Source organism: Pseudomonas sp. AK-TSAG1-1, from assembly GCF_056821665.1.
Genome location: NZ_CM165965.1, coordinates 3,481,721 through 3,539,391 on the forward strand (window position 1 = coordinate 3,481,721; position 57,671 = coordinate 3,539,391).

The following is a 57,671-nucleotide window of genomic DNA, read 5'->3' on the forward strand; positions in this document are numbered from 1 at the left end:
CGTCGGGTTCGTCCAGTGCTGCCACCGCTTGCACGGCCGCGTCGAACAGGCGGATCAGGTTGGCAAAGGCATCGCGGAAGAACCCGGAGACCCGCAACGTCACATCGACCCGTGGCCGGTCCAGCAGACTCAGCGGCAGAATTTCAAAGTCATCAACGCGCTGACTGCCGGTAGCCCACACCGGACGCACGCCCATCAGCGCCATGGCCTGGGCGATGTCGTCGCCGCCGGTGCGCATGGTCGCGGTGCCCCACACCGACAGGCCGAGCTGGCGCAGGTGATCGCCGTGATCCTGCAGGTGCCGTTCGAGAATCAGCGTGGCGGACTGAAAACCGATGCGCCACGCGGTGGTGGTCGGCAGGTTGCGCACGTCCACCGAGTAGAAGTTGCGCCCGGTGGGCAGCACGTCGAGACGGCCACGGCTCGGCGCGCCGCTTGGGCCGGCAGGGACGAAGCGGCCGTTCAGCGCATCGAGCAAGCCACGCATTTCGGCGGGGCCGCAGGCGTCGAGACGCGGGGCGACGACTTCGCGCAGGTTCTCAATGATTACGCTGACTTCAGCCCAACGCGGATCCTGTCGGAGTGAGCCTGCTCGCGATGGCGGTGGGTCAGATAAATCAATGTCGGCTGAAACACCGCTTTCGCGAGCAGGCTCGCTCCCACAGGGGATTTGGAGTGCCTGGGCGATCAGTTGGGTGGCGAACAGTTCGAGGCGTTCGCGGGTATCGCCGGCGCTGCGCCAGATTTCATCGCTGACGTTTTGCAGCGCCTGCGGACGCGGGCCATTCCACGGCTCGGCCAACGCACAATCCAGCGGATCAAACCCCAGCTCAAAGGCTTTCGCCACAGCCCGCAGCAAACTCGACTGTGCGCCCTTGCCGTCGCCACGCGGAATGCGCAGCAGCGCCAGCAACGTGTCGATGCGCAAACGTCCGGTCGGTGACTCACCGAAAATGTGCAGGCCATCGCGAATCTGCGATTCCTTCAGGTCACACAGATAGGTGTCCAGCCGCGGTAGCCAGATCGCTGCGTCGGCGTCGCTGTCCAGGCCGGCGTCGAGTTGCAGTTCACGGTCGATCTGCGTCTCGCGCACCAGTTGCAGGATGTCGCGCTGCAGCTCGCGGGCGCGGCGCGGGTCGAGCAGTTGGGCTTCGTAATATTCGTCGGCCAACAGTTCCAGATTGCGCAGCGGGCCGTAGGTTTCGGCACGGGTCAGCGGCGGCATCAGGTGGTCGATGATCACCGCTTGCGTGCGTCGTTTGGCCTGTGCGCCCTCACCCGGGTCATTGACGATAAACGGATAGATGTTCGGCAGCGGCCCGAGCAGCGCGTCCGGCCAGCAGTTTTGCGAAAGGCCGACGCCCTTGCCCGGCAGCCATTCGAGGTTACCGTGCTTGCCGACGTGAATCACCGCGTGCGCGCCGTAGGTGTTGCGCAGCCAGAAGTAGAACGCCAGATAGCCGTGGGGCGGCACCAGATCCGGGTCGTGATACACCGCACTCGGATCGACCTGATAACCGCGCGCCGGTTGAATGCCGACAAAGGTCAGGCCAAAGCGCAGACCGGCGATCATCATCCGCCCGTCACGGCACATCGGATCGTCTTGCGGAGCGCCCCAACGTTCCAGCACTGCCGCACGATTGGCTTGCGGCAGTGCATTGAACATCGCCAGATAAGCGTCCATCGCCAGGCTTTGCTGGCACGGGCGCAAATCGATGCTGTCGAGGTCGTTGCTGACGCCACCGAGCAATTGCTGGATCAGCGCAGTGCCGCTGTCCGGCAACTGAGCCGTCAGCGGAAAGCCTTCAGCCTGCAACGCACGCAAGATATTCAAAGCCGCGGCCGGGGTGTCGAGGCCGACACCGTTGCCGATACGACCGTCGCGGGTCGGGTAGTTGGCGAGGATCAGTGCGATGCGTTTTTCCGCGTTCGGCACCCGCGCCAGATCGCTCCAGCGCCGGGCCAGTTCGGCGACGAAATCCATGCGCTCCGGTTGCGCCCGGTAGCAGACCACGTCGGACTGACTGCGCTCACTGCGCCAGGCCAGATCCTTGAAGCTGATCGGCCGGCTGATGATGCGCCCGTCGAGTTCCGGCAAGGCGATGTGCATCGCCAGATCGCGTGGTCCGAGGCCCTGCTCGCTGTCGCGCCAGCCAGGCTCGTTGTCCTGCGCGCAGATCGCCTGAATCACCGGAATATTGCGCCGGAACGGCCGCAGATGTGGGGCTTCCGGGCTGGATTGCGCGAACCCGGTGGTGTTGAGAATCACCGCCGCCTCGACCTCGTCCAGCCAATCCTCGACCACGCTCAGGCAGCCCGGCTCTTTCAGACTGGCAACTGCGATTGGCAGCGGATTGAGCCCCGCCGCCTGCAAGCGCTGGCAGAACACATCGATGAACGCAGTGTTGGCCGCCTGCAAATGCGAGCGATAAAACAACACCGCCGCGACCGGTTGACCGGGCAGCCATTCGGCTTGCCAGTCGCTCAGCGCAGCGGAGTTTTTCTGTGGCTGGTAAATCGCCGTACGCGGCAGCGCTTGCGGCTCGTCCCAGGCGTAGTCCCGCGCCAGCCAGCGGTTGGCCAGGCAATGGAAGAAGTCCAGCGCATTGCCCATGCCGCCCTGACGCAGGAACTGCCAGAGGCGGTCGCGATCCTCGGCGGGCACGGTGCTCAAGTCGCTGAGTTCAGGGTCGGGACGGTCATCGCCAGGCACCAGAATCACCTGCACACCGCGCTCAGCCAGCTCCACCAGCCGCTCGACGCCATAACGCCAATAGGCAATGCCGCCGTGCAACGAAATCAGGATCACCTTGGCGTGACGCAGCACCTCATCGACATACAGATCGACCGAAGCGTGATTCTGCACCTGCATGGGATTGGCCAGGCGCAGACTCGGGTAATCCTCGGGCAATTGCTGCGCAGCTTCGGCGAGCAGCGCCAGGCTGGAATCGCCGCTGCACAGGATCACCAGCTCGGCGGGGGTTTGTCCAAGGTCGGCAATATTGTCATCCGACACGAAACCGCCGGGCTGGGTCCTGAGCAGGTGCATGGCTTAAACGCTGAGCGCGGCGCGCAGTTGCGCTTCGAGTTGCGCGGCGTCGAGTTCCTGGCCGATCAGCACCAGGCGCGTGACGCGCGCTTCATCGGTGCCCCACTGACGGTCGAAGTGCTTGTCGAAACGCGTGCCCACGCCTTGAATCAGCAGGCGCATCGGCTTGTTCGGGATCGCCGCGAAGCCTTTGACGCGCAGAATGCCGTGCTGAACCACCAGCTGCGTCAGTGCATCGAGCAGCAAGCTTTCATCGGCTTGCGGCAGTTCGATGGAGATCGAATCGAAAGCGTCATGATCGTGGTCATCGTGGTCGTCATCACCGTCGTGGTGGTGATCGTGATGGCTGTGGCGGCTGTCGATGTGCTCTTCGGAACCCGCGCCAAGGCCAATCAACACGTCCAGTGGCAGACGGCCGTTGCTGGCTTCGATGATTTTCACCGCTGGCGGCAGCTCTTCAGCGACTTCCAGACGTACGCGAGCGAGGTCTTCAGGGCTGGTCTGGTCGGCCTTGTTAAGGATCACCAGATCGGCGCTGGCCAGTTGGTCGGCGAACAGTTCGTGCAGCGGCGACTCGTGATCAAGGTTCGGGTCGAGTTTGCGCTGGGCATCGACCTGATCCGGAAACGCGGCGAAGGTGCCGGCAGCCACCGCCGGGCTGTCGACCACGGTAATCACCGCGTCAACGGTGCAGGCACTGCGGATTTCCGGCCACTGGAAAGCTTGGACCAGCGGTTTCGGCAGGGCCAGACCGGAGGTTTCGATCAGGATGTGGTCGAGATCACCGCGACGGGCGACCAGTTCGCGCATCACCGGGAAGAATTCTTCCTGCACCGTGCAGCACAGGCAGCCGTTGGCCAGTTCGTAGACGCGGCCGGTGGCTTCTTCTTCGGTGCAGCCGATGGTGCATTGCTTGAGGATTTCACCGTCGATGCCCAGTTCGCCGAACTCGTTGACGATCACCGCGATGCGGCGGCCCTGAGCGTTGTCGAGCATGTGTCGCAGCAAGGTGGTTTTGCCCGAGCCGAGGAAACCGGTGACGATGGTGACAGGGAGTTTGGCCAGTGTTTTCATCGGATGCCCTTTGGCAAGGTGGCGGGCATACGGGACGAGATCCGCTGCGACCGAGCGCGCGGAAGAATTCGCCACCGGATCACCCCGCCCGGTTGTAGTGAGAAATCTGTCACGAGGCAGGTCTCCTGGCTGACGGTGTTCAGGCTTTGGGCCTGGCATTCGCTGCGCCTTCCCGCTGGCTCTGGATTGAGTTGGCAGTGGCGTGGCAGCGAACAGCACCGTTCACAGTTGCGGGGGCAGCCGCGGCTTGGACCGCGTTCCCTTCTTAGCTTCGGCGTGGGCCGAAGAACCTCGAAAGCGCAAGGCTACGCAGGGTATTGGGATGGGTCAATGGTTGGTGGATTTTGGGATTGGGGGCATATCCGTTGCTTCGGGTGCTGCCGCTGGCGGTTTCGCTCTTACAGCGAGTCCCTTTTTCAAACGCCAAAAAGGAACCAAAAGGCTTTGCCCCGGCGTACGGCACTTCGCCTAGGCTCAGTGTTCCCTCGCTACGGTGTCCATCAGGGGGCATCGCCTACGGTTTGCTTCGCTGCACCTCCTCTCGATGTATGCGGCTTCGCCGCATGGCGCTGCGCGCCTCCCCCCTGATGGACACCTTCGCTCGGCCTGCCGATGGGGCTTTGAGATCAAAGGCAACATCAAAAGCCGGAGCCAGATCCAGATCCAGATCCAGATCCAGATCCAGATCCAGATCCAGATCAAAAGATCACAGCCTTCGGCAGTTCCCACAGGGGATTAGGTGTGTTCAGTTGGAGTTAGTTGGTTGGCGGACCGCCTTCGCGAGCAAGCCCGCTCCCACAGTGGGATCGGGTGTGCTCAGTTAAAGATTGGTCGGCCGTGAGGCCGCCATCGCTGGCAGGCCAGCTCCCACAATTTTAATTCGTGCCCCCCATGCGGCGAAGCCGCCCCACTCAACACGATGAGCGTTAGCTCGAGTAAAGCTTTTGATCTCAAGACCCGCCGGCAGGCTGAGTGGAGGGATTGATCCGGGGGTGGGAGCGCAGCGACCGTTTGGCGCAGCCAAACACATCGAGAGGAGGTGCAGCGAAGCAAACCGTAGGCGATGCCCCAGGATCAATCCCGGAGCGAAGGAACCCGAGCCTAGGCGAGGGCCGAACGTCAGGGCATAGACCTTTTGGTTACTTTTGGGGCGTTTGCCAAAAGTGACCCGCCGTCAGGGCGGAACCCTAAGCGGCCGTTACCGCAGCACCGGATCCACCCACAAAATTGACTAAATTCCCCAACCCATGGTCTCCTACACAACTTGTTACGGGTGCCCTTCACAGGGTGAAACGGGAAACCGGTGAATCATGTGCTTTACTCAAGCCCATGTCAGTCCGGTGCTGCCCCCGCAACGGTAAGCGAGCGAAGCGTCAGATCCACTGTGCCAGTACGGCATGGGAAGGTGATGCTTGCAGGTCGGCCTGACGCCAACCCCTCGTGAGCCCGGAGACCGGCCCGCAACACACAGTGCGCATTGTGCGTCGCTGAACATAACAAACCCGCGGTGGGCGGGCGCTGTTCGAACCTCTGCGTGCCCGACTCGCAGGGGTCTTCATGCGCTCTATTCACCCGCTGACACTCCAGAGGGAAGCGCCATGTCGATCATCAGCAGCACCGGCAGCAACACCGATAAAATCTCCAGCACCGCCACGTTGAGCCAACGCCTGACTGCGGCGATCTTTGCCTCGATCCTGGGTGCCAGCCTCGTCTACTTCGCCGGTTTCTCGCACATCGAAGCGGTGCACAACGCCGCCCACGATACCCGCCACAGCGCCGCGTTTCCGTGCCACTGAGACCTTTCGACATGATCAAGCGAATTGCGCAAACCGCAGGGTTCACCGGCCTGCTGGCTGCCCTGCTCCTCACCCTGTTGCAAAGTTTCTGGGTCTCGCCGTTGATTCTGCAGGCGGAAACCTTCGAAAAAGCCGAACCTGTCGCCGTTCATGAACATGCCGAAGGCGCCATGGCCGGGCACACCCACGACGCACAAGCCTGGGAGCCGGAAGACGGCTGGCAGCGCGTAGTCTCGACCACCGGAGGCAATCTGGTGGTGGCCGTCGGTTTCGCCCTGATGCTCGCGGGCCTTTACACCCTGCGTGCACCGACCAAAACCTCGCAAGGCCTGCTCTGGGGCCTGGCCGGTTACGCGACCTTCGTGCTTGCACCGACCCTCGGCCTGCCGCCTGAACTGCCGGGTACCGCTGCAGCCGATCTGGCTTCGCGCCAGATGTGGTGGATCGGCACGGCCGCCTCGACCGCTGTCGGCCTGGCCCTGATCGTGTTCAGCCGTCACTGGCTGATGAAGCTGCTGGGCGTGGCAATCCTGGCCGTACCGCATGTGATCGGCGCCCCGCAGCCGGAGGTGCATTCGATGCTGGCACCCGAGGCGCTGGAAGCTCAGTTCAAAATCGCTTCGCAGTTGACCAACGTGGCGTTCTGGCTGGCTTTGGGCCTGATCAGCGCCTGGTTGTTCCGCCGCAAAAGCGATGGTCAGTACCACGCATGACCGATGACAGCGCAGCGCCGACCTTCGTGGTCGGCCTGGGCTGCCAGCGCGGCTGCCCGGCCAGCACGCTGCGCGCGTTGCTCGACCAGGCCTTGCAGGCGCATCGCATCGACCTTTTAGCGGTCAAGGCCCTGGCCAGTATCGACTTGAAGCGTGATGAGCCCGGTTTACAGGAACTCGCCGCCCAACTGGCACTGCCGCTGTTGTATTTCAGCAGCGTAGAACTGGCGAGTTATCAGCAGCGTCTGAGCCATCATTCACAGATCGCCTACGAACGTACCGGATGCTACGGCGTTGCCGAAAGTGCTGCGCTGGCCCTCGCCGAACAGCTGATTCAGGCGCCGGCAAAACTGCTGATTTCCCGGCAAAAATACGCCCAGGCCACGTTGGCATTGGCCGGCGCTGCGTAAAATCCCGATAATCCCCCTCTTTGATCATGAGCAATCTTCATCTGAAGCCTTGCCCTGCCCCGTTTTTCACAGGATTTCTTCATGACCGTCTACTTCATCGGCGCCGGCCCCGGCGACCCGGAATTGATCACTGTCAAAGGCCAGCGACTGATTCGCAGCTGCCCTGTGATCATCTACGCAGGCTCGCTGGTCCCGACCGCTGTGCTGGAGGGGCATCAGGCCGAAATCGTGGTCAACAGCGCCGAATTGCACTTGGAGCAGATCATCGAATTGATCAAATCCGCCCACGCCAAGGGGCAGGATGTGGCACGGGTGCACTCCGGCGATCCGAGCCTGTATGGCGCGATTGGCGAGCAGATTCGCTATTTGCGTGAGTTGAATATTGCGTTCGAAATCATCCCTGGCGTTACCGCAACGGCGGCGTGCGCGGCACTGCTGGGTGCAGAACTGACCCTTCCGGACATCTCGCAAAGCGTGATTCTGACCCGTTACGCCGACAAGACTGCAATGCCGGCCGGCGAAGAACTGGGGAATCTGGCGCAGCATGGCGCGACCATGGCGATTCATCTGGGGGTCAATCACCTGGAGAAAATCATCGCCGAACTGCTGCCGCATTACGGCGCGGATTGCCCGATTGCGGTGATTCACCGCGCGACTTGGCCGGATCAGGACTGGGTGGTGGGGACACTGGAGGATATTGCCGCGAAGGTGCAGGCCAAGGGGTTTCGGCGCACGGCGTTGATTCTGGTTGGACGAGTGCTGGGCAGTGAGGTGTTCAGCGAGTCATCGCTGTATCGCGCGGGGCATGCGCATCTTTATCGCCCATGACGGCCCTTTCGCAAGCCAGCCCGCCCCCACATTTGCAATGCGATCACATGTGGGGGCGGGCTTGATCGCGAAGGCGTGATTGAATTTCACGCAAAAAAAACGGCGCTCACGGGGCGCCGTTTTTTATGTCCGCAGCGAACACCTTAGTAGTAGGCGTTTTCTTTCTGCGTGTGGTCGGTCACGTCGCGCACACCCTTTAGTTCAGGAATACGCTCGAGCAGAGTGCGCTCGATACCTTCCTTCAGGGTCACGTCGGCCTGGCCGCAGCCTTGGCATCCACCGCCGAACTGGAGCACGGCGATGCCGTCCTCGACCACATCGATCAGGCTGACCTGACCGCCGTGGCTGGCCAGCCCCGGGTTGATCTCGGTTTGCAGGTAGTAGTTGATGCGCTCGTTGACCGGGCTGTCGGCGTTGACCATCGGCACTTTGGCGTTTGGCGCCTTGATGGTCAGTTGACCACCCATGCGGTCGGTGGCGTAGTCGACGACGGCATCGTCAAGGAACGCTTCGCTGAACGAGTCGATGTAGGCGGTGAAGCTTTTCAGCCCCAGCGCGGTATCTTCAGGTTTTTCTTCGCCCGGCTTGCAGTAGGCAATGCAGGTTTCGGCGTACTGGGTGCCAGGCTGGGTGATGAAGACGCGGATGCCGATGCCCGGGGTGTTCTGCTTGGAGAGCAGATCGGCCAGGTAATCGTGGGCGGCGTCGGTAATGGTAATAGCGGTCATGGAAACTCCTCGCAGGCTTGGGCGCAGTTTACGCCAATCATCGCGCCGCACAAAGTCCTAGTATTTTTGTCGGGAAAGCTGGGAATCCGATTGAGCAACAGGTTCGCCATCGATCCGCGCTTTAAGCCACTGATAGCTGCGTTTTTCCACCCATTCGTAGCTCAACCAGGACCCTGCGCCAATGGCCACAGCGCAGACGACGAACATCAGGTACGGACTGATTCCATAATGTCGCGCGATAAAACCACCGGCCGACAGCACCAGCACGTGCATCAGATACACCGAATACGAACAATCGCCCAGCAGCTTGAGTAGCCGATTGCGCTCGACATAACGTTCCAGCGCCATGCAGGCCATCACCAGCACCGCACTCGCCAGCCCCCAGTTCAACAGTCGTGGCGCCGGCGTCAGGCAATAGATTGCCATCAACGCGGCGCCAATTCCCAGCAACGGCAACCACAGGCCCGGGCCAATCCAGCCCCGGCGGTACAGGATGCCGATGCCGATCCCCAGCAAGAACTCGTAAACGATGTCCGAACGATAGAACTCGCTGACCCAGCCAAACGCCTGGCAAGTAGCAAACAGCAACGCTGCGACCACCAGCAGACGCACCTGCCAACGGAACACCAGCGCACAGGCGAACAGCACGTAGAACAGAATTTCGTAATTGAGGGTCCAGCCGACATTCAGGGTCGGGTAGATCCCGTACCCGCCGGGGTTCTGCGCCGGGATGAACAACAGCGACAGCAGCAGATGCCCGACGTCCAGCCTCTGATCCGGCAACACCTGCCCGGCGACCAGCACCAGCAGCGCCATCAGCAGCGTGTAAAGCCAGTACGCCGGCACGATGCGCGACAGGCGGTACAGCAGAAATTGCCCCGGCCGCAGGCGCTTGTCCTCGGTGGACAAGAAGATCACCAGGCCGCTGATGACAAAAAAGATGTCGACCCCGACTGCGCCTTTGTCGATGAACAACTGACCAATCGGGCCGCGCGCCTTGAAGTCGAAGAAAATCTGCATGAAGTGGTGACAGACCACCGTCCACGCGGCAAGCGCCCGCAGGGCCTGCACTGAAATCAACATTGAGCGCTCCTGTCCACGACTCCTGAAACACCACTGCCCCCTGTGGGAGCGGGCTTGCTCGCGAATGCGCTGTGTCAGGCGACATCCATTTCGAATGAGCTGACACCTTCGCGAGCGAAACCGCTCCACAGTTGAGATTTGCGGTGTTGCCAAGAATTGGGACAGCAGGTCCGTCTCAAACGATCAAAGATTCTCGTAGCGGTTCATGTCCAGCACGCCCTCTTCCACCGGGTCGGTTTCGTGGATGTATTGGCTCAGGTCGTGAAAATAGAACCAGAATTGCGGATGACTGCGGCGAATCCCCCAGCGTTCGACGATTTTCTCGAAGCGCTCGGCATCCTTGGCGTTTTCCATTGCCTCGACAAACTCCGGTACTTGCTCGGCCGGAATGTTGAATATGAAGTTCGGATAACTGCTGAGCACGCCCGGATAAATCGTCAAGGTGTCGAGTCCCGGTTGATAGCGCAGCGACTCACCCAGCAGGAACGCCACGTTGCTATGCGCACGGTTGCGCAGCAGGCTGTAGACCTCACGTGTGCCGCTGCGGGTTTCGATGCGCAGCATGGTGGCTTCGGGCAATTGATCGATCACTTTCAGACCGGCCGCTGGACGCGAGGTCAAGCGACTGAGGGCCTGCTCGGCATTTTGCAGCGCCGGGTCGATATTCGGCCGCGAGCAGTAGGCGCCAGCACAGCGATTGATCGGGTCGGGCCGCGCATTGAGGTCGCCGTAACGCGCCAGCAACTGCATGGCGAAATCGTATTTCGGGTCCTTCGAATCGAGTTTCAGCGCCGTCGGCTTGTCGTCGTCAATGGCCTCGTAATCGAGCCACATCTTGAACTGGCCGCTGCTCTGGTACCAATCGTCGAGGTAATCCTCGCGGGAATCGGCCGGCATCAGACGCAGGAAGTTCTGCTCGGCGCCGTTGCGGATCAGGTCGAAATACAGACGGGTCTGCGCCTGATGCGAGACGTTGCCGAACACATCGAAGTTGACCGCCAACTGGTAATAGGTGCGCTCCAACAAAGGATAGTCGAACAGCCACAGGGTCTGAGGCACTTCACCGATCAGGCCTTTGGTCACCGAGGCGCTGTCGAAGTGACGGAAGATGCTCAGCAGCGCGTTGTCGTTGCCGGCCCACAAGGTCGACCAACTCGGCGGCGGTTGATCGGCGTAGCTGTCGCGGCGCAGGGCCTCGTATTCATTACGTTTGTTGCGGTAGTTGTGCCACAGGCTCAGGACACTGCCGACGTCGTCATTCTGCCCCGGCATCGCCAGCAATGGCGTGGCCTGCCCGCGATAGTTGGGGTCGGTGATGTACAGGTCATGCTCCGGGGCCTGGAACAGCGCCCAGAAGTTGTCGCGAATCACATCAGTCGCGATCTGCCCGCGGCACACTGGCCCGCGAATGAACGTACGCACGAAGTATTCGGCGTTATCTAGCATGAACTGATAACGCGCCTGGGCCGGAATCGCCTCGAAGGTGGCGAACGGGTTGGCGCGGCTCTGCGGGCCGTAACCCGGCAGCGCATTGACCTGCCAGTTTCCGCTGTAGAACAGGCTCTTGACCCGCGCCATCTTCGCCGCGCTCAGCGGATAGGTGATGTGGGTCTTGTGCACGATCACCCCTTGCACCGGCCACAGGCGGTAATACACCTGAGTGCCCGGGTCATCGTTCGGGCGACGGGTAGCGATCAGGTCGATCGGCTGGCCGCTCGGCGTGCGCGAACGCACCCACTGGAAGTAGTGCCCCGGCTCGCCGTCCTTGAAATAGATGTGCGCCAGGAACCAGTGCTCGAACAACCAGCGCCCGACCAGACTCTGCCGCGCTCCCGGGGTGTTGAGCAGGTTTTCCCACTGGACGATTTGCAGCGCTTCTCGGGCGCTCGGCGCCAGGCCTTGCTCGTCAATCGGCGCACCAGACGCCAGCCAGCGCTGCAACGTCTGGTATTGCTGATCGGTCAGGCCGGTCACCGCCAGCGGCATGCCTTCTTTCGGGTGGGCGCCGGCGTAGCCTTCAAACTCGGCGGGCATCGCGCACATGTTTTCTCGCTGCAGGCCAAGCACGATGTCTTCCGGCAGTTTGGCATTGGGAGTCAGCGGGGTTTTGTGCCCCAGTTCCAGCATCCGCGCCATCAGCGCCGCCTGACTGCCCTGGGCGTCGAGCACCGAATAGAAGCCCTTCTGCTGCCAGGCGCGTTTGCCGAAGGCGTCATAGAACAGTCGAGTGGTCGGCGCGGCCTGGGTCCGTTCACCGTCGTAGACCGGCATCTTGCTCGCGCCACGCCCAGCGCCTTCGCCGCTGCCCAGATTGAGCTGACAGGCGGAGTCGTAGCACGCGTGGCAGGCCACGCACTTCTCGGTGAAGATCGGTTGAATGTCACGGGTATATGAAATGGAAGGCGAAATCGAGGGCTCCTGCGCCACCGCGCCAAAGCTTGAGAACAGCAAGAAAATGCTGATGACGCGGTACGACATGCCCTTGATCCCGATCCTGAAAAAAACGCCGCAATTCTACAGTATGACGCCCGTACCAACATGAACGATATTCATGCAAAAGCGTGACATGCTCTAAAACCGCACAGGTTTGTTATGATCCCGGCCCTTCGTAATGGTCTTTTCGAGTAGTCCAAATGTCCGATCGCAGCGTCCGCCTTCAAGCTCTCAAGCAAGCCCTCAAAGAGCGCATCCTGATTCTCGACGGCGGCATGGGCACGATGATCCAGAGCTACAAGCTCGAAGAGCAGGATTATCGCGGCAAACGCTTCGCTGACTGGCCGAGTGACGTCAAGGGCAACAACGACCTCTTGGTGATCACCCGTCCGGACGTGATCGGCGGCATCGAGAAAGCCTACCTGGATGCCGGCGCCGACATTCTGGAAACCAACACCTTCAACGCCACGCGCATTTCCATGGCCGACTACGGCATGGAAGAGCTGGCCTTCGAATTAAACGTAGAAGGCGCGCGCCTAGCCCGCAAGGTCGCCGACGCCAAGACCGCTGAGAACCCGGCCAAGCCGCGCTTCGTCGCCGGCGTGCTCGGCCCGACCAGCCGCACCTGCTCGCTGTCGCCTGACGTCAACAACCCGGGCTACCGCAACGTTACCTTTGATGAGCTGGTGGAGAACTATACCGAGGCTACCAAAGGTCTGATCGAAGGCGGCGCCGACCTGATCCTGATCGAAACCATTTTCGACACCCTCAACGCCAAAGCCGCGATCTTCGCCGTGCAAGGGGTGTTCGAAGAGCTGGGCTTCGAGCTGCCGATCATGATTTCCGGGACCATCACCGACGCCTCCGGCCGTACCCTGTCGGGCCAGACCACCGAAGCGTTCTGGAACTCGGTGGCGCACGCCAAACCGATTTCCGTCGGCCTGAACTGCGCCCTCGGCGCGCGTGAACTGCGTCCGTACCTGGAAGAGCTGTCGGACAAGGCCAGCACCCACGTGTCGGCGCACCCGAACGCCGGCCTGCCGAATGAATTCGGCGAGTACGACGAGTTGCCGGTGGACACCGCCAAAGTCATCGAAGAATTCGCCCAGAGCGGTTTCCTCAACATCGTCGGCGGTTGCTGCGGCACCACCCCGGGCCACATCGAAGCCATCGCCAAAGCCGTGGCCGGTTACGCACCGCGGCAGATTCCGGACATTCCCAAGGCGTGCCGCCTGTCGGGTCTGGAGCCGTTCACCATCGATCGCAGCTCGCTGTTCGTTAACGTCGGCGAGCGCACCAACATCACCGGCTCCGCCAAATTCGCCCGCCTGATCCGTGAAGACAACTACACCGAAGCCCTGGAAGTCGCCCTGCAGCAGGTCGAGGCCGGCGCGCAGGTGATCGACATCAACATGGACGAAGGGATGCTCGATTCGAAGAAGGCCATGGTGACCTTCCTCAATCTGATCGCCGGTGAGCCGGACATCTCCCGCGTACCGATCATGATCGACTCCTCGAAATGGGAAGTGATCGAAGCCGGCCTCAAGTGCATTCAGGGCAAGGGCATCGTCAACTCGATCAGCATGAAAGAAGGCGTCGAGCAGTTCATCCACCACGCCAAACTGTGCAAGCGCTACGGCGCCGCGGTGGTGGTGATGGCGTTCGACGAAGCCGGCCAGGCCGACACCGAAGCGCGCAAGAAAGAAATCTGCAAACGCTCCTACGACATTCTGGTCAACGAAGTCGGCTTCCCGCCGGAAGACATCATTTTCGACCCGAACATCTTCGCCGTGGCCACCGGCATCGAAGAACACAACAACTACGCTGTGGACTTCATCAACGCCTGCGCCTACATCCGCGACGAGCTGCCGTATGCCCTGAGCTCCGGTGGCGTGTCCAACGTGTCGTTCTCGTTCCGTGGCAACAACCCGGTGCGTGAGGCGATCCACTCGGTGTTCCTGCTGTACGCGATCCGCGCCGGCCTGACCATGGGTATCGTCAACGCCGGTCAGCTGGAGATCTACGACCAGATCCCGCAGGAACTGCGCGACGCCGTCGAAGACGTGATCCTCAACCGCACGCCGGAAGGCACCGATGCCCTCCTCGCCATTGCCGACAAGTACAAGGGCGACGGCAGTGTCAAGGAAGCCGAGACCGAAGAGTGGCGCAGCTGGGACGTCAACAAGCGTCTGGAGCATGCGCTGGTCAAGGGCATCACTACCCACATCGTTGAAGACACCGAAGAATCGCGCCAGTCGTTCGCCCGTCCGATCGAAGTGATCGAAGGCCCGCTGATGTCCGGCATGAACATCGTCGGCGACCTGTTCGGCGCCGGCAAAATGTTCCTGCCGCAAGTGGTGAAATCCGCCCGCGTAATGAAACAGGCGGTGGCACACCTGATCCCGTTCATCGAGCTGGAAAAAGGCGACAAGCCCGAAGCCAAGGGCAAGATCCTCATGGCCACCGTCAAGGGTGACGTGCACGACATCGGCAAGAACATCGTCGGCGTGGTGCTGGGCTGTAACGGCTACGACATCGTCGACCTCGGCGTGATGGTCCCGGCAGAGAAGATTCTGCAGGTAGCCAAAGAGCAGAAATGCGACATCATCGGCCTGTCCGGCCTGATCACCCCGTCGCTGGACGAGATGGTCCACGTCGCCCGCGAAATGCAGCGTCAGGATTTCCACCTGCCGCTGATGATCGGTGGCGCGACCACCTCCAAGGCGCACACGGCGGTGAAAATCGAGCCGAAGTACAGTAACGATGCCGTGGTCTACGTCACCGACGCCTCGCGCGCCGTGGGCGTGGCGACCCAGTTGTTGTCCAAGGAGCTCAAAGCCGGTTTCGTCGAGAAGACCCGCGCCGATTACGTCGATGTGCGCGAGCGCACCGCCAACCGCAGCGCCCGCACCGAACGCCTGAGCTATGCAGCAGCCATCGCCAAGAAACCACAGTTCGACTGGGCCGGTTACACCCCGGTCAAACCGACGTTCACCGGCACCCGGGTGCTGGACAACATCGACCTCAACGTTCTGGCCGAGTACATCGACTGGACGCCGTTCTTCATTTCCTGGGACTTGGCCGGCAAGTTCCCGCGCATCCTTGAAGACGAAGTGGTCGGTGAAGCCGCCACCTCGCTGTACAAAGATGCTCGCGAGATGCTCAGCAAACTGATCGACGAAAAGTTGATCAGCGCCCGTGCGGTGTTCGGCTTCTGGCCGGCCAATCAGGTGCATGACGACGACATCGAACTGTACGGCGATGACGGCAAGCCAATGGCGCGCCTGCATCACCTGCGTCAACAGATCATCAAGACCGACGGCAAACCGAACTTCTCGCTGGCCGACTTCGTTGCACCGAAGGACAGCGAAGTGACCGACTACGTCGGTGGTTTCATCACCACCGCCGGCATCGGTGCCGAAGAAGTCGCCAAGGCTTATCAGGACGCTGGCGACGATTACAACTCGATCATGGTCAAGGCCCTGGCCGACCGTCTGGCCGAAGCCTGCGCCGAATGGCTGCACCAGCAGGTGCGTAAAGAACACTGGGGCTACGCCAAGGATGAACAGCTGGACAACGAAGCACTGATCAAAGAGCAGTACTCAGGCATCCGCCCTGCCCCGGGCTATCCGGCTTGCCCGGATCACACTGAGAAGGCCGCACTGTTTGCGTTGCTCGACCCGGAAGCGGCCGAAATGCGCGCTGGCCGCAGCGGTGTGTTCCTCACCGAACATTACGCGATGTTCCCGGCTGCAGCGGTCAGCGGCTGGTACTTTGCCCATCCGCAGGCGCAATACTTTGCCGTGGGCAAGGTCGACAAGGACCAGGTGCAGAGCTACACCTCGCGCAAGGGTCAGGACCTGAGCGTCACCGAGCGCTGGCTGGCACCAAACCTCGGCTACGACAACTGATCAAACGGGTTGATCCCGGTGCCGGTTTAACCGGCGCCGGGCACTGTGCTTTCAGTTTCAGACGTTGGACAGATGCCGTGAAGAGCCCGGGACAGGCGCTTTTACAGCATTGATTGCATCGATTTCCTGCTGCGAAAGCTCGATCATTTTCACGTTACGTTCGGCCGTACGATCGAACAACCGGTTCAAGTATTCTGGATCGTCGGCGCTCAGCCCGTCATCTTCCCCGTCCTCAAGCAATTGCAGCTCGTCCAGTTTCCTGAAGACCTCGGGGTATTTCTCCTGAAGGTATTGCATCCAGTAATCGCGCTGAATCAGATCTTCCAGAAATTTGTCGGACCGCTCGGCATTGCTGACTTCCGTTCGCGCCTCGACCAGTTGTTGCGGGCCGATGCCCGAGGCATAGGTCATGTTTTTTGGCTGTCCTGGCAACTCCAGGCCGTCCTCCCAGCCGGCGGTCAAACCGATTCGATACCCCAGGCGCATCTCGGCCTCATCGAAACCACTGCGTGTTGCCGCCGCTTTCGCCAGTTCGTCGACCTGGTCGAGGCGAAACAATCGCCGCGACAGATTCAACAACACTTCACCTTTTGCGCCTGATAGATCGGACGGCAAATCAAGCAACGCGTTATGAGTGAACACCTTGGTTTCCAGACCGCTGAAGGTCAGGATCCGCCCGTCAACGCAGGTGCCGTGGGTGGATGAGCTGGCAAAGATGACTTCCCTGAGCTCGGTGTCGGCTGCGGCGGCTTCCATGACGGTCCAGACCCGTCGCGTCAGGTCAGCATTGGCCACCCTGAATTCGCGCGTGTCCTGCAGTCGCTCCAGCAGATGGAAGAACGCCGCGCTGTCCGGCTCTGCAGCCAGTTGTTCCCACAACGCATCGCGATCCGCCAATTGTGCCGTAGCGAAATTGGCCAGCCATGGGGCTTTGTATTGCGCCTGCGATGGGTCAATCGACACGATCTCGTCGGATTCAATGCTGTCAGTCGTTTCGGTCAACCCGCCCGCGCTGTCGTCAATCAGCTCTTCAAGATCAGCGCGTGAGAAACCCAATACCCGGTGACGTTCCCCCGCTACCTGATACGCCCGGAGCCGCTCAAGGCTTTCCTCGGACAAATTATAGTTGTCGGTCAAGTCAGTACCGTTCATCAATTGCTCGTGCGTACCGTCAAGTGCCTCCTCTGGCAGCGTAGTGATGTCGTTACGGCTCAGATTGAGCATGCGCAGATGCTCCGCCTGCAGCGCACCTTCCGGCCAGGCCAGCAAATTGTTGTTGCGCAGATCGAGCGCTTCCAGTCGCCCGAAATAATTGACATCGAACGACTCCAGGTTGTTGTAGCTCACATCCAGCGAAGTCAGATGTTCCAGGCCGGAAAGGGACTCGTACAAGTGCTCGGGATCGTAGAATCGGTTACTGGATAGCTCCAGCTGCTCCAGTTCAGACATGTTGCGCACCGATTGCGGTACAGCCTCCAACTCATTACCGCCAAGCGCCAGCGTTCGCACCTGCGTGAAGGCGTTGAGGAAACCGTTGGCCCCCTCGGTGCTCAGTCTGGTACCCGTCAGATTGAGCGTGCGGACATGCGCAAAATCTTCCGGTAGTGCCGGAATATCTCCCAGTTGCAAACCGTTCAGATCCAGCACGGCTTGCGTCACACCTTGCAGGTTGGGCAACCTTGCCCGCCAACAGGTGAGGATTCGCCAGGCCGCCAGACTGCGGGTCTGCGAAGAGATGACCCAGCCTGTTCCATGGGTCTCGCGAGTGTACAGCCAGCCATTCAATTGGCGCACCAGCGTATCAAACGTCTGGTTCCAGGTGCTGATCCGACCACCTGTTTCAGCATTCGTCGCTCCGCTGCCGCGCATCTGCTCAATCAACTGCGCCGCTTGTTCGCCACTGAAGGCCGGCTGCATGCGCTGCAGACTGTTGATCATCAACGTCTCACCTTCGCCTGTCGCCGCGTGGGGAAGTGGCAACAAATACCTGGCAACCGAAAAACCGTTCTCTGCGGGAGGAAAGGTCAGCGGTACCGGTTCGTTGGCAAAGGCTTCGAGTGCGCCCTCGGGCAGTCCCGTTTCAAACTCGATCCGCTGTTGCACAGCCCGCAGCGCTGCCGCCGTGGCTGGTGTCAAAGGGTTACCGGTCAGATTGCTGTTGATCACGGCATGGCTGTCCAGAAACGCTGGAGGCAACGTGGTGATCTTGCTGCTACGCAAGTCCACCCAAGTCAGTTGGCTGAGCGCCTCAGCCCCCGCGGGCCAGGTTTGCAGATCGGTGCCTCGTAAATTCAGCGCCTTCAAGCGCGTCAGGCCAGCGACGCTCAATCCGGTCAAAGGATTGTTATGCAGATCCAGATATTCGAGGGCCGGCAATGACTCCAGGCCCTCCTGCAACCGGGGCGTGTCAGTCAACAGATTGTCGCAGAGATCCAGGCGCGACAGCCTCGTCAGGCTACCCGGCACAATGGGCAATTCATGCAGGGCGTTGTCACTCAGGTCGAGCGTCTGCACCTCCCGAAAAGCCGCCAGGAAGTCGCGCAGTTGCAGGGCATCTACTCGCTGGCCCAAAAGCAGCAAGGTGCGTACATGTGAGAACGCATCGGCAGATAATTGCGGAAGCTCGCTGAGCATCAACCCTGACAAATCCAGCGTCGAGGCGGAAACCGTCGCACCGTAGCGTTTGAAAAGTCCCTTGCGCCAACTGTTTCTGATGGCATGCGTCGCGTTGGAGCGTCCGATTATTTCCCTGAGTGACTCTTGCGAGACCATGCCCGATTGCAGCCAGTCAATAAGCTGCCTGTCGAGGGTTGCAAACTGCTCACTCAAGGCTTCGATGGCTGTGAATCGTTGCTGCTCGTCAGGCCATTGCTCAAAGAAACGGTCGAAGATGCTCTGCGGCGGTGTGCTCAAGCCTTCGCCCAGACGGTTCAACTCACCTTTGCAGTAGTCCCTGACCATCGCTTCGCGGTCAATAAGATGCTCGGGATGTGTCTTGACGTACTCATAGGCGACCTTGAAGTTTTCGCGGGAGAACTTCGACCAGTCAAGTGACAACCCCGACCACAACTTTTCGTGCCCTTCGAGCAGCCCTGCGGGCAAGGTGTTGATCCCGGTGTCCTTGAGGTTCAGACGTTCGAGATCAGGCAATTCAAGTACCCCGGCCGGCCATTCGAGCAAGGAATAGGCAGCGATCTCGAGTTTTCGCAGTTTGTGCAGTTGGCTGACGTCGAAGGCAATCGGCTGGTAACCCGACGAACAGACTGTCAGCTCTTCGAGCTGGGTCAGCCTGCCCAACCGTGCCGGCATGTCAGCGGCAAACGGGATCGCGCCATAAAGCGTCAGATGGGTCAGTCGGTCCATTCCCTGTAAGGCTTGCGGTAGATTGCTGAACGTTTCGCTGGTCGCATTGATGGTCAGTTTTTCCAGTTGCGGAAAAACGCCCAGCAGCGCGTCGGCATTCGTATCGGTGATGCAGCGACCGCGAACATTCAGCTCCCGTATGTGAGAAAAGTCTGCTGTCAGAAGCGGTAGCGCCTCATCACAAACCAGATCCAGCTGTGCGAAGCGTGGATGAATCTGCGCCAGCGGTGAGGTGCGCCAGCTCTGCTTGATGTTGCGCACGGTGCTGGACTTGCCACCGATCATCGATTGCAGCGTCGGTTCCGGTGTCGGCTCACCCTCCCATTCGGCCAGTGTCGCCTCAAGCGCCTGCCATTCGCGGGTACGCCTTTGCAGTAGCTCATAGATTTGTGCATCGCTCTTGCCCGACGCCAACTGCTGAAGAATGAACCCGCCCGCCTGCTGATCGGTGAGGGCTGGATAGACATTCTGCACCCGTGTCACCAGCAGCGGATTAACGCCCTGCCCGCGTCCGCTGGCGTAGTAACCGAGGCCATGCCCCGGCACGCGCAGCGGGGGCTTGAAGGATGTGCTGACGCCATGGCGCTTGCCGGCCAACCGGGCCAGTTCAGCGCGATGTAGATGGACATGGTCAATCACCAGTCGACGCAGGGAGGCACTCTGACTGACGTCGGCCAGCCCCAGGGCCTGACGCGATTTGTCAGGCAGGGCATGCATGACCGAGGCGAAAAAGTTATCGCCCTGCCGAGCAATACCGTTGAGTTCCTCTGCACGTTCGTTGAAGGCCTGATAGGAAGGGCCACGTTTGACCAGGTATTTGAGCTGGCGGGAGTTCTCATCGCCGAGACTATCGATCAACCGCCCGTGGGTACTGCCCTCGCGCACCTCCAGACGTACATCGGGCGACCAGCCAGGCAATCTTTCCAGCACCCGCAGAGCCAGCCACTGGCTCTCGGCCGACGCCAGGTTTTCCATGTGCAAGCCGGCGATGGCATGATCGAAGCGCGTGCGCTGCGCATAACCTCGCGATGCCTCCAGCAACCTCAAAGGTACGCGCCCGCCGCTGTCCAGACGCGCCAGCTCCTCGGCATCAGCCTGTAGCAACACCCTGATGGCTGCCGGGCGGCCCAACCCGGGTGTCGCTCGTTGCAGTCTGGCAATCCGCGGATCATGCAGATGCGGTTCGGCATAGAGCTGCTCGAACATCGCCGGCTGGCGGCTCTTCAGGAAATCCGCCCACTGCTTTCTGAATTCGGCTGGTCGGTGTTCACTGACGCGGGCCGCTTCAGCCCCCAGCAACCGGATAATCTCCGCTTCATCCAGCGCATCCAGAATACGCGCAGGCATGTGCCCACTCAGGACATCGGCGCGAGTGATCCGGATCGGTGCCTTGACACTGTCACCCGGCAATAACGACTCAGCGCCATGCTTGACGCTTGCTCCGGACAACTGCGGCCCGTCGAAAATCTCAAATACGCGCCCGACAGGCCATCGAGGCATTTGCGGCAGCAGTGGCAATGTCAGCAGGAACGGGGCGTCGAGGCTGGAGCCTTGCTCGATCTGGTCGATGATCCGGCTCACGCCTTGGTCAGCCTCGAACAGGCGCAACGTATCGGCCAATGCCAGAGGCGCAGGCAGATGATCCCTGTGCATCTGGCGCAGCGCGTCATCACTGACCCCGCTGACATCCGCGATGTTGAGCAATTGCTCATCGGAAAAGGCTTCGGTGCAATGGCCCATGCGGCGCAGCAGAGTCAATCGATCCCAGGTCAGCGGACGCTCCAGCGTATGCCGCCAGGCGCCCAGACGATTGTGTTCGAGGATGGGGCGATAGGCGGAGGCATCGGTCGGATGCAGAATGCGCCATTGCTTCAACTGTTGGTCAAATTGCGTCTGGTAGACCTTGCCCTGCTGACGAATGTACGTCTTGCCATTCAATCGATGCAGGCCTTGCGCATCAGGGACAGACGCTGGATTCAGCTCGACGGGGCTTTCATAGGACGCCAGGTCGGGGGTCCATAAACGCAATGCGCCATCGGGGCGCTCAATCAGTTCAGCCCTCTCGATCACCGCGACCGGCTTGGCCGCGATCAGTCTGCCAAGGCCTTTTCCGACACCGGCCATGACCCCGATCAGCGCGAGGTTTTCCGCCACATCGATGAGGTGCGCCTTGGCGGCCTGACGGTCACCTTCAGTCCATTCGACAGCCCCCTCGAGCGACTCATACAGCAATTGACCGGCCATGACCGTCATCATGATTTCGCCCAGCACCGGCACGAACATCGACACCATGTTCAGCGCGAGCATGCCGAATTCGAGCAGATGATTGAGCCTTTTCGCGCGGACATTCGCATCGACATCAGCCGTTGGTACGGCGTGAGCACGCGCATCGGTGATGAACTTGTCGCAGTGCTGCTCATAGAGGTACTGCCACAGATCAGTATTGGCTGCCCAGAGACCCGCCACGCCTTTGCGGACAATGCCGTACGGGTCGAGATAGGGATCCTCCTCCGGTTCACGTTTGCCCGGACGCTCGGGCGGCAGCTCCTTGATCTGTGTGAAAACCGAAATCGGTGAAATCATCTGGATGACTTTCACCCAGATCGAACGCATCGGGTCCACTGGGGCATCCGCCGAAGGCCGGGTGAATTGGCTGAAGTAGTAAGGGCGGTCGGCATAGGCCACGAACTGACTGAAAAAGCGCTGATAGGCAGTCGACGCTTCATTCGATGGCACAGCGTCTTGCGCCGTGAATTTGCGTTTGAATACTTCGCGCATCTGCGCTGAGGTATAGCGTTTGAGCGGATGCTCCGGGTCATGCGGGATATAGACAATGAACTCGTTGGTGTAGCGATAGCGTTCGCTGATGCTGAATACCACGCAACCGGTCATTCTGTGCTTCATCAGGCTCAGGTCGCGAAACCACACGGACTTTTCGCCCAGGCGTGGATGGACCTCGCCGTCAACGACCGACAGCAGCATTCTATAGTCGGCCGGTTCGATGTCTTTCTTCGACAGGGCCAGCTCTGCGGCTGCGCGCAATGCGGTTTTCTGGCTGCTGATGAATTGCTCGCGCAATGCGCCAGTCGACTGAAAAAACGCTTTCACGCGAGCCTGGTATCGGGCGCCAATATTCAGCGTACGACACAGCGACAGAAACTCGCTGACGGTGATAGCAGCCGTCACGGCCTGGAATGTACCGGGAGCCGACGTTTCTACGACGAATCCGGATTCGCGATGGAAGGCCCCTTCTTCACATTCCGATGCTTCGAAATTATGCAGGGCTGCCTGCACCAGTGAGAGTTTCAAGACTTCAAAACTGGACACTTCGATGTCCAGCGCACTGACTTCCAGAGCGTGCCTGAGACACACCTGGGTTTTGTTGACGTCGAACTCGACGTTGAATTGATCTTTAAGCGCCTTTATCAGTTGAGCCTCGGCAAATGCTTCGCTGCTCTCAAGTGCCGCCATCGTCTTGTCCAGCCGTGACTGGGCAAGAAAGCCTTCAGTGGTGCGCGCCTGCAAGTCGCGTAATTGCTCTGCAGACAACTGCTGATACCACTCCGGCAACTGCGTGCCGACACGTCTGATATGGGCACGACGTTCGGCGCTGGCGTCGACCAGCCAGCCGGGTACCACCTGCTCAAGGCGTTTGCCGTGAATACTCGCGCTGGCCAAGACCTTCTTTTCAACAGGCAACGAGCTGCGGGAATTCTTCGCCGCTGCCGGCTTCGTCGGGGGATGAATCGACATTCTGTCGCTCCTGAAAAATGGAACGACAGAACACCATTTCCGCCTCGGTTGACTGCGGTAGATAGTTATCGCATCGGCCACGAGTTGTTACCGACTGCGTCTACAGTGAGACGGTGGCAACAGCACAATCCGACAGGTTGGCTATGCTCTCAGGGGAACCTACACAGACGGGGGATTTATGGACGATCCAGTCGACAACAAACCGCCGAGCTTCTGGCAGATGCTGCACAGCGTGATGGCGGCGGCGTTCGGGGTGCAGAGCGGGAAGAATCGGGCAAGGGACTTCACGCATGGCAAGCCCAGCCATTTCGTGATCCTGGGGATCGGCTTCACCGCCGTGTTCGCCCTGACACTGTTTGCCATCGTCAAGCTGGTGCTGCATTTCGCCGGTGTCTGACGGCGTTCAGTGCATCAGGGTCTGCAGGTCGAACGGATAGCGATAGGAAGCGGGATGGCCCTTGGCTGACAGTTTGCGAAAATTTACCCCATAGCCTGCCGGTGAACCCATGGCCAGCATCTGCCGGGCACGGTTTTTGTCGATCAATTGCAACAGCGGCAACTGTCGGTCGCGACCGCCATAGCGGTCCAGATCGACGCCCTGTTGATAATCATGCAACTCCACCAGCGCCCAGCCGCCAAGGGTGAAATGCCCTCCCACCAGCGCGCTCAAGCGGCCATCGACCACCGCTTGCAACGCCTCGTGCGAGGTATTGACCGCACTGAACAGAGCATCCTTGCCCGGCACCTTGCCAACTTCGGCAAACGCACGCATCGCACCGAATGCCATCTCATCATTGGCTGACCACACCAGCGATACGTTCGGATAGCGCCTGAGCAGTTGTCGGGCCTGTTCGTAAGCGCGTTGTTGTGTCCAGCCGCTGTACACCAGTTGCCTCAACCGCACCTGCGGATGTTCGGCCAGGGCGCGCTGCATGCCACGTTCGCGCAACTGCGCCGACGGTGTGATCTTCAGACCGGAGAACGCCAGCGCCTCGATCGGCTCGCCGCGGGCCACGGCGGGATGCAGGCGAATCAGCTCTTTCATCATCAGGTAGCCGCCCTCCTCGTCATTGGGCACCAGACTGCCAATGCGATCGGCCCGCTCGCCAACCAGTGCCTGCTGATTGGGGGTCAGCACCGCGTTGACCATGAACAGCTTGACTCCGCTGCCTTCTGCCAGCCGCAGGATCTGCGGTGCAACGTACTGTTCGTTGACGAACATCAGGTAGTCGGGACGATTCGGTCCCTGCAGGGCAACCCTTGCCTGGGCCACGGTGAGTTCAGGCTGGCGCCGGGAATAGAGAATCTGCAAATCGATGCCCAGGTCTCGGGCAGCCGCCTGCATGAATTGCGAATAGCTGACCCAGAAGGCTTCCTGAGTCGAACCCGGATTGAGGAACAGCACCGACTCCGCTTGTGCCGCGGATCCGAAAACCGCGCCGAACAGCAGAAGGCTGAGGCGGACAAACTTCAACATGAATGATCCGGGCCCAAGGAAAAATGGCCGCGCATTATAGCCCTCGAACCAGCGGCTATTGACGCCTGATCCCGTTTTTTGTCCGACAATCGTCGGAGGCGGACCCGGATCGGTCGTTTATTGATGACTGACCCAGAATACCGCTGTCCCTACAACGAGAATGATCAGGAACAGAATGGCCCACGCATCGACACTGCTATCGCTCTTTCTTGCCTTGGTCGGATTGCTCATTGCATCGCCTCTTGTCGGTTTTATCGGTGATTGCAGAAAGACTCGATCACAGTTAAGACGATGATTGTCCCCGCGACAAATGTGGGTTAATCAACAACCATTCTCGTTAGGCGATTTGGTTCTTTACATATACTCAAACATCACTTTTGCGCATAACTGCAAACGGGTATATTGCCCCGGCTCCGTTAGGGAGTGCGCGGCCGTGCGCGCGTAATTGCAGAGGCACCATCGGACTCCAGCAAGCGAAAACGCAGCGTTTTCCGAGTAGCCCAAAGCCTGAGAACAGGACTTATATGTACGTATACGACGAGTACGATCAGCGGATCATCGAGGACCGCGTCAAGCAGTTCCGTGATCAGACCCGACGCTATCTGGCAGGTGAGCTGAGCGAAGAAGAATTCCGCCCCCTGCGCCTGCAAAATGGCCTGTACATCCAGCGCTTTGCGCCGATGCTGCGCGTGGCGGTGCCGTACGGCCAGCTGACTTCGCGTCAGACGCGCATGATGGCCAAGATTGCCCGTGACTACGACAAGGGCTACGCCCACATCAGTACCCGGCAGAACGTGCAGTTCAACTGGCCGGCGGTGGAAGACATCCCCGACATCCTCGCGGAACTGGCTACTGTGCAGATGCACGCGATCCAGACCAGCGGCAACTGCCTGCGCAACGTCACCACCGACCAGTTCGCCGGTGTCGCGGCCGACGAATTGATCGACCCGCGTCCGTGGTGCGAAATCGTCCGTCAGTGGACAACCTTCCACCCGGAATTTGCCTACCTGCCGCGCAAATTCAAGATCGCCGTCAACGGTTCGACCGCTGACCGTGCGGCCATCGAAGTCCACGACATCGGCCTTGAGCCGGTACACAACGAAGCCGGTGAACTGGGTTTCCGCGTGCTGGTCGGCGGCGGCCTGGGCCGTACCCCGGTGGTCGGCGCGTTCATCAACGAGTTCCTGCCGTGGCAGGACCTGCTGAGCTATCTCGACGCCATCCTGCGGGTCTACAACCGCTACGGCCGTCGTGACAACAAATACAAGGCGCGGATCAAGATCCTCGTCAAGGCCCTGACGCCTGAAGTGTTTGCGCAGAAAGTCGATGCGGAAATGGAGCACCTGCGCGGTGGCCAGACCACCCTGACCGACGCCGAACTGCAGCGTGTGGCCAAGCACTTCGTCGACCCGGACTACAAGGCGCTGGACAACCAGACTGCCGCCCTGGCCGAACTCGACAAAGAACATCCGGGCTTCGCCCGCTGGCGCAGCCGCAACACCCTGGCGCACAAGAAGCCGGGCTATGTCGCCGTGACCCTGTCGCTGAAGCCGACCGGCGTTGCCCCGGGCGACATCACCGACAAGCAGCTCGATGCCGTCGCCGATCTGGCCGACCGCTACAGCTTCGGTCAACTGCGCACCTCCCACGAGCAGAACATCATTCTGGCCGACGTCGAGCAAAGCCAACTGTTCACCCTGTGGGGCGAGTTGCGCGAAGGCGGTTTCGCCACGCCGAACATCGGCCTGCTGACCGACATCATCTGCTGCCCTGGCGGTGATTTCTGCTCGCTGGCGAACGCCAAGTCGATCCCGATCGCCGAATCGATCCAGCGTCGCTTCGACGACCTCGACTACCTGTTCGACATCGGTGAGCTGGACCTGAACATCTCCGGTTGCATGAATGCCTGTGGTCACCACCACGTCGGCCACATCGGCATCCTCGGGGTGGACAAGAAAGGTGAAGAGTTCTACCAGGTCTCCCTTGGCGGCAGCGCCAGCCGTGATGCGAGCCTGGGCAAGATCCTCGGCCCGTCCTTCGCCCAGGAAGCCATGCCTGACGTGATCTCGAAGCTGATCGACGTGTACGTCGAACAACGTACCGAAGACGAGCGCTTCATCGACACCTACCAGCGTATTGGCATCGACCTCTTCAAGGAACGCGTCTATGCAGCGAATCATTAAGAACAACGAGGTTGTCGACGAAACCTGGCACTTGCTGCCCAAGGACGCGACCCTCGACGGTATTTCCAACTGCGACGACCTGATCGTGCCGCTGGCCTTGTGGCGTGATCATGCTCATGCCCTGAAAGCCCGCGACGGCGGTCTGGGTGTGTGGCTCGACGCCGATGAAGAGGCCGAGGAAATTGGTGACGACGTTGCGCAGTTCCAGGTGATTGCCTTGAACTTCCCGGCATTCACCGATGGCCGTAACTACTCCAACGCCCGCCTGCTGCGTGACCGTTACGGTTTCAAGGGCGAGCTGCGGGCGATTGGCGACGTGCTGCGCGATCAATTGTTCTACCTGCATCGCTGCGGGTTTGACGCCTTTGCCATCCGCGCGGACAAAGACCCGTACGAAGCCCTGGAAGGTCTCAAGGACTTTTCGGTGACCTATCAGGCCGCCACCGACGAACCACTACCACTGTTCCGTCGCCGCTAAACTGTCAGGTTTACTGCGCACACAAAAACGCCGGTCATAGACCGGCGTTTTTTGTGGCTGACTGTTTACCAGAAACGCTGTTGCGTCAGGCGACTCCACCAGCTCAGCAGCACGCGATCGACCGAACCGCTGGCCGCCATGCCGATGCGCTCCTGCAGGCTTTTGCGTTCGGCGTAATGCAGGTGGTAAACCTCGGCTTTCTTCGCCCGGTCGGCCAGGTATTCGTCGCTGGTCTTGAGTTCATCGACCAGTTGTTTGTCCAGCGCTGCAACGCCGAGCCAGACTTCACCGGTGGCCACTTCGTCGATGGCCAGTTGCGGGCGATAGCGGGCGACGAAGTTCTTGAACAACTGATGGGTGATGTCCAGGTCTTCCTGGAACTTCTCCCGGCCCTTTTCGGTGTTTTCGCCAAACACGGTCAGGGTGCGTTTGTACTCACCGGCGGTCAGCACTTCGAAATCGATATCGTGCTTCTTCAGCAGACGGTTGACGTTGGGCAACTGCGCGACCACGCCGATCGAGCCGAGAATCGCGAACGGCGCGCTGATGATCTTCTCGCCAATGCACGCCATCATGTAGCCGCCGCTGGCTGCGACTTTGTCGATGCACACGGTCAACGGCACGCCGGCCTCGCGGATGCGCGCCAGTTGTGACGACGCCAGGCCGTAGCTGTGGACCATGCCACCGCCGCTTTCCAGACGCAGCACCACTTCGTCTTTTGGTGTGGCGAGGGTCAGCAACGCGGTGATTTCGTGGCGCAGGCTCTCGGTGGCCGAGGCCTTGATATCGCCGTCGAAATCCAGCACGAACACCCGGGATTTGGCATCGGGTTTGTTCTTCTGCTTCTTCTCGGTCTTTTCCGATTTGGCCTGGCCCTTGCGCAGCGCCTTGAGCTGATCCTTGTCGAGCAAGGTCTGCTCCAGCCGCTCACGCAGGCCTTTGTAGAAATCGTTGAGCTTGCTGACCTGCAACTGCCCCGCCGACTTGCGCCGGCCCTTGCTGCGCAATGCAGCAAAACTGGCCAGCACCACCAGAATGGCGACCACCAGGGTTACGGTCTTGGCCAGGAAGCTGGCGTATTCGGTGAAAAACTCCACAGAGACTCCTTAAAACAATGCGCGGATGCAAAAACACGCGCGGGATGGTTCCAGCATACCCATGCGCCGCCTTGTCGGCCAGCCGTGAAACCTCTGGCAACAGGCCTGTAACAAGCATTTCAAACAAGCGTATGTTTTTTCATTGACAGCACTCCGTCATCCTCATAACCTCGCCAAACCTTCAACGTACCGGGATGACGCGGACGTGGGCAGCATCTATCTGATTCGACATGGCCAGGCCTCCTTCGGTGCAGACGACTATGACGTCCTGTCGCCGATCGGTGTGCGCCAGGCAGAAATCCTCGGCCAGCACCTGGCCGAGCTGGGCATCAGCTTCGATCGCTGCCTGTCTGGCGACCTGCGCCGTCAGCAGCACACGGCCACCAGCGCGCTGGAGCAATTGACCGCCAAAGGCCTGCCGGTACCGCCCCTGGAAACAGACGCTGCATTCAACGAATTCAATGCCGACGCGGTTATCCGCGCGCTCATTCCCGCCATGCTCGCGGACGAACCGGAAGCCATCGACATCCTGCGCAACGCCGCGCAGAACCGCGCCGAGTTCCAGCGCATCTTCGCTCTGGTCATCGAGCGCTGGCTGGATGGCACCTACGACACGCCGGGCCTGGAAAGCTGGCTGGGGTTCGTCGAGCGGGTTCAGGGCGGGCTGCAGCGCATCCTCGAACAGGCCGACGGCAACCAGAAAATCGCCGTGTTCACCTCCGGCGGCACCATCACCGCCCTGCTCCACCTGATTACCCAAATGCCCGCCAGACAGGCATTCGAACTGAATTGGCAAATCGTCAACACCTCGCTCAACCAGCTGAAGTTCCGCGGTCGCGAGGTGGCTTTGGCCTCCTTCAACAGTCATGCGCATCTGCAGCTGCTGAAGGCTCCGGAACTCATCACTTTCCGCTGAGTCCGGATTACTGTGAACCTTGCTGTAATCACCCAGCTCCCATTACCCAAGAAAGGATCGAACCATGACCTCCGTAGCTGATGCCGTAAAAGCAATGCAAGCCAAGTTCAACCCAGCCGCCGCTGCCGGTCTGGATCTGGTCTTCGGTTTCAACATCACCGACGAAGACAAGCACTACGCGCTGATCGTCAAAGACGGTACTTGCGACATCCAGGAAGGTGAAAACGCCGACGCCAACTGCACCCTGGTGCTGGACAGTGCAACCCTGAAAGACATCGTCAGCGGTGAAACCGACGGCATGCAGGCGTTCATGGGCGGCAAGCTGCGCGTTGAAGGCGACATGATGCTGTCGATGAAACTGTCCGAACTGTTCCCGTCGTAAGACGTCGCTCGGTTTGCAGAAAATCCCGCCCTGGTGGCGGGATTTTTGCGTTCAGGCATCAAGGATTTCGCTGAAGCAACGACTGCCTTCGCGAGCAAGCCCGCTCCCACAATGGATCCGGTGGGAGCGGGCTTGCTCGCGAAAGCGTCAGCTCTGGCAATAGCTCATCAACCGGCAAATGACGCGGCCAGCAGCTCCTGCGTATAGGGGTGCTTAGCCGCGCGGAAAAGACTGCCGGTCTCCCCGCGCTCCACCACCTGTCCTTCCTTCATCACGATCAGGTCATGTGCCAGCGCCCGCACCACCGCCAGGTCATGGCTGATGAACAGGTAGGTCAGACCATGCTCTTGCTGCAAGCGCCGCAGCAGCGCGACGATCTGCTTTTGTACCGTGCGATCCAGTGCCGAGGTTGGCTCATCGAGCAGGATCAAGTCCGGCTTGAGCACCAGTGCCCGGGCAATGGCGATGCGTTGCCGCTGCCCCCCTGAAAATTCGTGGGGATAGCGATGCCGCGTTGCCGGATCGAGACCCACTTCGAGCAACACATCAATCACCGCCTGCTCACGCTGCGTGGCATTCAAGTCGCTGTGTACCTGCAATCCTTCGGCGATGATCTGCTCGACGCACAGGCGTGGGCTGAGGCTGCCGAACGGGTCCTGAAACACCACTTGCAGGCGTTTGCGCAGCGGCCTCAGTTGCTTGCCGCTCAACCGCTCCAGCGCCTCACCGGCAAAGCGAATGCTGCCCTCGGCGTCGATCAGCCGCAAAATCGCCTGACCCAATGTCGACTTGCCCGAACCCGACTCGCCGACAATGCCCAGGGTCTTGCCACGTTGCAGGCTCAGATCGATACCCTTGACCGCCTGCAGGTAAGTCTTCGGCCGCCACCCACCGCCGCCCAGACGAAAACGCACATTCAGATCGCGCACCTGCAACAACTCTTCGGTCGCGTCGAAACATAAGGCATGCCCGCCAGGTTCGGCATTCAGCAACTCGATGCTGTAAGGATGCTGCGGCGCGCGGAACAGCTGTTCGCACGATGCCTGCTCGACGATCACGCCACCACGCATCACCGCCACCCGCTGGGCGATCGTGCGCACCAGATTCAAATCGTGACTGATGATCAGCAGCGCCATGCCGAGCCGCTGCTGCAGCGCCTTGAGCAACAACAGAATCCTGCGCTGCACGGTCACGTCCAGCGCGGTGGTTGGCTCGTCGGCAATCAGCAACTGCGGTTCACAGGCCAGCGCCATGGCAATCATCACCCGCTGGCGCTGGCCGCCGGAGAGCTGATGCGGATAGGCCTTGAGCCGCTCCCGAGGCTTGTGGATGCCGACCAGCTCCAGCAACTCCAGAATGCGCTCACGGGCTTGCGCGCCCGCCAGGCCTTTGTGCAGCGCCAGGCTCTCGCCGAGCTGCCGTTCGATCGTGTGCAGCGGATTCAGCGAACTCATCGGCTCCTGAAAAATCATCGCGATGCGGTTGCCGCGCAACCGGCGCAGATAACGCTCATGCACGCCTAGCAGTTCCTCGCCGTCGTAACGAATGCTGCCGTCGATCTGCGTGATGTTCGGGTCGAGCAGCTGCAGGATGCTGTGAGCGGTCACCGATTTGCCCGAGCCAGACTCGCCGACCAGCGCCAGGCACTCGCCCGGACGGATGTCGAGGTCGATGCCGTGCACCACTGGCTGGCCGTTGAAAGCAACGCGCAGGTCGCGTATTTCGATCAAGTGTTCAGACATATCAAGTCCTGGGGTCAAACGCATCTCGGCAGGCTTCGCCGATAAATACCAACAGAGAAAGAATCAGCGCCAACGCAAAAAACGCGGTCAGCCCCAACCACGGTGCTTGCAGATTGCTCTTGCCCTGACCGATCAGCTCGCCCAGCGAAGCGCTGCCAGCGGGCATGCCGAAACCGAGGAAATCCAGCGCCGACAGCGTGGCAATCGCCCCGGTGAGAATGAACGGCAGGTACGTCAGGGTCGCGCTCATCGCATTGGGCAGAATGTGGCGGCTGATCACCTGCGCATCGCCAACCCCCAGCGCCCGCGCGGCTTTCACGTACTCCAGGCCACGACTGCGCAGGAACTCGGCGCGCACCACGTCAACCAGGCTCAGCCAGGAAAACAGCACCATGATCCCCAGCAGCCACCAGAAGTTCGGCTCGACGAAGCCGGACAGGATGATCAGCAGATACAACACCGGCAGCCCTGACCACACCTCCAACAACCGCTGCCCGAGCAGATCAACCCAGCCACCGTAATAGCCCTGCAAAGCGCCGGCGACGATGCCGATCAGCGCACTCGCGGCGGTCAGCGCCAGCGCAAACAGCAACGACACCCGCGTCCCGAAGATCACCCGCGCCAGTACATCCCGCGCCTGATCGTCAGTCCCGAGCAAGTTGCTCAGGCTCGGTGGACTCGGCGCCGGCTCGGTCAGGTCGTAATTCACCGTATCGAAACCGAACGGAATCGGCGCAAACCACAGGCGCCCGCCCTGCCCCTCGATCAGTTGCCGCACCTGCGCACTGCGGTAGTCCGGCTGAAACGCCAGCTCACCGCCGAAATCCTGCTCGGTGTAGCGCTTGAACGCCGGGAAGTACCACTGGCCCTGATACTCGACCAGCAACGGTTTGTCATTGGCGATCAATTCGCCGCCCAGGCTCAGGCCGAACAACAGCAGAAACAGCCACAACGACCACCAGCCACGTCGATGCGCCTTGAACCGCGCCCAGCGGCGCTGTCCGATGGGAGATAGAGTCAGCATCAGGCAGTCCTCGCGGTGAAGTCGATGCGCGGATCGACCAGCCTGTAGCACAGGTCACCGAGCAGTTTTATCAGCAGGCCGAACAGGGTGAAGATGAACAGCGAACCGAACACCACCGGGTAGTCGCGCGACACCGCCGCTTCGTAGCTGAGACGGCCGAGGCCATCGAGGGAGAAGATCACTTCGATCAACAGCGAACCACCGAAAAACACCGTCACCAGCGCCTGGGGCAGACCGGCAACCACCAGCAGCATCGCGTTGCGAAACACATGGCCGTACAACACCTGACGCTCACTCAGCCCCTTGGCCCGCGCCGTCACCACGTACAGCCTCGAGATCTCGTTGAGAAAACTGTTCTTGGTCAGGATGGTCAGCGTGGCGAACCCGCCGATGACCAGCGCGGTGACCGGCAACACCAGATGCCAGAAGTAGTCCGCGACCTTGGCCCACGGCGACAGCTCGGCAAAGTTGTCCGAGACCAGTCCGCGCACCGGGAACCAGTCCAGTGCACTGCCACCGGCAAATACGATGATCAGCAGCAGCGCAAACAGGAAACCCGGCATCGCGTAGCCAATGATGATCGCCACGCTGCTCCAGACATCGAACGCCGAGCCGTTGTGCACCGCTTTGCGAATGCCCAGCGGAATCGACACCAGGTAGGTGATCAGCGTCGCCCACAGGCCCAGCGACAAGGTCACCGGCAGTTTCTGCCAGATCAGTTCGGTGACGCTGGCTCCGCGGAAAAAGCTCTGGCCGAAATCCAGCTGCGCGTAGCTTTCAAGCATCAGCCACAGGCGCTCACCGGCCGGTTTGTCGAAGCCGTACTGGCGCTCGATGTCAGCCACCAGTTTCGGATCGAGGCCACGGGTCGCGCGGGATTCGCCGCCGATGGTTTCCACATGACCACCGCCCACCGCAGCACCGACGCCGATGCCCTGCAAGCGCGCAATCGCCTGCTCTACCGGGCCACCCGGCGCGGCCTGCACAATGACGAAATTGACCAATAGAATGGCGAGCAAGGTCGGCACAATCAGCAGCAGACGCCGCAGGCTATAACCCCACATGGGCGTATTCCTTTTGCTGTTGCTGCATTTGCGTGGCCGTCAGCGCGGTCGGGCTGATTTCCCACCAGGTGTCGAGCCCGGCGTCGTACAGCGGTGCCGTTGCCGGGCGGCCGAAACGGTTCCACCACACGGTGGAAATCCCCGGCGGGTAGTAGTTGGGAATCCAGTAGTAGCCCCACTGCAACACCCGATCCAAAGCGTGGGCATGACGCAACAGGCTGTCGCGGTTGTCGGCCTGCACCAGCCCTTCGAGCAACGCATCGACCACGGGATCACGCAGCACCATGTAGTTGTTGGAGCCAGGATCGTCCGCACCGTCGGCACCGAAGTAATTGAACATCTCGCGCCCCGGCGCCTGACTCACCGGATAGCCGACCACGATCATGTCGTAGTCGCGATTGCGCACACGGTTGGTGTATTGCGCGGTGTCGACCTGGCGAATATCGAAGCCGATACCGATCTGCGCCAGGTTGCGCTTGAACGGCAACAGCAAGCGCTCGAAACCTTTCTGGCCGTTGAGGAAGGTGAACTGCAGCGGCTCGCCATCGGCGTTGACCAACTGATCACCATGGGGTTTCCAGCCGGCCGCTTCCAGCAGTTTCAACGCCTGCAACTGCTCGGCGCGGACATTGCCGCTGCCATCGGTTTTTGGCGCTTCGAACACTTGAGTGAACACCTCGTCAGGAACCTGGCTACGCCACGGTTCGAGGATTTTCAGCTCCTCGGCATCCGGCAACGCGGTGGCCGCCAACGCACTGTGCGAGAAGTAACTGCGCTGGCGCAGGTACATGCCGCGCATCATCTGCCGATTGCTCCACTCGAAGTCCCAGAGCATGGCGATGGCCTGACGCACCCGGCGATCCTGAAACAGCGGTTTTTGCAGATTGAACACGAAACCTTGCGAACCCTGCGCGGCCCCCGGTGCCAGGTGTTCACGGAGCAGCTTGCCCTGCTCCAGCGCCGCCCCGGCATAACCGATGGTGTAGCTGGTCGCGGAAAACTCGCGGTTGTAGTCGAAGCCGCCGGCCTTCAGTACTTGCCGGGAAACATCGGTGTCGGCGAAGAACTCCACGCTCATGTGATCGAAGTTGTACAGCCCGCGAGTGATCGGCAGGTCCTTGGCCCACCAGTCGACAACGCGCTGAAATTTCACGCTGCGCCCGGCATCCACCGCGCTGATGCGGTACGGGCCGCTGCCCGGCGGGATCTCGAAACCGGCACCCTCGGCGAAGTTGCGCGTGCGCCACCAGTGCTCGGGCAGCACTGGCAGCGTCGCCAGATCCAGCGGCAAGGTGCGGCTGTCGTTGTTCTTGAACAGGAAGCGCACTTGCGTCGGCGATTCGACCTGCACCTCGGCGACATCACGAAACTGCTGACGGTATTTCAGGCTGCCCTGGGTGGTGAGCAGTTCGAAGGTGTAGCGCACGTCTTCGGCGGTGATCGGCGTGCCGTCGTCAAACCTGGCCTCGGGATTGAGGTAGAAACGCAGCCAGCGGCGATCCTCATCCAGCTCCATCTGCTGCGCCACCAGACCATAGACGCTGTAGGGTTCATCCTTGCTGCGATAGGCCAACGGTGCGTAGAGCCAGCCGTCGACTTCGGCCACACCAGTGCCTTTGTCGATGTAGGGAATCAAGTGATCGAACGGGCCGCTTTCCAGCGACGAGCGCCGCAGCGTACCGCCCTTGGGGGCGTTGGGGTTGGTGTAGGCCAGGTGCTGGAAGTCGGGGGCGTACTTGGGCGCTTCGCCGTAGATCGTCAGCGCTGGTTGCGGGGTGGCCCAGCTGAATGAGGTTAAAAGCGAAACAGCGCTGAATAAAATGAGCCTGGAGAACATTGGCAGATCCTTTTACGCGGTGCTGCGACTGGCCTCTTGGCGGGCTTACTCGCGAAGGCGTCGGCACAGTCACCAAACATCCTGCCTACCTGTGATGTGCAACAGGTCGGCGACTTTTATAGGGCGGACTTAGATCAATAAGTGACTAAAATCCGCCCGCACTGAGCGGATTCAGAACTTGTAACTGACCCGCGTGTACAGCGTCCGCCCAAACGGATCGCCGTATTTCGGGTCGTAGCCGCTCTGGAATGTGTAGGTCTGGTTGCTGAACGGTGGCTCGCGGTCGAACAGGTTCTTCGCGCCGAGGGTTACGCTGAGGGTCTTGCGCCAGGTGTAAGTGCCAGCCAGGTCCCAGACGTTGTATGAGCCGACGTAATCGTGAGTCTCGCGGTCGGAGTCGTGGTAACCGCTGGTGTAGCGGTTGGTCAGGGCAACGCCGTAAGGGCCGTAATTCCAGCTGCCGGTCAGGCTGTGACGCCAGCGGGCTACGGCACCGGCCGAGGCGAAATCGCCGCCGCGGAAATCGCCAAGCTTGTCGATGTAGTCGCCCTTGAGTTGCTGTTGATACTCGTAACGACTGACGTACGTGCCTTGCAGGCCAATGCCGAAATTGCCATATGGAGTGCTCGGCAAGCGGTAATCGAAGCTGACATCGACGCCGTTGGTCTTGATCTTGCCGAGGTTGGCCAGGCCAGTGACGATGTGATCGATGGAGCCGTCAGGCTTGCGGATCAGGCGATCCGGGTACAGTTCGGGGTTCTCGAACACCGCCGACTCCGGGAATTCGGCGATCTGATTGGCAATGTTGATCCACCAGAAATCCAGCCCGGTAGTCAGGCGCTCGAACGGCTGATAGACGAAACCGAGGGTGACGTTACGCGCGGTTTCCGGGCTGAGGTCAGTGTTACCGCCAGTGCGACTGTAGAACTGCTGGGCGCAGTCGCGGTTGGCGATTCCGCCGTTGCTCGGGTTGCCACCGGCGCACAGCCGTGGATCGTTGTAGTTGGCGACAGTGAAGGTGGTGAAATTTGGGTTGTACAACTCATACAGCGACGGCGCGCGGAAACCTTCGCTGTATGCGCCACGCACCACCAGTTCCTTGAATGGCTGGAAGCGGAACGAATATTTCGGGTTGGTGGTGCTACCGAAATCGCTGTACTTGTCATGCCGCACGGCGGCGGACAATTCGAGGCTGTCGAGCACCGGCACGTTGACCTCGGCGTATTGCGCCGAGACGCTGCGATCGCCGGCAACACTGGCATTCGGATCGACACCCAGGCTTTGCACATCGGCGGCGAACTGCGCGAAGTCCTGATGGAAATCCTCCTTGCGATACTCGCCGCCCAGCGCCAGTGCCGACGGGCCGGCACCGAACCAGTCGCCAATCTCGCGGCTGACTCGCCCGTCAATCGCCTTGACCCGCCCGACCGCCGTCGAGTAATCGCCATCCACCGCGTTGGCTGCCAGCAACGCCTGCCCGGCAGCCGTCTGCGCGCCAAACGGGTTGATGATGCCGCTGGCAATTCCGGCGCTCACAGCGTGGTCGTTGACGTAGCCAGCCTCGATGGCATTGACCACTTTGTTCTGGTTGTACGACGCGCCGACGTTGTAATCCCAGCCAACCACGTTGCCGTCGAAGCTCAACAGCAAACGCTGGCCGGTATTGTCGTCTTCATGTTGGCGAGCGCCGACCGCGGTTTCGCGCCAGTTCACATCCACCGGTTGCGTCGGGTCGAGGACAAAACCGTTGGGGCCTGGAGTAATGCCGTTACCGGGATAGAACGTCGTGCCGGGGTTGACCTGGTTGCCCATCAGCGTACCGGGACCGATCTGCGTACGGTTTTCGTTGCGTGCCCAGAAGTATTCGAGGCTGACGTTGTGATCGTCCGAGAGCTTGCCGGTGGCTTTGGCGAACGCCGAGGTCTTTTCGGTTTCCGGCACCAGATCGAGATAGTTCCACAGGCTCTGGCGGCAGATGCCATTGCGCGACAGCAGGCCGGGCGCGTTGCAACCGGAACCGGCCAATGGGTTGGTGGCGTTGCTGCCCTGGCTCCAGTTGGCCGGCGATGCGGTGCCGGAGGTGTAATCGAGGCCACGCCCGGGCTGATAGTTGTAGGTGTAGCCGCGATCTTCGGCGGCCAGCCGTTGCTGCTTGTCATAACTGACCACACCGAACACGTTGAAGCGGTCATCCTGCAAATCACCGAAGCCCCAGCTGCCGCTGAAATTACGGCTTTCACCGCCGCCGGCATGGGTTGGTGTGTCGTAGTTGGTACTCAGTTGGCCTTCGGTGAGGCTGGTCTTGGTGATGAAGTTGATCACCCCACCAATCGCATCGGTCCCGTACAACGCCGACGCGCCGTCACGCAGGACCTCCACGCGGTCGATGGCGGCGAACGGAATGGTATTCAGGTCAACGCCGGAACCATTGATCGCATTGGTTGCGTTGTTGCTCAGCCGCCGTCCGTTGAGCAGCACCAGGGTTTTGTTCGGGCCGATGCCACGCAAATCGGCATACGACGCCCCGCCGCTGCTCGAACCCACCGAACGACCGGAGCCGACCGAGGACTGGTTGGCGGAAATCCGGCTCACCAGTTCTTCCGTGGTGCTCACCCCCTGCTCGCGCAGTTCTTCAACTCGCAGGATAGTGACCGGCACTGCCGTTTCAGCATCGACCCGGCGAATCGCCGTGCCGGTGACCTCGACGCGTTGCAACTGAGTAGTGGGCTCGTCGGCAGCGACTGTCGGCAAACTATTGATCGCCAGCAGCAAGGCCAGGCTCAAACGGGATCTAACGGGTGAAAAATGGATCATGAACAGCCATCCCTGCGTTTTGGTTTATGCAGGGATGTGCAATGGACAGGAGTGTTTTATAGAGGCCGGTTTAGACCGATGGGTGATGAGGTTATGCAAAAAAATGGCAAGGACACATCAAGCCAATGCGATGTCCCTCAGCAACCGCGTATCCTCGGCCCGAGACTGCCCCCCAAGGCGCGAGCTGCCATCTCCAGCACCAACGTGTACCGGTAAGCGACGACGCTCCGCATCGGTTAAAGCCGTACCGCTTTTCCTTCCTTCAGCAGTCGCCGTACGGTTCTGACAGACTTGCCGGTAATACGTTAACTGCGCGCTCAACTACCGAAGTGATAACTCACATCCAGCCACCACTGCCGCCCGTAGGGGTCGTAGTTGCCGGTCGGGTAATACGGCCAGCCGGCCGAGTCATCGTGCTTGATCTGGTTGAGTACGTTGTTCACCGTCAACCCGACGCTGGCGCGCTCATTGAGCTTGTAGCGTGCACTGGCGTTGAACACCGTCCATGGCGACAGCCGCCCGTCACCCGCGCCGTTGGTGACCGAGCCGTAGCGAATGCCCATCAGCGTCGCCGTGGCCTTCTGATAATCCCAGGTCAGGCTGGCGTTGACCTTGCTGCGCCAGTCGTAGTTGGTGCGCGAAGTGCGCAAGTCCTGGGTCGGTGCCTCGTCCGACTCCTTGTAGAAATGCGACAGCACCAGCGTATAGCCCAGCGCCGAACTGAAGGCGCCGTACTGGCCCGCGCCCCAGCGGATGTTGCTCTTGAAGTCCAGGCCGCTGACCCGCTCGCTGGCGGCGTTGATCGCGTTGACCCGCACCCGTTGCAACTGGTTGGGGTCGATGGCGGCATTACCCGGGTTGCGGTCGATGCGCGCCAGGGTGGATTGGCAGTTGGCCGAGTTGATGTCCTGGGTGCCGTTGCGGCATTCGTTCTCTTGCTGCAACAGACGGTTTTCGTCGACGGTGGTCAGCAGGTCGTCGATCTCGACTCGCCAGAAATCCGTGGAGAAATCGAAATTGCGCGACGGCGACCAGACAAAACCGTAGGTCCAGGATTTGCCGCGCTCGGACTCAAGGTCTGGCGTGCCACTCTGGGTGTAATCGACCCGCCCGCGATCACACGCGCCCTGCACACCCTGGCTGCAACCGTAATAATCGATTTGCGCCGGGTAGTAGCCGTTGCTGTCGGATTGGTAGATGTAGTTCAAATCCGGTGCACGGAAACTGGTGCCATAGCTGCCACGCAGCAACAGGCTGCTGATCGGGCGCCATTCCAGGCCCAGGTTGTAGGTCTTCTGCTGTTCGCTGCGATCGCTGAACTTGTATTGATCCCAACGCCCAGCGGCTGTTGCCAGCACGGTGTCGGTCACCGGAATGCTGAACTCGCCACCGGCGGCATAACGCTTGCGCGAACCACCGGAACTTTGCGCCGGGCTCACACCATAGAATGTGCCGTCATTCAGGCCGTCATCCGGGTCGACGCGATATTCCTGTTTGCCCGCCTCCAGCACGCCGGCAAACCCCACCGGGCCGGCCGGCAAGTCAAACAGATCGCCGTTGATCGAAGCGTTATAACTGGTCGAGACCGACTTGCTGCGCTGGGTCAGGTTACTGCGAAACTGCTCCCATTCCTGAGGCGTCAGCGGCCGGTCGAGGCGTGAAGCATCGGGGGCGAACACCGGGTATCCGTCACGCGTGCCCAGTTGCGGGCCGAGGTAGAAGTCCTGAATCGAGGCCAGCGGCGTGTAGCGCGTGGTTCTGACGCTGCGGTATTCCGAGCGGTTGGCCGCCAGATCGTAACGCCAGCCGGTGTCGGCAATCTTGTCCGAGAGGCCGAGGGTGCCGGTCCATGACGTGTCGGTCCACTTGCTGTTGTTGCTGGTGCGACCACCGATTTCCTCTTCGCCATAACGCCGATACCAGCGCTCCAGATTGCCGCTGTTCTGGTTGATGAAATCCGGCGAGGTGAAGGTCGGACCCCGCGTGTTGTTCTGGATGTGATCGAGTCCATACATCAGGTCGGCAAACACCTGGCCGCTGTCACTGAAGTGCCAGGTACCGCGGGTGTAGCCGTCGTAGTTTTCCTTTTGCGTTTGAATGGTCCAGTAATCGTTGTACATCTGATCGGTGCGGCAGCGGCCAGCGTTGTTCAGCAGCTTGTTGTCGAAGGTGCCTTGATAAGCGCCGCAACCGGGGCCGAGGTAGCGGTTGTTGCTCAGGTCGCGGCGGTAGCCGACGTCCGCCAGAGGCCCGCTCTGCATGAAGCCACGGTCGTCGGCCCAGATCGGATCGCGGTTGGTCAGTTCCACGCCGAACAAGCCGTCAAAATCGCCCCAACTGCCGCCACCGCTGATTTGCAGACGCTGGTTGTCGCCACCGCCGCGCTCGCTGGTGCCGCCCTTGAGATTGACGTCGATGCCATTGATCTGCTTCTTGAGGATGATGTTGACCACCCCGGCAATCGCGTCCGAACCGTAGATCGCCGAGGCCCCGCTGCTGAGGATTTCGATACGGTCGATGACCGCCGATGGAATGTTCGCCAGGTTGGTGAAGTTGACCTTGCCGTCGTACGGCGTCGGGTAATCGGCAACGCGCCGGCCGTTGATCAACACCAGTGTGTGGTTGGGCCCGAGGCCGCGCAGGTTGATCGCGCTGGCCGCCGGTTGCCAGGTGTTGCCGTAATCCTCGCCTTGGGTCATGCCGGTGTTTTGCGTTTGTGTGGCCAACGCGTCGTAGACGTTCTTGTAGCCGCGCGCTTCCATCTCTTCATGGGTGATGACGTTGACCGGGGTCGCGCCATCGCTCTGCGCCCGGGCGATTCGCGAGCCGGTGACGGTGACTTTTTCCATGCGGTAATCGGCACTGGTGGCCGGTGCCACGGCGCTGACTTTCGCCGCTACCGGCGTGCGCGCCTCGCCTTCGCGCACGCTCAGGCCTTGAGCGCTTTGCTCGACTTGCAGGCCGCTGCCGAGCAGCGCTTTCTCCACCGCCTGGCGTCCGCCCAACGCACCGCGCACCGCACTGCTGCGCTTGCCTTGCACCAGGTTCTGGCTGAAGGAAATGGGGACGCCGGTCTGGCGCGAAATGTCCAGCAGCACCTCATCGAGCGGCCCGCTGGCAATGTCGAAAGTGAAAACCTGGGTCGCAGAATCCTGCGCGTAAACCGCGATCGGCCCAAGCCCCAACGCCAATGCGGCGGCGAGGGTCAGGCAAGGTAATTGTTGTTTGAGTGAGAGCATCGAGGGGCTTCCCTGTTGAAGGCGTCTGCAGGGAATGAGCAGCGGGCCGGCGCTTTTTATAGGGCGGCGATTAGGCCAAGAAGTTATGAGGCTATAACCGCGCGCCGATGCTGACCCAGTACGGGTTGTGCCAGGTAACGCGGATCGGCAGCGAACGCTCCAGCAGTTGCAGGGTGCGGTCACTGTCGTCGAGCGGATAAAGGCCGCTCAGGCGCAAATCGGCCACCTCGGGACTCAGGTGCAGGATGCCCCGGCGGTAGCGGCGCAGGCTGTCGATCACTTCACTCAGCGGCCGGTCACGCACTTCCAGGCGACCTTGCACCCAGGCGCCTTCCTGACCGTTGCTGCGTTCCAGAGCCAGAATGCCCTGCGCGTTGAACGACAGACTCTCCCCCGCCTCCACCACTTGCCGCACACCGCCAGCCGTGACCACTTCAACCTGTGAATGCAGCATCACCAGCCGGGTAAAATCATCGCTCTGTTGCACGAGAAATTTCGTTCCGAGCGCACGCATCCGGCCGTGTTCGGTCGCGACCACAAACGGTCGCGAAGGATCCTTGGCCACGTCCACCAGCAACTCGCCACTGCGCAACGCCAACAGGCGCTGCTGCGGATCGAATTGCGCCACCACCCGCGTCCGCGCATTCAGACTCAGCGCACTGCCATCCTCCAGAGTGAAACTGCGTCGTTCACCGGTGCCAGTCGCCAGTTCCCCGGCCTCCGGCAGCCAGCCGTAACGACGTCCGAGCAACCCGGCCAACACAGCGACGCCGAGCACACTCAGGCTGCCGCTGAGAAAACGTCGCCGGCTCGATGGCGCATTCAGGCTGTGCAGCAGACTGTTGCGCGGCAACCCGCGAAGGGTCGGATGGCGCAACAGGCTAAGGCCGCCGCCCATTTGTTCGATGATCCGCTGATGCTGTGGGTCAGCCGCTCGCCATGCCTCGAACGCCGCGCATTCACCGGCGCTGGCTTCGCCGGACTGCAACAGCGCCATCCATTGCGCCGCCTCATCGATCACCGCTTCGTCCGGCCTCATGTCTGCATCGCCTGATAGCAACGCTTGAAAGCCTCAACCATGTATTGCTGCACGCGGCTGGTTGAAACGCCGAGGCGTTCGCCGATTTCGCTGTAGGTCAATCCGTCCAGTTGATGATAGAGAAACGCGGCCTTGGCCTTGGCCGACAAACCGTTGAGCAAGCGATCGACCGCCAGCAGCGCCTCGATCACCAGCGCCCGTTCTTCCGGCGATGGATGCACCGGTTCGGGCGCCAGCGCCAGGCTTTCCAGATAGGCGCGTTCGAGGTCCTGGCGGCGCCAGCCCTCATAGACCAGGCGCCGGGCGATGGTGGTCAACAGTGCCCTTGGTTCACGAATGGCGGTCGGGTCCGGCAGGGCCAACACCCGAAGAAACGTTTCCGATGCGATGTCTTGTGCACTGTGTGGGCAACCCAGCGTGCGGCCAACGGCAGCGCACAGCCAGCGATAGTCCTTTTGGAACATTTGCCCAATCATCCGGTAATGCGGGTTCTGAACATCACCCATGCCTTGCTCCCTGAAACGGGTCCCACCCGCTGCGAAAAACCATCGTTCTGCCGGGATCGTCCGGCTCTGAATCAGGGGCGACTGTGCAATAGCACTGCTTACATTTGAAGTAATTAAAAATCAGGATAATCAAACTATTAAGAATAAGACGCGCCGTCGCCGCAAAAATATTGACTGACACAACGTTGACCCCGGTCAGTGGGACGCCATGAAGCACTCACTAATCTGCGCGCTCCATCGAAAGCCAAGGACGGCTCACCGAGAGCCCGCGGCTGTCCCTTCAAGGAAGAAAACCATGCGATCACTGAAGATTATTCTGCTGTCCTCGGCATTCAACGGCCTGACCCAACGCGCCTGGCTGGAACTGCGTCAGGCCGGGCATTCACCCAGCGTCGTGGTGTTCACCGACGAAGCATCGGTGTGCGAACAGATCGAACACAGCGGCGCCGATCTGGTGATCTGCCCGTTTCTCAAGGACCGCGTGCCGCACGCACTCTGGAGCAATGCGCGACGTCCGGTGGTGATCATCCACCCGGGCATCGTCGGCGATCGTGGTGCCAGTGCGCTGGACTGGGCGATCAGCAACGAGCTGACCCGTTGGGGCGTGACCGCCCTGCAAGCGGTGGAAGAAATGGACGCCGGCCCGGTCTGGGCCACCTGCGAATTCAACCTGCCGTCGGGTTTGCGCAAGTCCGAGCTGTACAACGGTCGCGTCAGCGATGCGGCCAGTCTGTGCATTCGCGAAGTGGTCGAGAAATTCATCGACGGCTTCACTCCGGTCGCGCTGGATTACGCCGACCCGAAAGTCCGTGGCCGCTTGCAACCGAACATGAAGCAGGACGATCGCACCTTCAGTTGGCACGACTGCTCGCGCTTCATCAAACGCTGCATCGACGCCGCCGACGGCCAGCCCGGGGTACTGGCGAGTCTGGCCGGCGGGCAGTATTACGTGTACGACGCGCACCTTGATCAGCGCACCGGCATTCCCGGCAAGATCCTCGCGGTGCATGACGACGCGGTGCTCGTCGCTACCGGTGACCACAGCCTGTGGATCGGCTCGCTGCGGCGCAAACCATTGCCAGGCGAAGAAACATTCAAACAACCGGCACGGCACGTGCTGGCGGGGCAGTTGGCCGGTGTGCCAACCCTCGACTGGTCGATCGCCAACCAGCCGTTCAACGAGGAGGCGTATCAGCCAATCCGCTACCGCGAGTCCGGGCACGTCGGTGAGCTGACCTTCGAGTTCTACAACGGCGCGATGAGCACCGAACAGTGTCAGCGTATGGTCGAGGCGCTGCGCTGGGCCAAGTCCCGTGACACCCGGGTGCTGTTGATCAAAGGCGGGCGCGGCAGCTTTTCCAACGGTGTGCACCTGAACGTGATTCAGGCCGCGCAGGACCCGGGCGCCGAGGCCTGGGCGAATATTCAGGCGATCGACGATGTATGCGCCGAACTGCTCAGCGCACCGCAACTGGTGGTCAGTGGCGTGACCGGCAATGCCGGGGCCGGCGGCGTGATGCTGGCACTGGCGGCAGACATTGTGTTTGCCCGGGCTGACATCGTGCTCAATCCGCACTACAAGAGCATGGGCCTGTATGGCTCGGAATACTGGACCTACAGCCTGCCCCGCGCGGTCGGCCCGACGATGGCCGAACAACTGACCCAGGCCTGTCTGCCGGTCAGCGCCACGCAGGCGCTGCAACTGGGCATGGTCCAGGAAATCGGCCCGCGCTGCCCGGACGAGTTCTCGCTGTGGCTGCTGCAACGGGCCAACGCGGCGCTGACCGATCCGACCTATGCCGCCGTGCGTGAACGCAAGTTGCGCGCTGATCAGGTGCTGATCGAGCAATGCCGGGAAAGCGAGCTGCAGGAAATGCAGGAAGACATGCTCTACAACCGCAACCAGTTCGCCGAGAAGTGCAGTCATTTCGTTTACAAGCGCAAAGCCTGCGGCACCCCGGCGCGATTGGTGGCGGACTGGGCGCGAGTGCGCAAGGTCGAATTGGCGGGTTGATGATGCGGTGACCGGGCGGGCCTCTTCGCGGGCAAGCCCGGCTCCCACAGGTTTCTGCATCGCTCACAAAATCCATGTCCACCAGCGATCCCTGTGGGAGCCGGGCTTGCTCGCGAAAGCGGTGGGTCAGTCAATGTTGGTTTGACAGGCAGACCGCCATCGCGAGCAGGCACACTCCTACAGGAGGGCTGTGTCGGTCACAAAATCCATGGCCACCACCGATCCCTGTGGGAGCCGGGCTTGCCCGCGAAAGCGGTGGGTCAGTCAATGTTGGTTTGACAGACAGACCGCCATCGCGAGCAGGCTCACTCCTATAGGGGTTTGTGTCGGTCACAAAATCCATGGCCACCACCGATCCCTGTGGGAGCCGGGCTTGCTCGCGAAAGCGATGGGTCAGTCAATGTTGGTTTGACAGACAGACCGCCATCGCGAGCAGGCTCACTCCTACAGGGGGTTGTGTCGGTCATAAATTCCATGGCCACCGCAGCTCCCTGTAGGAGTGAGCCTGCTCGCGATGAACGATGACGCGGTGTCGAGCCGGCACTTACAATGCCTGCACCTCAGACACCGGCCCGCCCATGGACATCGACCTCGCCCGCACCTTTCTGGAAATCGTCCGCCACGGCAGCCTGGCCGCCGCGGCGCAGAAACTGTTCGTCACGCAAACAGCGATCACCGCCCGGGTGCAGAAGCTCGAAAGCCAACTGGGCAGTACGCTGTTCGTGCGCAACCGCGCCGGCGCGAAGTTGACGGCCAACGGCGAGGCCTTCGTGGTTTACGCCAACCAACTGGTGCAAACCTGGGAGGCAGCGCGGCGTGACCTGCCGCTGCTGGACGGTTATCACAATGTGCTGCACATCGGCGGCGAAGTCAGCCTGTGCAACCCGTTGATGCTCAGTTGGGCGGCTGAACTGCGCGCGAAAATCCCCGGGCATGCGCTGCGCATGGAAATCCGCGACGGCGAAAACCTGCTGCGCCAACTCGAACTCGGCGTGCTCGATGCCGCACTGGTCTATCAGCCGGAATACTGGCCCGGCCTGCAAGTCGAGCAGGTGTTGGAGGAAAAACTCATTCTGGTACGTGCCCCGAATCGCCCGGATCCCTACGTCTACATCGACTGGGGGCCGGACTTTCGCCGGCAGCACGACGCCGCCCTGCCGGACAAAGCCAAGGCGGCGCTGAGCTTCAACCTCGGCCCGCTGGCCCTGCAATACATCCTCGAACACGGTGGCAGCGGCTACTTCCGCACCCGCGTAGTGCGCAGCTATCTGGAAAGCGGTGCGCTGGAAGCGGTGACCAAGGCCCCGGAATTCGGCTACCCGACCTATCTGGTGTACGCCCGCGAACGCGACTCAGCCGCGCTGCAGCAGGCCTTCGATCTGCTGCGTCAGGTGATCGAGACCGATGACGACTGGTCGCAGCGCTGGAACCCGTTGAGCTGAATCGGCCGCTTTACACCGGAGCATGGCGCAACTGACCTCAAGGTCCGGCCTGCACAAGCAGCCGGATCGGCTAATCTGCCGGGTATAACAACAATACCCACAGGTGAACGCATTGAGGCAGACCACCGAGGCATTCCGCAGCCGCTACCGTGCGGCCATCCATCCGCTGTACAACCCGTGGCTGCACGGCGCCTTCGTGCTGCTGTTCGGCGTACTGGCGATTGGCGCGTTCTGGAGCAGCGTACAGCAGGTACGAGCGCTGGAATGGCTGACCGTGCCGCTGACCCTGCTGTTCTTCAACTTTGGCGTGTACATGGTCCATCGCCATCTCGGCCATCACAAAAAAACGTTCGCCAAACTGTTTTATGCGCGGCATGCCGGTGACCACCACAGCTTTTTCACGCCCGGGCACATGACCTATGACGGCGCCCGCGACTGGCGAGTGATCCTGTTTCCGGCCTGGCTGATCGTGGTGCATACGCTGATCATCACGCTGCCGTTGTGGTGGCTGTTTGCACAGGTCAACGCCAATGTCGCCGGGCTGTTCGGCGGCTGCATGGTGCTGGGCTACCTGACCTACGAGGTGTTTCACGCCTGCGAGCATCTGCCGCCGAATAATCCGCTGACCCGCCTGCCGTGGATCCGCCAGATGCGTCATCTGCATGAACTGCATCACCGCCGCGAGCGCATGCAGGAGCGCAATTTCAACATCGTGTTGCCGTTGATGGATTACCTGTTCGGCACCCTGTACTGGGAGCCGCAACCCGCCCCGCTGCGTTATTCGAGACCGCCCATGACCCGCATGCAGCATCAAATCGACATCGCTGGCGAGCCGATCGCCGTGCTTCGTTACGCCGCCAGCGTCCATCACTGGCCCGAATGGCACCCGTCGTCGCTGAAAATCGACGGCCCGCAAGGCCCGTTGCATGCCGGGGCGCGCTTTGAAGAAGACATCCATGCCGGCGGGCGCGCCGGTCACTTGAGCTGGGAAGTCAGCGAATACCTGCCCGGCCGGCGCTGGTGCGCACGGGCGCGGGGCGATCACGGTTTATCGCTGCTGCTGACCTACGAATGCACCGCCGAAGCCGCCGGCACGCGGTTTGTGCGCACCCTGGATTATCGGTTCGACGGATTAGGCATGCGCGTTGCCAATCTATTGCTGTTGAAGCGGCGCATCGAGCGCGAATCGGCTACGTCGATGCAGGCCCTGCGCGACATGGCACTCAAGCACCTGGCGCTGACGGGGCATCATTCATGAAGCGACTGCTGTTGCTGCTGGTCATCCTCGTCATCGCCTTTGTGCTGTTGATGCCAACCAAGGTTCAGCCGGTGGCCTGGAAGCCGCCAGCGGCACCCTCACTGAGCGAGGGGCCATACGCCGAAAACCAGCGGCTCAAAGCCGCCGAACAGGTCGGCCCCGGCGACATCGATGGCCCGGAAGCCCTGCTGCTGGAAGGCGATTTCCTGATCACCGGCCTGCATGACGGACGGCTGATCCGCACCAGCCTCGATGGCAAGTCGCGCCAAGTCCTCAGCGACACCGGCGGCCGTCCTCTGGGCCTGGCGCGGCATCCCAACGGCTTGCTGGTGATCGCCGACGGGGTCAAGGGCTTGCTGTCACTCGACGCCCAAGGCCGGCTGATTGCCCTGACCACTGAGGCCAACGGCCTGCCGTTCGGCTTCACCGACGATGTGGCCATCGACAAGGCCGGGCATTACGCCTACTTCAGCGATGCCAGCAGTCGCTGGGGCTATGGTCATGACGGTGAGGCAATCATCGAACACGGTGGCGATGGGCGTTTGCTGCGTTACGACTTTCAGACTGGCAAGACCAGCGTGCTGCTCGACAAGCTGGAATTCGCCAACGGCGTGACCCTCGGCCCGGATGACGCCTATGTGCTGGTCAATGAAACCGGCGCCTATCGCATCAGCCGTTACTGGCTGAGCGGCCCCAAGGCGGGGACTCACGACCTGTTCATCGACAACCTGCCGGGCCTGCCGGACAACCTCGCCTTCAATGGCAGCAACCGCTTCTGGGTCGCGCTCTATGCGCCGCGCAATGCCTTGCTCGATGGCACCGCCGGGTATCCGCTGGTGCGCAAGATGATCGTGCGGGCACTCACCGTGCTGCCCAAGCCAGTAGAGAAACGCGGGTTCGTGCTGGGGCTGGATCTGCAGGGCAAGGTGATCGCCAACCTGCAGGACGCCAGCAGCGGCAATTACTCGCCGATCACCACGGCGCGCGAGTATGGGGACTGGTTGTACCTGGGGTCGCTGAAGGCTTCGCACATGGCGCGGTTGCCGTTGGCTGAGGCGCTGAAGTAATACTTGGCAAAGGTGCGAGCGAGCTTGCTCGCGAAAGCGCTGTGTCAGGCGATGATGATCTCGACCGGGTTGGCCTCTTCGCGAGCAAGCCCGCTCCCACAAGTTAGTGGGTTGTCTGCAAATCTTGTTAACGCCACTGGGCCCTGTGGGAGCGGGCTTGCTCGCGAAAGCGGTGGTCCAGGCGAAAAAAATGCTGGATGTGCCGGGCTCTTCGCGAGCAGGCTCGCTCCCACAAGTTAGTGGGTTGTCTGCAAATCTTGTTAACGCCACTGGACCCTGTGGGAGCGGGCTTGATCGCGAAATCGGTGGTCCAGGCGAAAAAAATGCTGGATGTGCCGGGCTCTTCGCGAGCAGGCTCGCTCCCACAAGTTAGTGGGTTGTCTGCAAATCTTGTTAACGCCACTGGGCCCTGTGGGAGCGAGCCTGCTCGCGAAGGCGGTGTGTCAGTTGCCGGATCTGTCGAACTTGTCGGGGTCTTCGTCTTCTGGAAGATCCTTGTCCGGCTCTTCAGGCACGGTCGTTGTGTGCGCCGGGCTGTTGGGCTCCGGATGTGTTGGAACCGGGTCGAATGCGCCCTGCTCTTCACTGGGGAATCTGGGTTGGTTCATAAGGCACCTCGCAAAGAGTCGCTAAATGAAGACTCTGAACATTCGAGGTGCCGTTCGTGGTCGTCGTTCCCGTCGTTTCACCCCCCAGAGGCGGCGGCGCGACTGACGGTCAGGATCGAGCCTGCAACTGCGCAACGATCTTGTCTTTGACCTGCAGGCGTTTTTCTTTGAGTTTCTTCAATGTGTCATCGCTGGGCGCATCCGAGGTCGCCGTCTCGGCCTTGACTACTTCGGCGTCCGCCTGGGAATACTTGTTGATCAGTGCGTCCAGAAATGGATCCTCGGTGCGTTTTGGCTGGATCTCTTCCTTCGTAAGTTTCAAGTCCTGATACAGGTCATGGGTCACCGGCATGGAACACCTCCGTCAGTTGATCGGCAGCCGACGCGACCGATTGCGTCAGCCAGTATCAGAATGGCCTTGGTTGAGCCGTTCTGTCGACCACCTGTCAGACCAGCGGTGGCCGTTCGTCGCCCTGTCGTAAACGCGATCAAACCTTTGCCCGCTCCGTTCCCTCCATTGAGTAACGTCAACAAAAACCTGCGTGGAGAAACACCAATGGACGGATTCAACCTGCGTCATCTCGTGTTGGCTGTCGCTTTGAGCAGCGGCATGGGCAGTGCCTTCGCCGCCACCTCGAACAATTTCGTCGACAACGCTGCAGCCGGTGGCATCTCGGAGATCGAGACCAGTCGCCTCGCCCTGGAAAAAAGCCAGTCGGCCGACATCAAGGCATTCGCCAACATGATGATCAGCGATCACGGCAAGGCCAACGATGAGCTGGCCGGCATTGCCAAGGCCAATGACATCAAGGTCCCGGACACCACCACCCTGGTCAAGCAGGCCAAGGAAAAGATCCTCGACATGCGCGATGAGTCCTTCGATGCAGCCTACGCCAACAACCAGGTCAAGGCCCACGAAGAAACCATCGAACTGTTCAAGAAAGAAGCCAACACCGTCACCGACGACCAGGTCAAAGGCGCCACGGAGCTGAAAGCCTTTGCGCAGAAAATGCTCCCGGCGCTGGAAAAACACCTGGCCGCTGCCAAAGAGCTGCAGGCCAAACACCCCAGCAAATAAACCTGCCGCCCGCCCCCGCAAAGCCGCATCCCTCGGATGCGGCTTTTTTATTGCCAGGCCAAAGCTGCGCCCGCAAAAAAACGCGAACTGCAGCCATGCCGACTAGAGTTATTCGGGCGCTCCTTGCGCCAGATCAAAAATATCCTTTTGGCCACGAACAACTATTTCGAACGCCAAAGGTCACTGACTTCACGCCGGTCATTTTTTGCAGAACCGGCCCCTGATTCGTTACGGAGCAACAGGCACATGGCAGCACTGCAGAACAGCACACTCGATGCGATGAAGAACAAACAACCACAACTGCTGAGCGAATGGATCAACGGCCTGGAAGCCATAGGTGCCACCCGCAACCTCAAAGACCATGACGTGCAGCAGCAGACCGCAGAATTTCTGCAACTGGTGGTCAATGGTCTGGAAAACGACAACAGCACCAACATCAACGCAGCGGGTTGGGAAACCACACGTCAATTCCTCGAAAAACTGTCCCACAGCCGCGCCCTGCTCGGGCAGGATTCGCAACAGACCGCCAGCTTCATTTTTTCCCTCAAGGGCCCCCTGTTTGCCCTGCTGCAAAATCATTACCGCGAGCAACCGGCACTACTCGCCGAACAGCTCTGGGAAATCTCCGAACTGCTCGACGCGTTCGGCATGCACACCATTCGCACCTTCCAGAAATCCCGTGAGGCGGTAATCAAGCGCCAGCAGGAAGAACTGCTGGAACTCTCCACCCCAGTGGTCAAGCTGTGGGATGGCGTACTCGCACTGCCGATGATCGGCACCCTCGATTCGCAACGCACCCAAGTGGTCATGGAGTCGCTGCTGCAACGCATCGTCGACACCGGTTCGGAAATCGCCATTATCGACATCACAGGCGTGCCGACCGTCGACACATTGGTCGCTCAGCATCTGCTGAAAACCGTCACCGCGATTCGCCTGATGGGTGCGGACTGCATCATCAGCGGCGTGCGTCCGCAAATTGCCCAGACCATCGTGCACCTGGGTCTCGACCTGCAAGGCGTGGTGACCAAAGCCAACCTGGCTGATGCACTGAAGCTCGCCCTCACCCGCCTGGGCATCAGCCTCGGCAAAGCGGTCTGAGCCGATGGAACGTATCCCGATCCTACAAATGGGCGATTTTCTGCTCGTCACCATCCAGGTCGACATGCATGACCAATTGGCCCTGACCCTGCAGGACGATTTGTCCGAGCGCATCAGCAAGACATCGGCGCGCGGGGTGTTGATCGACATCTCGGCGCTGGACATGGTCGATTCGTTCATCGGCCGGATGATCGGCACCATCTCCGGCCTGTCGAAAATCATGGACGCCGAAACCATGCTGGTGGGCATGCAACCGGCGGTGGCGATCACCCTGGTCGAGCTTGGCCTGACGCTGCCGGGCGTCAGTACCGCGCTGAACGTCGAGCGCGGGATGAAACTGCTGCAGGAACGAGTACGCCAACAATGACCGTGCGCAGTAGCGGTACTCAACCGATCAACATCGAGCAGGACGTGGTGCTCGCCCGGCAGACGGCGCGCAAACTGGCCACCGAATGCGGCATGCGCCTGATCGACCTGACCAAACTGGTGACCGCCGTCAGCGAGCTGGCGCGCAACACCATGGTCTATGGCGGTGGCGGCGACATGGACTGGCAGATCCTCGACGAGAACAGCAAGACCGGCCTGCGCCTGACCTTCCGCGACGAAGGCCCGGGCATCGCCGACCTCAAACTGGCGATGACCGACGGCTGGACCTCCGGCAGCGGCCTGGGGCTGGGGCTGACCGGCGCCAAGCGACTGGTCGATGAATTTGAACTGGACACCGAGCCCGGCAAGGGCACTCGTATAACGATTACCCGATGGACATGAATATCAGCGGGTCGCTGACCCAGGTCTTGCTGATTGAAGACAGCAGCCAGATCGGCCACGCACGGCGTACTGCGCAACGGCTTGCCGAGCAACAGGGTTTCGATGAGACCGATGCCGGACGCGTGGCACTGGTCGCCACCGAGCTGGCGAGCAACGTACTCAAGCACGCCAGTCGCGGCGAATTTCACCTGCGGCTGTTGCCACGGGCCAACGGGTCTGGCATCGAGATGCTCGCGGTCGATCGTGCTCAGGGTTTCGACCTGGACGCCTGCCTCACCGATGGTTTTTCCACCGGCGGTACCCAAGGCATCGGTCTTGGCGCCGTGGCACGCCAGACCGAAGTGTTCGACGTGCACGCCGATGCCCGTGGCGCGGTGCTGCTGGCGCGTTTGTACCCACGTGGCGACCGGCAGCCCGACTTGCGTTACGGCGTCAGCCAGCACTCGTTGCACAACGATCCGGCCTGCGGTGACACCTGGCATCTGGCGTACAACGGCGCCAACGTCAGTGCACTGCTGATCGACGGTCTCGGCCACGGCGAGGATGCCGAACGCGCGGCCAGGGCGGGCGAACGGGCCTTCGCCCGGACCCCGTTCGCCAGTCCGGTGCTGCTGATGGAGGATATGCACCGCGACATGATCGGCACCCGCGGCGGCGCGGCAGCCTTTGCGCAGTTCCATGCTGCTCGCGACGGCCTGACCTTTACCGGCGTCGGCAACATCGGCGCCAGCCTGATCGCCCCCGACAAATCGCGGGGCCTGGCCTCGCACCCGGGCATCGTCGGCGGCCAATACCGAAAAGCCCAGCCCTTTGACTATGCTCACGTGAACGGACATCTATTGATCATGTACAGCGACGGCTTGCAGTCCCGTTGGAATCTTCAAGACTACCCCGGTCTGGTGCACCGCCATCCCGCCGTGATAGCCAGCGTCCTGCACCGCGACTTCTGTCGCGGGCGCGACGATGTAACGGTGCTGGTCGTTGCCCTGGAGGCCGTCCATGGCTGAGTCGCCAACAATCAATCCCGCCGAGCAGGCCGCACTGATCGCCCAGTTGCAGAGCGAGACTGCAGCCCTGCGCGAGGAGCTCGACGAGACCAACCAGGGTGTGCTTGCGCTCTACGCCGAACTCGACACCCAGGCGGAAGAGCTGAGGCAGGCTTCGGACCTGAAAAGCCGCTTTCTGTCGTACATGAGCCACGAATTCCGCACCCCGCTGGGTTCGATCCTGAGCATCAACAGCCTGCTGGCTGATGAGCTCGACGGCCCGCTGAGTCCCGAGCAACACAAACAGGTGGCGTTCGTCAGCAACGCCGCCCGCGAACTCAGCGACATGGTCGATGATTTGCTCGATCTGGCGAAAATCGAAGCCGGGCGGATCACCATCTCCCCAGCGTGGTTCGACATGTTCGACCTGTTTTCCGCGCTGCGCGGCATGTTCCGGCCAATCGTCGATGCGTCGGCGGTGGACCTGATCTTCGAAGAGCCGGTCGGCCTGCCGCGCCTGTACACCGACGACAAAAAACTCGCGCAGATCCTGCGCAACTTCATTTCCAACTCGCTGAAGTTCACAACCCGAGGCGAAGTGCGAATCTCGGCGCGCTTGGAGGGGCTGGATCGCGTGCGCTTCGCCGTCAGCGACACCGGAATCGGTATCGCGCCAGAGCTACATGGCGCATTGTTCGAGGACTTCTCCCAGGTTGACTCGCCGTTGCAGAAACGCCTGCGCGGCACCGGTCTCGGCCTGTCGCTGTGCAAGCGCTTTGCTGCGCTGCTCGGTGGCGAAGTCGGGATGGACAGTACACCCGGGGTCGGCTCGACCTTTTTCGTGATCATTCCACTGGCGCTCGCCCTGGAGAACGTCGATGAAACGTGACATCCGTCTGTTGATCGTCGACGACAACGTTGCCACCCGCTACGCCTTGCGCCGGCGCTTGGAGCGCCATGGCTACGAAGTGCTGGAGGCCGGCACCGGCAGCGAGGGCCTGGCGCTGATCGAGAGCGAACTGCTTGATGCGCTGATTCTCGACGTCAATCTGCCGGACATGAGCGGTTTCGACATCGTGCGCATTCTGCGCGCCGACGTACGCACCGCGTTGTTGCCGGTGATTCACGTGTCTGCCGCCTCGATCCAGACCGGGGACATCATCACGGGTCTCGACGCCGGTGCCGACGCCTACCTGATACACCCGGTGGACGCGGACGTACTGCTGGCGACGCTGCGCACCCTGCTGCGCGTGCGCGACACGGAAAATGCGCTGCGTGAGAGCGAGGCACGTTTCCGCGAGATTTTCGTCAACGTCTCGGCGCCGATCGCAGTGCTGGATGCCAACCTCAAAGTGCATGAGTGCAACCACGCCTTCGCGCAGCTGATCCAGGACAACCGGACCCCGGAAACCCTCAGCGAATGCTTTGACGACAACCAGGGCGCGATCCTCAACGAGCTGCGCTTGCGTCTGGTCGATGGCGAGCGCTGGAAAGGCACGCTGAACATGCGCGTGCAGGGTGAGATCCGCGAAACCGAGTGGCAGATTTCACCGTATCGCACGCCGCAGTCAAGCCTGGTGTTCGTCGAAGACGTCACCGAACACCGCCACCGCGAGCGCTCGCACCTGGCCCGGCTGGACGACACCACCACGCAACTGGCCAAGGAAGTCGCCGAACGCGTGCGCGCCGAGTCGCAGCTGCTGCAAGTGCAGAAGATGGACGCGCTGGGCAAGCTCACCGGCGGCATTGCCCACGACTTCAACAACCTGCTGACCGGCATCATCACCAGTCTCGAACTGATTCAGAAACGCATGGCCGATGCGCGGCCGGACAAGGTGCAGTTCTACGCCGAAGCGGCGTTGAATTCAGCCATGAGTGCGGCCGCCCTCACCCATCGCCTGCTGGCCTTCGCCCGTCAGCAGCCGCTGGATACGCGGCCGGTGGACATCAACGAGCATGTGCGCTCGCTGGAAGAATTACTGGTACGCACCATCGGTGAGCGCATTACCCTCAAACTCGAACTGACCAACAAGCCGGCGATTGCGTTGGTCGACCCGGTGCAACTGGAAAGCGCGGTACTGAACCTGGTGATCAATGCCCGGGACGCATTGCCCAAGGGCGGCAATATCTGGGTCAACACCTACGCGGCGTACTCCCATGGCGATCCGAACCTGGCTGACGGTGCGTATGTCGCACTGTCGGTACGCGACGACGGCACCGGCATCGAGCACAACGTGATCGACAAGGTATTCGATCCGTTCTTCACCACCAAACCCTTGGGCCAAGGGACCGGGCTGGGGTTGTCGACGATCTACGGCTTCGCTCGTCAGTCCGGTGGCGATGCACATATCCGCAGCGTCGCACGGCGCGGTACGGAAGTGACCATCATGCTGCCGGCCAGCAGCGATCCGACGGGGGTTGATGTCGCACCGCCGGTTGTTGACCCGCAAGGCGCCGGTGAGCATGTGCTGATTGTCGAGGACATGCCGTCGGTGCGCATGTTTGTCACCGAGGTGCTGGAGGACGCGGGTTATCGTTGCACCCAGGCGGCGGATATCGAAACTGCGCTGGAACGTTTGCAGAATGATCCGACGATCAACCTGCTGCTGACCGATGTCGGCCTGCCACGCATGAGTGGGCGCGAGCTGGCAGACGTGGCGCGGGGCTGGCGTGATGGTTTGCCGATTCTGTTCATGACCGGTTACGCCGAAACCGCGATCAATCGCCAGGTGTTTCTGGGCAGCGGCATGGAAATGCTGGTCAAGCCATTCCAGATCAGCGAACTGCTGGACAAGGTCCGGCGCACGCTTGATGGCACCTGACAACCGTCATCGCGAGCAGGCTGGCTCCCACAGGTAGACGCACACCCCCTGTAGGAGCGAGCCTGCTCGCGAAGGGGCCGGCGCGGTAACGCGGTTATTGGCTCAAGGCCCGCGCCAGAAACGGCGCAGTCCGGCTCTTCTTGCTCGCCGCGACTTTCTGCGGCGTGCCGGCCGCGACAATCCTGCCGCCCTGATCCCCGGCCCCCGGGCCAATGTCGATCACCCAGTCGCTCTGCGCCACCACGCGCATTTCATGCTCGACCACGATCACCGTGTGGCCCGCCGTGACCAGATTATCCAGTTGCTCCAACAGCCGGTCGACGTCTCGCGGGTGCAACCCGGTGGTCGGTTCGTCCAGCACGTACAGGGTCGCGCCGCGTTGATTGCGTTGCAGCTCGGTGGCCAGTTTGATTCGCTGCGCCTCGCCACCGGACAGCTCGGTGGCGGGTTGCCCGAGCCTTAAATAACCCAGGCCGATGTCACGCAGCACCTCCAGCGAACGGCGAATCCCCGGCTGTTCGGCGAACACCTCAACCGCCTCATCCACCGTCAGTTGCAACACCTGCGCAATGCTCAAGCCTTGCCACAAAATCGCCAAAGTCTGCGGGTTGTATCGCGCGCCATGGCAAGTCGGGCACGGCGCGTACACGCTGGGCATGAACAGCAATTCAACACTGACAAATCCCTCGCCTTCGCAGGTCGGACAACGGCCCTTGGCGACGTTGAAGGAAAACTGCCCGGCGTCGTACCCAGCCGCCCGCGCCTGAGGGGTGGCGGCGAACAGTTTGCGCACGTTGTCGAACAGCCCGGTATAGGTCGCCAGGTTCGAACGCGGCGTGCGGCCAATCGGTTTCTGATCGACCTGCACCAGCCGCTTGATCGACTCCAGCCCCGCCGTCACCTGGCCGCTGCTGACCTGCGGCGCGTCATCTTCAAGGCTGAGTTCTTCTGGCTCCGGTTCAACCACTGGACGCCCCAACTGCGCGCCCACCAGCTCCAGCAGCGCCTGACTGACCAGGCTCGACTTGCCGGAGCCGGAAACACCGGTCACCGAGGTGAAGCAGCCCAAGGGAAATTCGGCGCTGAGGTGGTTCAGGTTGTTGCGAGTGATGCCCTCGAGTTTCAGCCAGCCGTGCGCCTTGCGCGCGGTGCGCGAAGTGCCTTGGGTTTCGGCAAACAGATAAGCGCGGGTCTGCGATTCATCGATCTCGGCCAGCCCCGCCGGCGGACCGCTGTACAACACCCGACCGCCCTTCTCGCCCGCCGCCGGCCCGACATCGATCAGCCAGTCGGCACGGCGCATGGTCTCCAGATCATGCTCGACCACAAACAGCGTATTGCCGTCAGCCTTCAACCGCTGCAAAGCCTCGAACAGCGCCTCGCCATCCGCCGGATGCAGGCCGGCGGACGGTTCGTCGAGCACGTAGATCACGCCGAACAGTTGCGAGCCCAGTTGCGTCGCCAGACGCAATCGCTGCAGCTCGCCGGAAGACAGCGTCGGGGTGCTGCGCTCCAGTGCCAGATAACCGAGGCCCAGGTCGGTCAGGGTGCTGACCCGTTCCAGCAGATCCTCGGCAATGCGCTGCGCTGC

The 57,671-nt window shown here is 61.1% G+C and carries 40 protein-coding genes and 2 riboswitches (2 of these 42 running past the window's edge); of the genes, 21 read left to right on the forward strand and 19 right to left on the reverse strand.

The genetic code is table 11. The annotated features are described in order from the left end of the window. Together cobN and cobW are read right to left on the reverse strand one after the other, a co-directional pair. Positions 1-3,049 carry the 5' portion of a cobaltochelatase subunit CobN gene (gene cobN / locus AC1UK9_RS15400; protein ID WP_482577876.1) on the reverse strand. 800 nt of this gene lie to the left of the window's left edge, so only the first 3,049 of its 3,849 coding nucleotides appear in the window; its start codon is at positions 3,047-3,049; the stop codon falls past the left edge of the window. Positions 3,050-3,052: 3 nt separating this feature from the next. Continuing rightward, positions 3,053-4,123, reverse strand: coding sequence for a cobalamin biosynthesis protein CobW (gene cobW / locus AC1UK9_RS15405; protein WP_025112539.1), 1,071 nt, complete (start codon positions 4,121-4,123; stop codon positions 3,053-3,055). Positions 4,124-4,221: 98 nt separating this feature from the next. Next, positions 4,222-4,432: riboswitch (cobalamin riboswitch) on the reverse strand. Between the two features lie 945 nt (positions 4,433-5,377). Beyond that, positions 5,378-5,599, forward strand: a riboswitch (cobalamin riboswitch). Positions 5,600-5,721: 122 nt separating this feature from the next. On the opposite strand from cobW, the gene AC1UK9_RS15410 reads away from it, so the two are divergent. The 4 genes from AC1UK9_RS15410 to cobM all read left to right on the forward strand — a co-directional run bounded on the left by AC1UK9_RS15410 (position 5,722) and on the right by cobM (position 7,870). Continuing rightward, complete coding sequence (locus AC1UK9_RS15410; RefSeq protein WP_003225486.1) at positions 5,722-5,919, forward strand: CbtB domain-containing protein; 198 nt, start codon at positions 5,722-5,724, stop codon at positions 5,917-5,919. Between the two features lie 11 nt (positions 5,920-5,930). Beyond that, positions 5,931-6,632: a CbtA family protein gene (locus tag AC1UK9_RS15415; RefSeq protein WP_482577877.1), complete on the forward strand. Its 702-nt coding sequence runs from the start codon at positions 5,931-5,933 to the stop codon at positions 6,630-6,632. Further along, positions 6,629-7,042: a cobalamin biosynthesis protein gene (locus AC1UK9_RS15420; RefSeq protein WP_473015915.1), complete on the forward strand. Its 414-nt coding sequence runs from the start codon at positions 6,629-6,631 to the stop codon at positions 7,040-7,042. The genes AC1UK9_RS15415 and AC1UK9_RS15420 overlap by 4 nt, the downstream gene beginning before the upstream one ends. A gap of 81 nt (positions 7,043-7,123) precedes the next feature. Beyond that, positions 7,124-7,870: a precorrin-4 C(11)-methyltransferase gene (gene cobM / locus AC1UK9_RS15425; RefSeq protein WP_482577878.1), complete on the forward strand. Its 747-nt coding sequence runs from the start codon at positions 7,124-7,126 to the stop codon at positions 7,868-7,870. Between the two features lie 143 nt (positions 7,871-8,013). Here cobM and nfuA read toward each other — a convergent pair whose 3' ends face one another. From nfuA to AC1UK9_RS15440, 3 genes are all read right to left on the reverse strand, one after another. Continuing rightward, positions 8,014-8,598 (reverse strand): Fe-S biogenesis protein NfuA, encoded by a 585-nt coding sequence (gene nfuA, locus AC1UK9_RS15430; protein WP_003225494.1) that lies wholly within the window; start codon positions 8,596-8,598, stop codon positions 8,014-8,016. 57 nt (positions 8,599-8,655) lie between these two features. After that, positions 8,656-9,681: an acyltransferase family protein gene (locus AC1UK9_RS15435; protein WP_025112544.1), complete on the reverse strand. Its 1,026-nt coding sequence runs from the start codon at positions 9,679-9,681 to the stop codon at positions 8,656-8,658. A gap of 183 nt (positions 9,682-9,864) precedes the next feature. Next, entirely contained in the window at positions 9,865-12,159 is a 2,295-nt protein-coding gene (locus AC1UK9_RS15440; RefSeq protein WP_482577879.1) for a fatty acid cis/trans isomerase, read from the reverse strand. 155 nt (positions 12,160-12,314) lie between these two features. On the opposite strand from AC1UK9_RS15440, the gene metH reads away from it, so the two are divergent. Continuing rightward, positions 12,315-16,025 carry a methionine synthase gene (gene metH, locus AC1UK9_RS15445; protein ID WP_482577880.1) on the forward strand — a complete coding sequence of 1,237 codons (3,711 nt, stop codon included), beginning with the start codon at positions 12,315-12,317 and terminating at the stop codon, positions 16,023-16,025. 57 nt (positions 16,026-16,082) lie between these two features. On the opposite strand, the gene AC1UK9_RS15450 is transcribed toward metH, so the two are convergent. After that, positions 16,083-23,141, reverse strand: a complete 7,059-nt coding sequence (locus AC1UK9_RS15450; protein ID WP_482577881.1) for an NEL-type E3 ubiquitin ligase domain-containing protein — start codon at positions 23,139-23,141, stop codon at positions 16,083-16,085. A 178-nt stretch (positions 23,142-23,319) separates the two neighbouring features. On the opposite strand from AC1UK9_RS15450, the gene AC1UK9_RS15455 reads away from it, so the two are divergent. Beyond that, on the forward strand, positions 23,320-23,538 hold the full coding sequence (locus tag AC1UK9_RS15455; RefSeq protein ID WP_025112547.1) for a DUF2970 domain-containing protein: 219 nt from the start codon (positions 23,320-23,322) through the stop codon (positions 23,536-23,538). Positions 23,539-23,544: 6 nt separating this feature from the next. On the opposite strand, the gene AC1UK9_RS15460 is transcribed toward AC1UK9_RS15455, so the two are convergent. After that, positions 23,545-24,618, reverse strand: a complete 1,074-nt coding sequence (locus tag AC1UK9_RS15460; protein ID WP_482577882.1) for an ABC transporter substrate-binding protein — start codon at positions 24,616-24,618, stop codon at positions 23,545-23,547. A gap of 524 nt (positions 24,619-25,142) precedes the next feature. Here AC1UK9_RS15460 and AC1UK9_RS15465 point away from each other — a divergent pair. Then, entirely contained in the window at positions 25,143-26,801 is a 1,659-nt protein-coding gene (locus AC1UK9_RS15465; protein ID WP_482577883.1) for a nitrite/sulfite reductase, read from the forward strand. Beyond that, positions 26,785-27,279: a DUF934 domain-containing protein gene (locus AC1UK9_RS15470; RefSeq protein WP_025112550.1), complete on the forward strand. Its 495-nt coding sequence runs from the start codon at positions 26,785-26,787 to the stop codon at positions 27,277-27,279. The genes AC1UK9_RS15465 and AC1UK9_RS15470 overlap by 17 nt, the downstream gene beginning before the upstream one ends. Positions 27,280-27,344: 65 nt before the next feature. On the opposite strand, the gene sohB is transcribed toward AC1UK9_RS15470, so the two are convergent. Continuing rightward, positions 27,345-28,376: a protease SohB gene (gene sohB / locus AC1UK9_RS15475; protein ID WP_025112551.1), complete on the reverse strand. Its 1,032-nt coding sequence runs from the start codon at positions 28,374-28,376 to the stop codon at positions 27,345-27,347. Positions 28,377-28,581: 205 nt separating this feature from the next. Between sohB and AC1UK9_RS15480 the strand changes: the two genes are divergently transcribed. Both AC1UK9_RS15480 and AC1UK9_RS15485 read left to right on the forward strand, forming a co-directional pair. Then, entirely contained in the window at positions 28,582-29,292 is a 711-nt protein-coding gene (locus AC1UK9_RS15480) for a histidine phosphatase family protein (protein WP_482577884.1), read from the forward strand. 64 nt (positions 29,293-29,356) lie between these two features. Next, on the forward strand, positions 29,357-29,674 hold the full coding sequence (locus AC1UK9_RS15485; RefSeq protein ID WP_007967870.1) for an SCP2 sterol-binding domain-containing protein: 318 nt from the start codon (positions 29,357-29,359) through the stop codon (positions 29,672-29,674). A 167-nt stretch (positions 29,675-29,841) separates the two neighbouring features. Here the strand turns inward: AC1UK9_RS15485 and AC1UK9_RS15490 are convergent, their stop codons facing one another. The 8 genes from AC1UK9_RS15490 to AC1UK9_RS15525 all read right to left on the reverse strand — a co-directional run bounded on the left by AC1UK9_RS15490 (position 29,842) and on the right by AC1UK9_RS15525 (position 42,939). Continuing rightward, entirely contained in the window at positions 29,842-31,416 is a 1,575-nt protein-coding gene (locus tag AC1UK9_RS15490) for an ABC transporter ATP-binding protein (RefSeq protein WP_482577885.1), read from the reverse strand. 1 nt (position 31,417) lies between these two features. Then, positions 31,418-32,440: an ABC transporter permease gene (locus tag AC1UK9_RS15495; protein ID WP_482577887.1), complete on the reverse strand. Its 1,023-nt coding sequence runs from the start codon at positions 32,438-32,440 to the stop codon at positions 31,418-31,420. Beyond that, positions 32,440-33,504, reverse strand: a complete 1,065-nt coding sequence (locus tag AC1UK9_RS15500) for a microcin C ABC transporter permease YejB (RefSeq protein ID WP_025112556.1) — start codon at positions 33,502-33,504, stop codon at positions 32,440-32,442. The genes AC1UK9_RS15495 and AC1UK9_RS15500 overlap by 1 nt, the downstream gene beginning before the upstream one ends. Further along, positions 33,491-35,341, reverse strand: coding sequence for an extracellular solute-binding protein (locus tag AC1UK9_RS15505; protein ID WP_482577889.1), 1,851 nt, complete (start codon positions 35,339-35,341; stop codon positions 33,491-33,493). The genes AC1UK9_RS15500 and AC1UK9_RS15505 overlap by 14 nt, the downstream gene beginning before the upstream one ends. 171 nt (positions 35,342-35,512) lie before the next feature. Beyond that, entirely contained in the window at positions 35,513-38,155 is a 2,643-nt protein-coding gene (locus tag AC1UK9_RS15510) for a TonB-dependent receptor (protein ID WP_482577890.1), read from the reverse strand. Positions 38,156-38,472: 317 nt separating this feature from the next. Then, positions 38,473-41,394, reverse strand: coding sequence for a TonB-dependent receptor (locus AC1UK9_RS15515; RefSeq protein WP_025112559.1), 2,922 nt, complete (start codon positions 41,392-41,394; stop codon positions 38,473-38,475). Between the two features lie 91 nt (positions 41,395-41,485). Further along, positions 41,486-42,433 carry a FecR domain-containing protein gene (locus tag AC1UK9_RS15520; protein WP_482577892.1) on the reverse strand — a complete coding sequence of 316 codons (948 nt, stop codon included), beginning with the start codon at positions 42,431-42,433 and terminating at the stop codon, positions 41,486-41,488. Further along, the gene (locus AC1UK9_RS15525; protein WP_482577893.1) at positions 42,430-42,939 is read right to left on the reverse strand and encodes a sigma-70 family RNA polymerase sigma factor; all 510 of its coding nucleotides are present in this window, start codon (positions 42,937-42,939) and stop codon (positions 42,430-42,432) included. Before AC1UK9_RS15525 ends, AC1UK9_RS15520 begins: the two co-directional genes overlap by 4 nt. Before the next feature lie 295 nt (positions 42,940-43,234). Between AC1UK9_RS15525 and AC1UK9_RS15530 the strand changes: the two genes are divergently transcribed. The 4 genes from AC1UK9_RS15530 (at position 43,235) to AC1UK9_RS15545 (ending at position 48,720) form a co-directional block, all read left to right on the forward strand. Then, positions 43,235-44,953: a hydrogenase maturation protein gene (locus AC1UK9_RS15530; protein WP_482577894.1), complete on the forward strand. Its 1,719-nt coding sequence runs from the start codon at positions 43,235-43,237 to the stop codon at positions 44,951-44,953. A gap of 578 nt (positions 44,954-45,531) precedes the next feature. Beyond that, positions 45,532-46,395, forward strand: a complete 864-nt coding sequence (locus tag AC1UK9_RS15535) for a LysR family transcriptional regulator (protein ID WP_482577895.1) — start codon at positions 45,532-45,534, stop codon at positions 46,393-46,395. A gap of 112 nt (positions 46,396-46,507) precedes the next feature. After that, entirely contained in the window at positions 46,508-47,653 is a 1,146-nt protein-coding gene (locus AC1UK9_RS15540) for a sterol desaturase/SRPBCC family protein (RefSeq protein WP_025112563.1), read from the forward strand. Beyond that, positions 47,650-48,720, forward strand: a complete 1,071-nt coding sequence (locus AC1UK9_RS15545; protein ID WP_473015931.1) for an SMP-30/gluconolactonase/LRE family protein — start codon at positions 47,650-47,652, stop codon at positions 48,718-48,720. The genes AC1UK9_RS15540 and AC1UK9_RS15545 overlap by 4 nt, the downstream gene beginning before the upstream one ends. Positions 48,721-49,163: 443 nt before the next feature. On the opposite strand, the gene AC1UK9_RS15550 is transcribed toward AC1UK9_RS15545, so the two are convergent. Together AC1UK9_RS15550 and AC1UK9_RS15555 are read right to left on the reverse strand one after the other, a co-directional pair. Beyond that, complete coding sequence (locus AC1UK9_RS15550) at positions 49,164-49,328, reverse strand: hypothetical protein (RefSeq protein WP_177327365.1); 165 nt, start codon at positions 49,326-49,328, stop codon at positions 49,164-49,166. A gap of 109 nt (positions 49,329-49,437) precedes the next feature. Then, positions 49,438-49,680: a DUF465 domain-containing protein gene (locus AC1UK9_RS15555; protein ID WP_482577896.1), complete on the reverse strand. Its 243-nt coding sequence runs from the start codon at positions 49,678-49,680 to the stop codon at positions 49,438-49,440. A 204-nt stretch (positions 49,681-49,884) separates the two neighbouring features. On the opposite strand from AC1UK9_RS15555, the gene AC1UK9_RS15560 reads away from it, so the two are divergent. From AC1UK9_RS15560 to AC1UK9_RS15590, 7 genes are all read left to right on the forward strand, one after another. Further along, the gene (locus AC1UK9_RS15560; RefSeq protein WP_025112565.1) at positions 49,885-50,406 is read left to right on the forward strand and encodes a DUF4142 domain-containing protein; all 522 of its coding nucleotides are present in this window, start codon (positions 49,885-49,887) and stop codon (positions 50,404-50,406) included. A gap of 246 nt (positions 50,407-50,652) precedes the next feature. Further along, on the forward strand, positions 50,653-51,504 hold the full coding sequence (locus AC1UK9_RS15565; protein WP_025112566.1) for an STAS domain-containing protein: 852 nt from the start codon (positions 50,653-50,655) through the stop codon (positions 51,502-51,504). Between the two features lie 4 nt (positions 51,505-51,508). Continuing rightward, positions 51,509-51,871 (forward strand): STAS domain-containing protein, encoded by a 363-nt coding sequence (locus tag AC1UK9_RS15570; protein ID WP_025112567.1) that lies wholly within the window; start codon positions 51,509-51,511, stop codon positions 51,869-51,871. Further along, entirely contained in the window at positions 51,868-52,272 is a 405-nt protein-coding gene (locus AC1UK9_RS15575) for an anti-sigma regulatory factor (RefSeq protein ID WP_025112568.1), read from the forward strand. Before AC1UK9_RS15570 ends, AC1UK9_RS15575 begins: the two co-directional genes overlap by 4 nt. Then, positions 52,269-53,279, forward strand: a complete 1,011-nt coding sequence (locus AC1UK9_RS15580) for an ATP-binding protein (RefSeq protein ID WP_473016003.1) — start codon at positions 52,269-52,271, stop codon at positions 53,277-53,279. The genes AC1UK9_RS15575 and AC1UK9_RS15580 overlap by 4 nt, the downstream gene beginning before the upstream one ends. Continuing rightward, entirely contained in the window at positions 53,272-54,147 is an 876-nt protein-coding gene (locus AC1UK9_RS15585; protein WP_025112570.1) for a sensor histidine kinase, read from the forward strand. The genes AC1UK9_RS15580 and AC1UK9_RS15585 overlap by 8 nt, the downstream gene beginning before the upstream one ends. After that, a complete protein-coding gene (locus tag AC1UK9_RS15590; RefSeq protein ID WP_025112571.1) occupies positions 54,137-56,080 on the forward strand; it encodes a response regulator in 1,944 nt (647 codons plus the stop codon). Before AC1UK9_RS15585 ends, AC1UK9_RS15590 begins: the two co-directional genes overlap by 11 nt. Before the next feature lie 94 nt (positions 56,081-56,174). Here the strand turns inward: AC1UK9_RS15590 and AC1UK9_RS15595 are convergent, their stop codons facing one another. Continuing rightward, positions 56,175-57,671 carry the 3' portion of an excinuclease ABC subunit UvrA gene (locus AC1UK9_RS15595; RefSeq protein ID WP_482577898.1) on the reverse strand. The gene runs 1,137 nt beyond the window's last position, so only the last 1,497 of its 2,634 coding nucleotides appear in the window; its start codon lies beyond the right edge, outside the window; its stop codon occupies positions 56,175-56,177.

What these genes read in the sequence shown, in the direction of transcription:
- AC1UK9_RS15520 (WP_482577892.1), bottom strand. Translation starts at nt 42,433, where the DNA reads ATGAGGCCGGACGAAGCGGTGATCGATGAGGCGGCGCAATGGATGGCG.
- AC1UK9_RS15455 (WP_025112547.1), top strand. Translation starts at nt 23,320, where the DNA reads ATGGACGATCCAGTCGACAACAAACCGCCGAGCTTCTGGCAGATGCTG.
- AC1UK9_RS15510 (WP_482577890.1), bottom strand. Translation starts at nt 38,155, where the DNA reads ATGATCCATTTTTCACCCGTTAGATCCCGTTTGAGCCTGGCCTTGCTG.
- AC1UK9_RS15505 (WP_482577889.1), bottom strand. Translation starts at nt 35,341, where the DNA reads ATGTTCTCCAGGCTCATTTTATTCAGCGCTGTTTCGCTTTTAACCTCA.
- AC1UK9_RS15435 (WP_025112544.1), bottom strand. Translation starts at nt 9,681, where the DNA reads ATGTTGATTTCAGTGCAGGCCCTGCGGGCGCTTGCCGCGTGGACGGTG.
- AC1UK9_RS15570 (WP_025112567.1), top strand. Translation starts at nt 51,509, where the DNA reads ATGGAACGTATCCCGATCCTACAAATGGGCGATTTTCTGCTCGTCACC.
- AC1UK9_RS15585 (WP_025112570.1), top strand. Translation starts at nt 53,272, where the DNA reads ATGGCTGAGTCGCCAACAATCAATCCCGCCGAGCAGGCCGCACTGATC.
- AC1UK9_RS15495 (WP_482577887.1), bottom strand. Translation starts at nt 32,440, where the DNA reads ATGCTGACTCTATCTCCCATCGGACAGCGCCGCTGGGCGCGGTTCAAG.
- AC1UK9_RS15460 (WP_482577882.1), bottom strand. Translation starts at nt 24,618, where the DNA reads ATGTTGAAGTTTGTCCGCCTCAGCCTTCTGCTGTTCGGCGCGGTTTTC.
- AC1UK9_RS15535 (WP_482577895.1), top strand. Translation starts at nt 45,532, where the DNA reads ATGGACATCGACCTCGCCCGCACCTTTCTGGAAATCGTCCGCCACGGC.
- AC1UK9_RS15410 (WP_003225486.1), top strand. Translation starts at nt 5,722, where the DNA reads ATGTCGATCATCAGCAGCACCGGCAGCAACACCGATAAAATCTCCAGC.
- nfuA (WP_003225494.1), bottom strand. Translation starts at nt 8,598, where the DNA reads ATGACCGCTATTACCATTACCGACGCCGCCCACGATTACCTGGCCGAT.
- AC1UK9_RS15560 (WP_025112565.1), top strand. Translation starts at nt 49,885, where the DNA reads ATGGACGGATTCAACCTGCGTCATCTCGTGTTGGCTGTCGCTTTGAGC.
- AC1UK9_RS15440 (WP_482577879.1), bottom strand. Translation starts at nt 12,159, where the DNA reads ATGTCGTACCGCGTCATCAGCATTTTCTTGCTGTTCTCAAGCTTTGGC.
- AC1UK9_RS15565 (WP_025112566.1), top strand. Translation starts at nt 50,653, where the DNA reads ATGGCAGCACTGCAGAACAGCACACTCGATGCGATGAAGAACAAACAA.
- AC1UK9_RS15415 (WP_482577877.1), top strand. Translation starts at nt 5,931, where the DNA reads ATGATCAAGCGAATTGCGCAAACCGCAGGGTTCACCGGCCTGCTGGCT.
- AC1UK9_RS15555 (WP_482577896.1), bottom strand. Translation starts at nt 49,680, where the DNA reads ATGCCGGTGACCCATGACCTGTATCAGGACTTGAAACTTACGAAGGAA.
- cobW (WP_025112539.1), bottom strand. Translation starts at nt 4,123, where the DNA reads ATGAAAACACTGGCCAAACTCCCTGTCACCATCGTCACCGGTTTCCTC.
- AC1UK9_RS15500 (WP_025112556.1), bottom strand. Translation starts at nt 33,504, where the DNA reads ATGTGGGGTTATAGCCTGCGGCGTCTGCTGCTGATTGTGCCGACCTTG.
- AC1UK9_RS15525 (WP_482577893.1), bottom strand. Translation starts at nt 42,939, where the DNA reads ATGGGTGATGTTCAGAACCCGCATTACCGGATGATTGGGCAAATGTTC.
- AC1UK9_RS15530 (WP_482577894.1), top strand. Translation starts at nt 43,235, where the DNA reads ATGCGATCACTGAAGATTATTCTGCTGTCCTCGGCATTCAACGGCCTG.
- AC1UK9_RS15515 (WP_025112559.1), bottom strand. Translation starts at nt 41,394, where the DNA reads ATGCTCTCACTCAAACAACAATTACCTTGCCTGACCCTCGCCGCCGCA.
- AC1UK9_RS15420 (WP_473015915.1), top strand. Translation starts at nt 6,629, where the DNA reads ATGACCGATGACAGCGCAGCGCCGACCTTCGTGGTCGGCCTGGGCTGC.
- AC1UK9_RS15550 (WP_177327365.1), bottom strand. Translation starts at nt 49,328, where the DNA reads ATGAACCAACCCAGATTCCCCAGTGAAGAGCAGGGCGCATTCGACCCG.
- AC1UK9_RS15545 (WP_473015931.1), top strand. Translation starts at nt 47,650, where the DNA reads ATGAAGCGACTGCTGTTGCTGCTGGTCATCCTCGTCATCGCCTTTGTG.
- AC1UK9_RS15485 (WP_007967870.1), top strand. Translation starts at nt 29,357, where the DNA reads ATGACCTCCGTAGCTGATGCCGTAAAAGCAATGCAAGCCAAGTTCAAC.
- AC1UK9_RS15590 (WP_025112571.1), top strand. Translation starts at nt 54,137, where the DNA reads ATGAAACGTGACATCCGTCTGTTGATCGTCGACGACAACGTTGCCACC.
- AC1UK9_RS15465 (WP_482577883.1), top strand. Translation starts at nt 25,143, where the DNA reads ATGTACGTATACGACGAGTACGATCAGCGGATCATCGAGGACCGCGTC.
- AC1UK9_RS15575 (WP_025112568.1), top strand. Translation starts at nt 51,868, where the DNA reads ATGACCGTGCGCAGTAGCGGTACTCAACCGATCAACATCGAGCAGGAC.
- metH (WP_482577880.1), top strand. Translation starts at nt 12,315, where the DNA reads ATGTCCGATCGCAGCGTCCGCCTTCAAGCTCTCAAGCAAGCCCTCAAA.
- AC1UK9_RS15450 (WP_482577881.1), bottom strand. Translation starts at nt 23,141, where the DNA reads ATGTCGATTCATCCCCCGACGAAGCCGGCAGCGGCGAAGAATTCCCGC.
- cobM (WP_482577878.1), top strand. Translation starts at nt 7,124, where the DNA reads ATGACCGTCTACTTCATCGGCGCCGGCCCCGGCGACCCGGAATTGATC.
- AC1UK9_RS15490 (WP_482577885.1), bottom strand. Translation starts at nt 31,416, where the DNA reads ATGTCTGAACACTTGATCGAAATACGCGACCTGCGCGTTGCTTTCAAC.
- AC1UK9_RS15470 (WP_025112550.1), top strand. Translation starts at nt 26,785, where the DNA reads ATGCAGCGAATCATTAAGAACAACGAGGTTGTCGACGAAACCTGGCAC.
- AC1UK9_RS15580 (WP_473016003.1), top strand. Translation starts at nt 52,269, where the DNA reads ATGAATATCAGCGGGTCGCTGACCCAGGTCTTGCTGATTGAAGACAGC.